The sequence below is a fragment of the Mesorhizobium tamadayense genome, from assembly GCF_003863365.1.
Taxonomy (GTDB): domain Bacteria; phylum Pseudomonadota; class Alphaproteobacteria; order Rhizobiales; family Rhizobiaceae; genus Mesorhizobium; species Mesorhizobium tamadayense.
This window is the reverse complement of record NZ_RQXT01000006.1, coordinates 112,457-168,321: the sequence shown is the minus strand read 5'-3', so window position 1 is coordinate 168,321 and position 55,865 is coordinate 112,457. Positions and strand designations below refer to the sequence as shown.

Annotated in this window: 57 protein-coding genes and 1 tRNA gene (2 of these 58 running past the window's edge); 35 read left to right on the top strand and 23 right to left on the bottom strand. The window is 63.6% G+C overall.

Annotated features, from left to right (window positions below):
* From EH240_RS07585 to tkt, 3 genes are all read right to left on the bottom strand, one after another.
* Positions 1-153, bottom strand: partial view of a potassium/proton antiporter gene (locus EH240_RS07585; protein WP_124996786.1) — the start only. It extends 1,737 nt beyond the left edge of the window; only the first 153 of its 1,890 coding nucleotides appear in the window; its start codon is at positions 151-153; its stop codon lies beyond the left edge, outside the window.
* 294 nt (positions 154-447) lie between these two features.
* On the bottom strand, positions 448-1,458 hold the full coding sequence (gap, locus tag EH240_RS07580; protein WP_124996785.1) for a type I glyceraldehyde-3-phosphate dehydrogenase: 1,011 nt from the start codon (positions 1,456-1,458) through the stop codon (positions 448-450).
* Positions 1,459-1,666: 208 nt separating this feature from the next.
* Entirely contained in the window at positions 1,667-3,658 is a 1,992-nt protein-coding gene (gene tkt, locus EH240_RS07575; protein WP_124996784.1) for a transketolase, read from the bottom strand.
* A gap of 262 nt (positions 3,659-3,920) precedes the next feature.
* Here tkt and EH240_RS07570 point away from each other — a divergent pair, with 262 nt between their 5' ends.
* From EH240_RS07570 to EH240_RS07560, 3 genes are all read left to right on the top strand, one after another.
* On the top strand, positions 3,921-4,193 hold the full coding sequence (locus EH240_RS07570) for a DUF4164 domain-containing protein (protein ID WP_124996783.1): 273 nt from the start codon (positions 3,921-3,923) through the stop codon (positions 4,191-4,193).
* A 4-nt stretch (positions 4,194-4,197) separates the two neighbouring features.
* A complete protein-coding gene (locus EH240_RS07565) occupies positions 4,198-4,563 on the top strand; it encodes a cell division protein ZapA (RefSeq protein ID WP_124996782.1) in 366 nt (121 codons plus the stop codon).
* 201 nt (positions 4,564-4,764) lie between these two features.
* Complete coding sequence (locus EH240_RS07560; protein ID WP_124996781.1) at positions 4,765-5,424, top strand: peroxiredoxin; 660 nt, start codon at positions 4,765-4,767, stop codon at positions 5,422-5,424.
* Positions 5,425-5,502: 78 nt separating this feature from the next.
* Here EH240_RS07560 and rpoH read toward each other — a convergent pair whose 3' ends face one another.
* Positions 5,503-6,414: an RNA polymerase sigma factor RpoH gene (rpoH, locus tag EH240_RS07555; RefSeq protein WP_124996780.1), complete on the bottom strand. Its 912-nt coding sequence runs from the start codon at positions 6,412-6,414 to the stop codon at positions 5,503-5,505.
* Between the two features lie 210 nt (positions 6,415-6,624).
* Positions 6,625-7,680 (bottom strand): RluA family pseudouridine synthase, encoded by a 1,056-nt coding sequence (locus EH240_RS07550; protein WP_124996779.1) that lies wholly within the window; start codon positions 7,678-7,680, stop codon positions 6,625-6,627.
* 26 nt (positions 7,681-7,706) lie between these two features.
* On the opposite strand from EH240_RS07550, the gene EH240_RS07545 reads away from it, so the two are divergent.
* The 3 genes from EH240_RS07545 to EH240_RS07535 all read left to right on the top strand — a co-directional run bounded on the left by EH240_RS07545 (position 7,707) and on the right by EH240_RS07535 (position 8,675).
* Positions 7,707-8,105 carry a fimbrial protein gene (locus tag EH240_RS07545; protein ID WP_124996778.1) on the top strand — a complete coding sequence of 133 codons (399 nt, stop codon included), beginning with the start codon at positions 7,707-7,709 and terminating at the stop codon, positions 8,103-8,105.
* Positions 8,102-8,515 (top strand): VOC family protein, encoded by a 414-nt coding sequence (locus tag EH240_RS07540; protein ID WP_124996777.1) that lies wholly within the window; start codon positions 8,102-8,104, stop codon positions 8,513-8,515. Before EH240_RS07545 ends, EH240_RS07540 begins: the two co-directional genes overlap by 4 nt.
* An 85-nt stretch (positions 8,516-8,600) precedes the next feature.
* Positions 8,601-8,675 (top strand) — tRNA-Glu (locus EH240_RS07535).
* Positions 8,676-9,194: 519 nt separating this feature from the next.
* Here EH240_RS07535 and EH240_RS07530 read toward each other — a convergent pair.
* Positions 9,195-10,262: an adenylate/guanylate cyclase domain-containing protein gene (locus tag EH240_RS07530; RefSeq protein ID WP_124996776.1), complete on the bottom strand. Its 1,068-nt coding sequence runs from the start codon at positions 10,260-10,262 to the stop codon at positions 9,195-9,197.
* Positions 10,263-10,378: 116 nt separating this feature from the next.
* Between EH240_RS07530 and EH240_RS07525 the strand changes: the two genes are divergently transcribed.
* The 4 genes from EH240_RS07525 (at position 10,379) to EH240_RS07510 (ending at position 13,418) form a co-directional block, all read left to right on the top strand.
* Positions 10,379-10,819 carry an SRPBCC family protein gene (locus EH240_RS07525; protein WP_124996775.1) on the top strand — a complete coding sequence of 147 codons (441 nt, stop codon included), beginning with the start codon at positions 10,379-10,381 and terminating at the stop codon, positions 10,817-10,819.
* A gap of 415 nt (positions 10,820-11,234) precedes the next feature.
* On the top strand, positions 11,235-11,816 hold the full coding sequence (locus EH240_RS07520) for a VOC family protein (protein ID WP_124996774.1): 582 nt from the start codon (positions 11,235-11,237) through the stop codon (positions 11,814-11,816).
* Between the two features lie 22 nt (positions 11,817-11,838).
* The gene (locus EH240_RS07515) at positions 11,839-12,771 is read left to right on the top strand and encodes a glutathione S-transferase family protein (RefSeq protein WP_124996773.1); all 933 of its coding nucleotides are present in this window, start codon (positions 11,839-11,841) and stop codon (positions 12,769-12,771) included.
* A gap of 257 nt (positions 12,772-13,028) precedes the next feature.
* Complete coding sequence (locus tag EH240_RS07510; RefSeq protein ID WP_124996772.1) at positions 13,029-13,418, top strand: hypothetical protein; 390 nt, start codon at positions 13,029-13,031, stop codon at positions 13,416-13,418.
* 86 nt (positions 13,419-13,504) lie between these two features.
* On the opposite strand, the gene EH240_RS07505 is transcribed toward EH240_RS07510, so the two are convergent.
* Entirely contained in the window at positions 13,505-13,717 is a 213-nt protein-coding gene (locus tag EH240_RS07505; protein WP_124996771.1) for a hypothetical protein, read from the bottom strand.
* A 936-nt stretch (positions 13,718-14,653) separates the two neighbouring features.
* On the opposite strand from EH240_RS07505, the gene EH240_RS07495 reads away from it, so the two are divergent.
* The 7 genes from EH240_RS07495 (at position 14,654) to phoB (ending at position 23,742) form a co-directional block, all read left to right on the top strand.
* Positions 14,654-18,025 (top strand): response regulator, encoded by a 3,372-nt coding sequence (locus EH240_RS07495; RefSeq protein WP_245435858.1) that lies wholly within the window; start codon positions 14,654-14,656, stop codon positions 18,023-18,025.
* Between the two features lie 518 nt (positions 18,026-18,543).
* Positions 18,544-19,602: a phosphate ABC transporter substrate-binding protein PstS gene (pstS, locus tag EH240_RS07490; RefSeq protein ID WP_124996769.1), complete on the top strand. Its 1,059-nt coding sequence runs from the start codon at positions 18,544-18,546 to the stop codon at positions 19,600-19,602.
* Positions 19,603-19,666: 64 nt separating this feature from the next.
* The gene (gene pstC / locus EH240_RS07485) at positions 19,667-20,653 is read left to right on the top strand and encodes a phosphate ABC transporter permease subunit PstC (protein WP_124996768.1); all 987 of its coding nucleotides are present in this window, start codon (positions 19,667-19,669) and stop codon (positions 20,651-20,653) included.
* Positions 20,654-20,656: 3 nt separating this feature from the next.
* A complete protein-coding gene (pstA, locus tag EH240_RS07480) occupies positions 20,657-21,508 on the top strand; it encodes a phosphate ABC transporter permease PstA (protein WP_124996767.1) in 852 nt (283 codons plus the stop codon).
* On the top strand, positions 21,505-22,308 hold the full coding sequence (pstB, locus tag EH240_RS07475) for a phosphate ABC transporter ATP-binding protein PstB (RefSeq protein ID WP_124996766.1): 804 nt from the start codon (positions 21,505-21,507) through the stop codon (positions 22,306-22,308). The genes pstA and pstB overlap by 4 nt, the downstream gene beginning before the upstream one ends.
* A gap of 17 nt (positions 22,309-22,325) precedes the next feature.
* Positions 22,326-23,033 carry a phosphate signaling complex protein PhoU gene (phoU, locus tag EH240_RS07470; RefSeq protein ID WP_124996765.1) on the top strand — a complete coding sequence of 236 codons (708 nt, stop codon included), beginning with the start codon at positions 22,326-22,328 and terminating at the stop codon, positions 23,031-23,033.
* Between the two features lie 19 nt (positions 23,034-23,052).
* Positions 23,053-23,742, top strand: coding sequence for a phosphate regulon transcriptional regulator PhoB (phoB, locus tag EH240_RS07465; RefSeq protein ID WP_010911896.1), 690 nt, complete (start codon positions 23,053-23,055; stop codon positions 23,740-23,742).
* A 329-nt stretch (positions 23,743-24,071) separates the two neighbouring features.
* Here the strand turns inward: phoB and EH240_RS07460 are convergent, their stop codons facing one another.
* Positions 24,072-25,313 (bottom strand): ROK family protein, encoded by a 1,242-nt coding sequence (locus EH240_RS07460; RefSeq protein WP_124996764.1) that lies wholly within the window; start codon positions 25,311-25,313, stop codon positions 24,072-24,074.
* A gap of 357 nt (positions 25,314-25,670) precedes the next feature.
* On the opposite strand from EH240_RS07460, the gene xylF reads away from it, so the two are divergent.
* The 4 genes from xylF to EH240_RS07440 all read left to right on the top strand — a co-directional run bounded on the left by xylF (position 25,671) and on the right by EH240_RS07440 (position 30,875).
* Positions 25,671-26,711 (top strand): D-xylose ABC transporter substrate-binding protein, encoded by a 1,041-nt coding sequence (gene xylF, locus EH240_RS07455; protein ID WP_124996763.1) that lies wholly within the window; start codon positions 25,671-25,673, stop codon positions 26,709-26,711.
* A 145-nt stretch (positions 26,712-26,856) separates the two neighbouring features.
* Positions 26,857-28,221: a sugar ABC transporter permease gene (locus tag EH240_RS07450; protein ID WP_124996762.1), complete on the top strand. Its 1,365-nt coding sequence runs from the start codon at positions 26,857-26,859 to the stop codon at positions 28,219-28,221.
* A gap of 75 nt (positions 28,222-28,296) precedes the next feature.
* Complete coding sequence (locus tag EH240_RS07445; RefSeq protein WP_124996761.1) at positions 28,297-29,097, top strand: ATP-binding cassette domain-containing protein; 801 nt, start codon at positions 28,297-28,299, stop codon at positions 29,095-29,097.
* A gap of 131 nt (positions 29,098-29,228) precedes the next feature.
* On the top strand, positions 29,229-30,875 hold the full coding sequence (locus EH240_RS07440; RefSeq protein WP_124996760.1) for a CHASE domain-containing protein: 1,647 nt from the start codon (positions 29,229-29,231) through the stop codon (positions 30,873-30,875).
* Positions 30,876-31,068: 193 nt separating this feature from the next.
* Here the strand turns inward: EH240_RS07440 and EH240_RS07435 are convergent, their stop codons facing one another.
* The 5 genes from EH240_RS07435 to EH240_RS07420 form a co-directional block, all read right to left on the bottom strand.
* Positions 31,069-31,314: a YMGG-like glycine zipper-containing protein gene (locus tag EH240_RS07435; protein WP_027166589.1), complete on the bottom strand. Its 246-nt coding sequence runs from the start codon at positions 31,312-31,314 to the stop codon at positions 31,069-31,071.
* A gap of 213 nt (positions 31,315-31,527) precedes the next feature.
* Positions 31,528-31,698, bottom strand: a complete 171-nt coding sequence (locus EH240_RS37845; RefSeq protein WP_167483954.1) for a hypothetical protein — start codon at positions 31,696-31,698, stop codon at positions 31,528-31,530.
* 356 nt (positions 31,699-32,054) lie between these two features.
* Positions 32,055-33,086, bottom strand: coding sequence for a sensor histidine kinase (locus tag EH240_RS07430; RefSeq protein WP_124996759.1), 1,032 nt, complete (start codon positions 33,084-33,086; stop codon positions 32,055-32,057).
* Positions 33,087-33,264: 178 nt separating this feature from the next.
* Entirely contained in the window at positions 33,265-33,429 is a 165-nt protein-coding gene (locus EH240_RS07425; protein WP_018429836.1) for a DUF1328 domain-containing protein, read from the bottom strand.
* Positions 33,430-33,593: 164 nt separating this feature from the next.
* A complete protein-coding gene (locus tag EH240_RS07420) occupies positions 33,594-34,388 on the bottom strand; it encodes a response regulator (protein ID WP_124996758.1) in 795 nt (264 codons plus the stop codon).
* Positions 34,389-34,609: 221 nt separating this feature from the next.
* Here EH240_RS07420 and EH240_RS07415 point away from each other — a divergent pair, with 221 nt between their 5' ends.
* Positions 34,610-34,813 carry a NepR family anti-sigma factor gene (locus EH240_RS07415; protein ID WP_124996757.1) on the top strand — a complete coding sequence of 68 codons (204 nt, stop codon included), beginning with the start codon at positions 34,610-34,612 and terminating at the stop codon, positions 34,811-34,813.
* 3 nt (positions 34,814-34,816) lie between these two features.
* Positions 34,817-35,368: a sigma-70 family RNA polymerase sigma factor gene (locus EH240_RS07410; RefSeq protein WP_124996756.1), complete on the top strand. Its 552-nt coding sequence runs from the start codon at positions 34,817-34,819 to the stop codon at positions 35,366-35,368.
* A gap of 36 nt (positions 35,369-35,404) precedes the next feature.
* Here EH240_RS07410 and EH240_RS07405 read toward each other — a convergent pair whose 3' ends face one another.
* Positions 35,405-35,785, bottom strand: coding sequence for a response regulator (locus EH240_RS07405; RefSeq protein WP_124996755.1), 381 nt, complete (start codon positions 35,783-35,785; stop codon positions 35,405-35,407).
* Between the two features lie 384 nt (positions 35,786-36,169).
* On the opposite strand from EH240_RS07405, the gene EH240_RS07400 reads away from it, so the two are divergent.
* Together EH240_RS07400 and EH240_RS07395 are read left to right on the top strand one after the other, a co-directional pair.
* Positions 36,170-36,496, top strand: a complete 327-nt coding sequence (locus tag EH240_RS07400) for a DUF883 family protein (RefSeq protein WP_124996754.1) — start codon at positions 36,170-36,172, stop codon at positions 36,494-36,496.
* Positions 36,497-36,502: 6 nt separating this feature from the next.
* Positions 36,503-36,967: a phage holin family protein gene (locus EH240_RS07395; protein WP_124996753.1), complete on the top strand. Its 465-nt coding sequence runs from the start codon at positions 36,503-36,505 to the stop codon at positions 36,965-36,967.
* A 200-nt stretch (positions 36,968-37,167) separates the two neighbouring features.
* Here the strand turns inward: EH240_RS07395 and EH240_RS07390 are convergent, their stop codons facing one another.
* On the bottom strand, positions 37,168-38,691 hold the full coding sequence (locus EH240_RS07390; protein WP_124996752.1) for a sensor histidine kinase: 1,524 nt from the start codon (positions 38,689-38,691) through the stop codon (positions 37,168-37,170).
* A 139-nt stretch (positions 38,692-38,830) separates the two neighbouring features.
* Here EH240_RS07390 and EH240_RS07385 point away from each other — a divergent pair, with 139 nt between their 5' ends.
* The gene (locus EH240_RS07385) at positions 38,831-39,034 is read left to right on the top strand and encodes a hypothetical protein (RefSeq protein ID WP_124996751.1); all 204 of its coding nucleotides are present in this window, start codon (positions 38,831-38,833) and stop codon (positions 39,032-39,034) included.
* An 8-nt stretch (positions 39,035-39,042) separates the two neighbouring features.
* Here the strand turns inward: EH240_RS07385 and EH240_RS07380 are convergent, their stop codons facing one another.
* A complete protein-coding gene (locus EH240_RS07380; protein ID WP_124996750.1) occupies positions 39,043-39,963 on the bottom strand; it encodes a diacylglycerol/lipid kinase family protein in 921 nt (306 codons plus the stop codon).
* A 232-nt stretch (positions 39,964-40,195) separates the two neighbouring features.
* Here EH240_RS07380 and EH240_RS07375 point away from each other — a divergent pair, with 232 nt between their 5' ends.
* The gene (locus EH240_RS07375) at positions 40,196-41,515 is read left to right on the top strand and encodes a PRC-barrel domain-containing protein (RefSeq protein ID WP_124996854.1); all 1,320 of its coding nucleotides are present in this window, start codon (positions 40,196-40,198) and stop codon (positions 41,513-41,515) included.
* 131 nt (positions 41,516-41,646) lie between these two features.
* On the opposite strand, the gene EH240_RS07370 is transcribed toward EH240_RS07375, so the two are convergent.
* Complete coding sequence (locus EH240_RS07370; protein ID WP_206075233.1) at positions 41,647-43,212, bottom strand: alkaline phosphatase family protein; 1,566 nt, start codon at positions 43,210-43,212, stop codon at positions 41,647-41,649.
* A gap of 218 nt (positions 43,213-43,430) precedes the next feature.
* Here EH240_RS07370 and EH240_RS07365 point away from each other — a divergent pair, with 218 nt between their 5' ends.
* The 4 genes from EH240_RS07365 to EH240_RS07350 all read left to right on the top strand — a co-directional run bounded on the left by EH240_RS07365 (position 43,431) and on the right by EH240_RS07350 (position 46,654).
* Positions 43,431-44,363: a VOC family protein gene (locus EH240_RS07365; RefSeq protein WP_124996749.1), complete on the top strand. Its 933-nt coding sequence runs from the start codon at positions 43,431-43,433 to the stop codon at positions 44,361-44,363.
* A gap of 4 nt (positions 44,364-44,367) precedes the next feature.
* On the top strand, positions 44,368-45,006 hold the full coding sequence (locus EH240_RS07360) for an alpha/beta hydrolase (protein ID WP_124996748.1): 639 nt from the start codon (positions 44,368-44,370) through the stop codon (positions 45,004-45,006).
* Entirely contained in the window at positions 44,999-45,298 is a 300-nt protein-coding gene (locus EH240_RS07355; protein ID WP_124996747.1) for a GNAT family N-acetyltransferase, read from the top strand. Before EH240_RS07360 ends, EH240_RS07355 begins: the two co-directional genes overlap by 8 nt.
* Before the next feature lie 297 nt (positions 45,299-45,595).
* Entirely contained in the window at positions 45,596-46,654 is a 1,059-nt protein-coding gene (locus tag EH240_RS07350) for a dipeptidase (protein ID WP_124996746.1), read from the top strand.
* 6 nt (positions 46,655-46,660) lie between these two features.
* Here the strand turns inward: EH240_RS07350 and EH240_RS37840 are convergent, their stop codons facing one another.
* Positions 46,661-46,825 (bottom strand): hypothetical protein, encoded by a 165-nt coding sequence (locus tag EH240_RS37840; RefSeq protein ID WP_167483949.1) that lies wholly within the window; start codon positions 46,823-46,825, stop codon positions 46,661-46,663.
* An 18-nt stretch (positions 46,826-46,843) separates the two neighbouring features.
* Between EH240_RS37840 and EH240_RS07345 the strand changes: the two genes are divergently transcribed.
* Positions 46,844-48,181 carry a flavin monoamine oxidase family protein gene (locus EH240_RS07345; protein WP_425374775.1) on the top strand — a complete coding sequence of 446 codons (1,338 nt, stop codon included), beginning with the start codon at positions 46,844-46,846 and terminating at the stop codon, positions 48,179-48,181.
* Between the two features lie 304 nt (positions 48,182-48,485).
* Positions 48,486-48,896 carry a hypothetical protein gene (locus EH240_RS07340; RefSeq protein ID WP_124996745.1) on the top strand — a complete coding sequence of 137 codons (411 nt, stop codon included), beginning with the start codon at positions 48,486-48,488 and terminating at the stop codon, positions 48,894-48,896.
* Positions 48,897-49,038: 142 nt separating this feature from the next.
* Here EH240_RS07340 and EH240_RS07335 read toward each other — a convergent pair whose 3' ends face one another.
* Complete coding sequence (locus tag EH240_RS07335; protein ID WP_167483953.1) at positions 49,039-51,126, bottom strand: sensor histidine kinase; 2,088 nt, start codon at positions 51,124-51,126, stop codon at positions 49,039-49,041.
* Between the two features lie 187 nt (positions 51,127-51,313).
* Entirely contained in the window at positions 51,314-52,045 is a 732-nt protein-coding gene (locus tag EH240_RS07330; RefSeq protein WP_167483952.1) for a response regulator transcription factor, read from the bottom strand.
* Between the two features lie 93 nt (positions 52,046-52,138).
* On the opposite strand from EH240_RS07330, the gene EH240_RS07325 reads away from it, so the two are divergent.
* Complete coding sequence (locus EH240_RS07325) at positions 52,139-52,825, top strand: response regulator transcription factor (RefSeq protein WP_124996743.1); 687 nt, start codon at positions 52,139-52,141, stop codon at positions 52,823-52,825.
* 75 nt (positions 52,826-52,900) lie between these two features.
* Here the strand turns inward: EH240_RS07325 and EH240_RS07320 are convergent, their stop codons facing one another.
* Together EH240_RS07320 and EH240_RS07315 are read right to left on the bottom strand one after the other, a co-directional pair.
* Positions 52,901-53,065, bottom strand: coding sequence for a hypothetical protein (locus tag EH240_RS07320; protein WP_124996742.1), 165 nt, complete (start codon positions 53,063-53,065; stop codon positions 52,901-52,903).
* Between the two features lie 56 nt (positions 53,066-53,121).
* Positions 53,122-53,469, bottom strand: coding sequence for a hypothetical protein (locus EH240_RS07315; RefSeq protein ID WP_124996741.1), 348 nt, complete (start codon positions 53,467-53,469; stop codon positions 53,122-53,124).
* Positions 53,470-53,817: 348 nt separating this feature from the next.
* Here EH240_RS07315 and EH240_RS07310 point away from each other — a divergent pair, with 348 nt between their 5' ends.
* Positions 53,818-54,270 (top strand): L,D-transpeptidase, encoded by a 453-nt coding sequence (locus EH240_RS07310; RefSeq protein WP_124996740.1) that lies wholly within the window; start codon positions 53,818-53,820, stop codon positions 54,268-54,270.
* Between the two features lie 167 nt (positions 54,271-54,437).
* Here the strand turns inward: EH240_RS07310 and EH240_RS07305 are convergent, their stop codons facing one another.
* Positions 54,438-55,865 carry the final stretch of an efflux RND transporter permease subunit gene (locus tag EH240_RS07305; protein ID WP_124996739.1) on the bottom strand. The gene runs 1,656 nt beyond the window's last position, so the window shows 1,428 of its 3,084 coding nt (coding positions 1,657-3,084); the start codon falls outside the window, past its right edge; it ends in the stop codon at positions 54,438-54,440.

Here is a 55,865-nt window from a genome sequence, read left to right as displayed (position 1 = left end):
GATGCCGAGGCCGTCGACACCGGTGGCGAGCCCGATGCAGAGGAAGAGGAGCAACAGGGGAGCGCCGAAGCGGAAGGCGATCAGGCTCGAAAACGCGGCGGCGACAATGAGCGCCGTGCCGACCAGCGTCACGAGATAGATCGCATGCTCCACCGGTATTGCCCCTCCAAGTCCCTCTGTTTCGTGGCTTTACGGGAGAGTGGGGCGAAGACATGACCAGTGCAAGGCAACGGCGTGGTTTTTCGCTTTATGCCGCTGATTCTCGGAGGTTTTGGCGATCAGGCGCTCAAACGAAAACGCCCGGCCGAAGCCGGGCGTCTGGATCAGAGAGACTAAAGCAGGTCGCTTGAAAAGGATTCACGCGACCTACTTTAGGTTTTTGATTTTAAGCATGTCTTTGTCCCGAAACCGCTGCACACTTTCGGGAGACATGCTCTAAGCCCCGGATCAGGCGATGGTCTTGCCGAAGGCGACGGCCGTGTCGCCCATGCGGTTGGAGAAGCCCCATTCGTTGTCGTACCAGGAGAGCACCGACACAAAGTTGCCGTCCATGACCTTGGTCTGGTCGAGCGCCACGATCGAGGAATGCGGATCGTGGTTGAAGTCGATCGACACGTTCGGGTGATGGGTGACCGAGAGGATGCCCTTCAGCTTGCCGTTGGAGGCGGCGATCAGCGCTTCGTTGATCTCCTGCACGGTGGTCGAGCGCTTGGCGATGAACTTGAGGTCGACCACCGAGACGTTCGGGGTCGGCACGCGGATCGAGATGCCGTCGAGCTTGCCCTTGAGGTCGGGCAGCACCAGCCCGATCGCCTTGGCGGCACCGGTCGAGGTCGGGATCTGCGACAGGGCAGCCGCGCGGGCGCGGTAAAGGTCCTTGTGCATGGTGTCCAGCGTCGGCTGGTCGCCGGTATAGGAGTGGATTGTCGTCATCATGCCCTTCTCGATGCCGACGGCCTCGTGCAGCACGGCAGCAAGCGGCGCCAGGCAGTTGGTGGTGCAGGACGCGTTGGAGATGACGACGTGGTCCTTGGTCAGCTTGTCGTGGTTGATGCCGTAGACGACGGTGAGGTCGGCGCCTTCGGCCGGGGCCGAGACGATGACGCGCTTGGCGCCGGCGGTCAGATGCGCGGCGGCCTTGTCGCGGGCGGTGAAGATGCCGGTGCATTCGAGCGCGATGTCGATGCCGAGCTCCTTCCAGGGAAGCTGAGTCGGATCCTTGATGGCGGTGACCTTGAACTTCTCCTTGCCGACCGAGATCTGGTCGCCGTCGACCGTCACCTCGTGCGGGAAGCGGCCATGCACGCTGTCGTAGCGGAGCAGGTGCGCGTTGGTCTCGACCGGGCCGAGGTCGTTGACGGCGACGACATCGATGTCCTTTCGGCCGGATTCATGGATCGCGCGCAGGATGTTGCGGCCGATGCGGCCAAATCCGTTGATGGCAACTCTAACGGTCATTTTTCTCTCCCTGGGAGCTGGAAAGCGGATGGGTCCGCTGCTTCATAGCGGCGGGCGGGCAAAGAATCCAGCCGTAGAAGTCCAAATTTAAATCGATTAGGTTTGGCCAGCCCGGCAAAAGCCTTTGAATGACTTCGCCCGACCGGGGCCTTCTTGTTTCTACATGTCGCTCAGAACCGCCGTGCGCTTTTGAGCGACATGAAATGCCTCACTTGCCGTGCAGGCGCGCTTCCACGGCGTTGGCCGCAGCCTCGGCAGTGATGCCGAAATGCGGATAGAGCTGCTCGATCGAACCCGAAGCGCCGAAGCCGGTCATGCCGACAAAGATGCCGTCGGTACCGATCAAGTGATCCCAGCCCTGGCGGATGCCGGCCTCGATGGCGACCTTGATCTTGGCGTTGCCGATCGTCTTCTTGCGATAGTCCTCGCTCTGCTGGTCGAACAGCTCGAAGCACGGCACCGATACGACGCGGGTCGGATGGCCATGCCTTTCCAGCAACTCGCGGGCGCCAAGCGCGATCTCGACCTCGGAACCGGTGGCGAAGATCGTCACCGCCGCCTCGCCGCTCGCCGCGGCAAGCTCGTAGGCGCCGGAGGCGCTGAGGTTCACCTCGCTGAATTCGGTGCGCACGGTCGGCAGGTTCTGGCGGGTCAGCGCCAGCGTCGACGGCGTCTTTTCCGATTCCAGCGCCAGCTGCCAGCATTCCGCCGTTTCGACCGCATCGGCCGGACGGAAAACGTTGTGGTTGGGGATGGCGCGCAGCGCCGCCAGATGCTCGACCGGCTGATGGGTCGGGCCGTCCTCGCCAAGGCCGATCGAGTCATGCGTCATGACAAAGATCGAGCGGATGCCCATCAGCGAGGCAAGGCGCATCGAGGGACGGGCATAGTCGGAGAAGCACAGGAACGTGCCGCCATAGGCAATCAGGCCGCCATGCAGCGTCAGCCCGTTGATGGCGGCCGCCATGCCGTGCTCGCGGATGCCGTAGTGGACATAACGCTGGCCGTAGTCGTCCGGCGTGATGTTCTTGGTCTGGCTGGTCTTGGTGTTGTTGGAGCCGGTGAGGTCGGCCGAGCCGCCGATGGTTTCGGGAACCGCGCCGTTGATGACCTCCAGCGCCATTTCCGACGACTTGCGGGTCGCGACCTTCGGCTTGTCGGCCGAGAGCTTCTTCTTGTACTCGGCGATGACGGCGTCGAAATTGGACGGCAGCTTGCCACTGAGGCGGCGCTCGAACTCACCCTGCAGCGTGGCGTCGTGCTTCGCAAGACGGCCTTCCCAGTCGGCGCGCGCCTTGGCGCCGCTCCTGCCGACGGCGCGCCAGGTGTCGAGGATGTCGGCCGGAATCTCGAAGGGCGGCGACTCCCAATTGAAGAATTTGCGAGCGCCGGCGATCTCCTCGGCGCCGAGCGGCGAGCCATGCGCCTTGTTGGTGCCGGCCTTGGTCGGGGCGCCGAAGCCGATCGTCGTCTTGCAAGCGATCATCGTCGGCTTGTCGGAATGGCGCGCTGCCTCGATGGCGTAGGCGATCGCCTCCGGATCGGTGCCGTCGATGTGGCTGGCATTCCAGCCGCTAGCCTGGAAACGGGCGACCTGGTCGGTGTTGTCGGCGAGCGAGACCGGGCCGTCGATCGAGATGTTGTTGTTGTCCCAGAATACGATCAGCTTGTTCAGCTTCAGATGCCCGGCCAGCGCGATGGCTTCCTGGGAAACGCCTTCCATCAGGCAGCCGTCGCCGGCCAGCACATAGGTGTAATGGTCGACCAGGTCGTTGCCGAAGGCGGCGTTCATGATGCGCTCGCCGAGCGCGAAGCCGACCGAATTGGCGAGGCCCTGGCCGAGCGGACCGGTGGTGGTCTCGATACCGGCGGCATGGCCGTACTCGGGATGGCCCGCGGTCTTCGATCCGACCTGCCGGAAGTTCTTGATCTGGTCGATCGTCATGTCCTCATAGCCGGTGAGGTACAAGAGCGAGTAGAGCAGCATCGAGCCGTGGCCGGCCGACAGGATGAAACGGTCGCGGTCGGCCCAGCGCGGCGCCTTGGCGTCGAATTTCAGGAAGCGGGTGAACAGCACCGTGGCGACATCGGCGCAGCCCATGGGCAGGCCAGGGTGGCCGGAATTCGCCTTCTCGACGGCATCCATGGAAAGAAAACGGATCGCATTGGCCATCCGGTCATGTTGTTCACGCGAGGTCATGCTTTCTCCGGAAGTTGGGTTGGAACCTTGGGGGAGCCCTGGGAAAGGATGCCGCGACACATAGCAGGCGCGGCCTTTTAGTCAACAAATCCGGTCGGCTTTTGCCGGGCTCGTGAAGGGGCCGGGTGCGCTACATTAGCGTTAGCGGGGGACAGTCGCGAGAGCTTTATTGACGTGCGCTTCACCCGGCGCCTAATGTTTCCAGGATAACGCGTTCTGAACGCGAGCGATTCGGTGACGGGCAGGGCATAGGACTGAGGCCATGACCGGGGAAACGACCCTCAAGGAAATCATCGCCAGGCTCGGCAAGGCCATGGAGGGGCTGGAAAGCGCCGTCGCGGCGCGGCTGGAGCACGAGCGCGACTATTCCGAAGCCGAGGCCGAGGTGCAGCGCATGAATGCCGACCGCTCGCGGCTGGCGCAGGAGCTCGACAATTCCGAAGCCCGCGCCGAACGGCTGGAAGATGCCAACAAGGAAGTGTCGCGCCGGCTGGTGACCGCCATGGAAACCATCCGCGCGGTACTCGACAGGTAAGCCAATGGCACAGGTCACGGTCTCCATCGACGGCAAGCAGTACCGGATGGCTTGCGACGAGGGTCAGGAGGAGCATCTGATCGACCTCGCCGAGCGCTTCGACCGCTATGTGGCGCATCTGAAGGATTCCTTCGGCGAGATCGGCGACCAGCGGCTGACCGTCATGGCCGGCATCATGGTGATGGACGAGCTCTCGGAACTCAGCAAGCGCGTCAAGGGCATGGAGAGCGAAGTGCTGACGCTGCGCAAGACGCGCGACGAGGCGCTGACCAAGGCCGACAGGAACGACAGCGTGCTGACCACCGCGCTCGCCGCGCTTGCGCAGCGCATGGAAGATCTGGCGACAACGCTGGCGGTGAAGAAGGCCTAAGCCGCCTCGTCCAGCCCCCCTGCATCATCCGTCGCGGAAATTCCTGCTGTCTTTTCCAGGAAAAGACGAATTTTTTCGCTGCTTCGATCACGCTTGCAGACACAAGTCTTTTGAACTGGCCCGTCCAGCGGTATAGAAGGCTGAGCCACGCCGATGGGGTTGGCCCATGCTGGCGGCATGTCACAGGGTAGGGAGCGCGTCATGAGCCTTCGTATCAACGATATCGCGCCGGATTTCACGGCCGAGACCACGCAGGGGACGATCAATTTCCATCAATGGATCGGTGACGGCTGGGCGGTGCTGTTCAGCCATCCGAAGAATTTCACGCCGGTCTGCACGACCGAGCTCGGCACAATGGCCGGGCTGGAAGGCGAATTCAAAAAGCGCAACGTCAAGATCATCGGCATTTCCGTCGATCCGGTGGCGAGCCACGACAAGTGGCAGGCCGACATCAAGACCGCTACCGGCCAGACGGTGAATTACCCGCTGATCGGCGACAGGGATCTCAAGGTCGCCAAGCTCTACGAGATGCTGCCGGCGGGCGCCGGCGAGAGCTCGGAAGGCCGCACGCCGGCCGACAACGCTACGGTGCGCTCGGTCTACGTCATCGGCCCGGACAAGAAGATCAAGCTGGTGCTGACCTATCCGATGACCACGGGCCGCAACTTCGACGAGATCCTGCGCGTCATCGATTCCATCCAGCTGACGGCCAAGCACCAGGTGGCGACGCCGGCAAACTGGAAACAGGGCGAGGATGTGATCATCACCGCCGCCGTCTCCAACGAGGATGCGATCAAGCGCTTCGGCGCCTATGAGACGGTGCTGCCGTATCTGCGCAAGACCAAGCAGCCCGCGGCCTGAGCCAAAGCTGCGGTTCCGAAAACAAAAAAGGCGGCGCCGGGGCGCCGCCTTTTTTGTTTCTTGTCTTGATGCCTTACCTTAAGCCGCCGGCTGCGCTTCTATGGTGCGCAGCGCCTGGTTCTGGCGCTTGGCCGCGGCCTTGACCGCGTCCTGCACCTTCTCGAAGGCGCGCACCTCGATCTGGCGCACGCGCTCGCGGCTGATGTCGAACTCGGCCGACAGCTCTTCCAGCGTCAGCGGCTCCTCGGCCAGGCGGCGCGCCTCGAAGATGCGCCGCTCGCGGTCGTTGAGCACCGACAGGGCGCCCGACAGCATGGCGCGCCGGCTTTCCAGCTCGTCCTGCTCGATCAGCATCTCTTCCTGGCTTTCGTGGTCGTCGACCAGCCAGTCCTGCCATTCCCCGGACTCGCCCTCGCTCGCCCGGATCGGGGCATTGAGCGAAGCGTCACCCGACAGGCGGCGGTTCATCGACACCACTTCCGCCTCGGAGACGTTGAGGCGGGTGGCGATCTCGGTGATCTGTTCGGGCTTCAGGTCGCCGTCGTCGAGCGCCTGGATCTTGCCCTTCACCTTGCGCAGGTTGAAGAACAGGCGCTTCTGGTTGGCGGTGGTGCCCATCTTGACCAGGCTCCACGAGCGCAGAATGTATTCCTGGATCGAGGCCTTGATCCACCACATGGCGTATGTGGCGAGCCGGAAGCCACGCTCCGGTTCGAATTTCTTCACGGCCTGCATGAGACCGACATTGCCTTCCGAGATCACCTCGCCGATCGGCAGGCCGTAGCCGCGATAGCCCATGGCGATCTTGGCGACGAGCCGCAAATGGCTGGTGACAAGCTTGTGCGCGGCGGAAGTGTCCTGATGCTCGGCGTAACGCTTGGCGAGCATGTACTCTTCCTGCGGCTGCAGCATCGGAAAGCGACGGATTTCTTCCAGGTAACGGGCGAGACCGCCTTCACCGGAAACGATACTGGGTAGTGACTGGGCCATGATAGCGCCCCCTCTCTATTGGAGTGATGCCCCCGTAACGCGGCGGGCATGTGACGCGAATGCCAATCGGCTCATCCGCGGCAACTGCTGTATATAGGAACAAAACCAGAAAGGACAGGCATTGGTTCAACACGGAACAGTGTGTCACGCTAAAGTGAACAATGCCAGTCAGGTTTTTTGATGGCTGGTTTGAAGCGTCTTGATGGCGGCTCAGAGTTTGCGAAAACCGCCAACCAGTTCCTCCATGTTCTTCGGCATCGGCGCCTCGAACCTCATCGTTAGATGGGTGGTCGGGTGTCGGAATTCAAGGAGCCAGGCATGGAGCGCCTGTCGGGAAAACCTCTTGACCTCGGACTTCAGCGGGTCCGGCAGCCGGTTGGCCTTGGTGCGGAAGGCCTGGCCGTAGTCCGGGTCGCCGATCACTGGATGGCCGATATGGGCCATGTGGACCCGGATCTGGTGTGTGCGGCCGGTCTCCAGCCGGCACTCGACCAGGCTTGCGGTGGCGAATTCCTTCTGCCGCTCGCCGAAACGCTCGACTACCGAAAAATGGGTGACAGCGTGGCGGGCGTCGTCGCGGCCCTCGGGAACCACGGCGCGGCGCACGCGGTCGGCGGCGCGGCCAAGGGCGGCGTCGACGGTGCCGGTCGGCCGCTGCGGAATGCCCCAGACCAGCGCCAGATAGGCGCGTTGGAGATCGCCGGTCAGGCCGTGATCGGCAAAGGCCTCGGACAGTGTCTTGTGGGCGCGGTCGGTCTTGGCCACCACCATGACGCCGCTGGTTTCCTTGTCCAGCCGGTGCACGATGCCGGGCCGCCTGACGCCGCCTATGCCGGACAGGCTGTCGCCGCAATGATGGATCAGCGCGTTGACCAGCGTGCCGGTCCAGTTGCCGGCGCCCGGATGGACGACCAGCCCCGCCGGCTTGTTGACGACGATCAGCTCGTCGTCCTCGTAGAGGATGTCGAGCGGGATCGCTTCGCCCTGCGGCTCAGCCGGCTCCGGTTCGGGCATGACGACCGAGACGCGCTCGCCGGCCGCCATCTTGCGCTTGGCTTCCTCGACCGGCCTGCCGGCGATGGAGACCGCACCCTGCTTGATCAGCGCCTGCACGCGGCTGCGCGAGATGTCGGGGCCGAGCTTCGCAGCCAGCCATTGGTCAAGGCGCTGGCCGGCCGCATCGGCGCCGGCCTCCAGAACGACCGCTTCGCCCGCGGTCAATTCATCCCCTATCAAAATCGGGGGCTCTTCGTTATGAGCGCTCATCGAAACCCGTTGCGGATTGTTTAGCCATGGCCCGGCCCATCGCCGAAGAAGACCTGTTTGCTGAAGGCGAGGAAAAGCCGCTCGACCCTGCGGCCGAGAAAGTACGCAGGAAGCTCGTCCGCTTCATGATCGTCAATCTCGGCCTTCTGTTCCTCGCCCTTATGGTGGTGATCGGGGCCCTTGTCTACAAAGCCCGCAATGCACCCGGCGCTGGTCCGACGCCCGCAGGCGACGTCCAGGCCCCGGCGGGCGCGCCGCTCTCCGGCGATATCGTGCTTCCGGTCGGTGCCAGGGTGGTCAGCCAGTCGCTGTCCGGCAACCGGCTGTCGATCGACGCCGAGCTTGCCGGCGGCGGCCGCGCCATCTTCGTCTACGACATTGCCGAGCGCCGCATGATCGGCCAATTCGCCATCCGCAACAAATGAGCGACTTTGCCGAAAACCGCAGCATCGCGACCGTGGCGCTCGTCGTCAGCAACTATGACGAGGCGGTTCGCTGGTATGTCGAGCGGCTTGGATTCGTGCTGACCGACGATGTCGACCTCGGCGGCGGCAAGCGCTGGGTGACGGTCACGCCGGCGAACGGGCAGGGCGCGCGGCTGCTCTTGGCGGAGGCCTCCGGCGAGACGCAGGCGAGCCGTATCGGCGACCAGACCGGCGGGCGGGTGTTTCTCTTCCTCGAAACGGACGACTTCGCGCGCGACCATCGGGCGATGCTGGCCAATGGCGTCGAGTTCCTCGAGGCGCCGCGCTTTGAGCCCCACGGCACGGTGGCGGTGTTTGCCGATCTCTACGGCAATCTCTGGGACCTGATCGAGCCGAAACGACAGGGTTGAGAGGGCCGTTCGGCAAAGTCCGCGAACAGCCTGAAACCCCAGTTGCTTTTTCCCAGCCGTCAGCCTATATCGCCGGTTCTTGAGCGCGCCCATCGTCTAGCGGTCAGGACACCGCCCTCTCACGGCGGGAACAGGGGTTCGATTCCCCTTGGGCGTACCAAGCTTTCCAAGCTTTCAGCAAACCACCCGATCCATCGCTTTGGGTCGCGGCGGGTCTTCGCTCATTGCCGCTTCTGGCGCAGCGGAGCCGATTGCATTAGCATCGCATCATGGGTCTTGAGGCACAGCCTTAGCGGCGCGCAGAACGTCGCGCTGAACAGGGCAGTCGATGCCAAGCGGGGAGGAGCCAGATACAGAAACTACAATCGCAAGGCGTCCATCACGCTGGTCGGCGCTGCCTGGAGCCGACCTGAGCTACAGCTGCCGGCGGCGGATCGTTTTGGCGAGCTCGGCGAAGGCGCCTCTCCCTCGAAGGGTGGATGCCAGGAATAGTCGGCCCTTAGCACCCGCCAGCGAAGCTGCGCGCGACGCGCATGGCTGGGCTCTAGACGCGCCATACTCCAGAAACGTGTTGTAGTATCGTAGCTTCTTTGCCGTTCGAATTTCTCTCAGTCATGGCTTCGCACGATGCCAAGATATGCAGTGAACGACACATCCACGGCGCGCTCAACCATTCGATCTATTCCGGCAAGCAGAAAAGTGTTTGCGCGCCTGCTATTCCTCTGAGCTGATGACTGCCCATGGCGATCATCGGCTCGGTAGTTTCTGCCTCGAACACTGTCGACGCGAGCACCGTCCGTCCTAACGGCTTGCACAGCCCTTCGATGCGGCTGACAAGATTTACAGCCTTGCCGATCGCGGTGAAGTCCAACCTGCCGGCAGTGCCGATATTCCCCCAAAGTATCTCGCCGACGTGCAGGCCAATGCCATATCCGAACTCTGGGCCCCCATTGCGGCGCCGAGTTTGGTTGAGATGATCTATCCCGGCGCGCGTGGCCTTCACGGCGCGTACCGCCGCGTCACATGCGGCCCTTGCATCGCGCTCGCCAATCGGGAAAATCGCGAGGACGCCATCACCTATAAACTTGAGAACCTCGCCACCAAATGCGTGCACCGCGCCGGCGACGCAATCGAACCAGGCATCAAGTACCAATACGATCTCGTCTGCATCATGAACCTCGGATAGATCGGTGAAACCTCGAAGGTCCGCGCACAGAAGCGCAGCCCGTATCGTCTCTCCCTTTACTCGACGAGAATGGCCGTTGAGCACATGTGCTGCACTGCGCTTTCCCAAATATGCTTCGAGCAATGCGCGTTTCGCGGACCGTTCTGCGAGTGCGGTCATCGGAGCCGCAGCAAACCGGGAGATTTGCCGCAGCAGCTCAGACTGCGCCTCATCCGGAGTATGATCGAACGCCCACACCAAAGTCGGTGCGACACCGCCCGCTCGCTCGTCGAACACGATCGCCCGCGTCGTGCCAAGCCACTCCCGCAGCACGAGCCGGGGATCGGCATTCTGGCGGTCGGCGCCTATCCCCAAAGCCTCGACCACTTCATTGCTAGGCGCTCGCCAGAGCCAGATGCGGCGTGAAATGATCGGGTCCGGAGCATCCTGCGCCAGCGCGCCGGCAATGATCGGCAAGCCGTCTTCCATCAAATGCGTTGAGAGCTGCAATAGAAGTCGCCCACCGTCGCCCATATGCGCGGCGTCGTCCAGAAGAAATGAAAGCGATTTTGCGAGAAGCATCGGTAGAAGGTCACTCGGCACCAGCTTATGCTTACGCCTCGAACATCTTCTTGCAACTCCCCACATTCGCTTCAATCATGCACGGCATTCGATGCGGATGTGACCTGGAGTGAGCAATGGCGGAATCGGTTTACACAGAGATTGAGGTCACGGCGCCACAAGCGACCGTGTTCGCGCTTTTGACGGATCCGGACCAGATCGTGCGATGGATCGGGACCGAAGCGAATTTGGATTCAACGCCGGGCGGTCTGTTCCTCGTCAATGTCGGTGGTCGCCATATGGCGCGCGGCGAGTTCACCGAGGTGATCCCGGTCCACCGTCTTGCCTACAGTTTTGGCTGGGAAGACAACGAGACCGTGCCGCCCGGCTCCAGCCATGTCGAGATCGACCTGATCGCGAGGGATGCGGGGACACTGATCCGCTTCACGCACAGCGGACTGCCGAACGCAAAGGAGCGTGACAGCCACCGAAGGGGATGGGAGCACTACCTCTCAAGGCTGAAGATCACTGCCGATGGGGGACATGTCGATCCCGACGTGCCGATGAAGAATATGTGATTTTCATCTAAGGGCCGCGGATGCCCGTCATCCGAACCAGGCGCGGCATGCGTCAACGAGGCCCTTTGAACTGCCGTCGCCAAGCCGGCCGCTCGGGAAACCCAGCGACCTGCGGGCTGCCGCACCATTATAGCTGCCGACGACGGATCGTTTCGGCGAGCTCGGCGAAGGCGTCCGCGATCCCGGCGCCGCTCTTGGCGCCTGCGTGGAGTTCTTGAAACTCAGCGCTTCTGGCGCAACGCCTCGGATTGAATTAGCATCCGTTCATCAAAGCTCCGGCCGCACTCCTGCAGGATGCGGAATGCGGAGCGCAGGGGAGCGAGGCCGGGCGGCGGTCACATGCCGAGCGCTGATCCAAGCGCGAGTGGGCATCTGAAACCCGCCGGCAAGGCGCGGCGTGGCCGGGAGGAGCCAGATGCAGAAACTACAATCGCAAGGCGTCCATCACATCACGCTGGTCGGCGCAGATCGCCAGACCTCGATCGATTTCTGGGAAGGCGTGCTCGGCATGCCCTTCATCTTCGAGCAGCCCAATCTCGACAAGGCGAGCGAAAGCCACCTCTATTTCGACCCAGGCGACGGGCGGCTGATCACGGTCTTCACCGATGAGAGCCGCAGCCCGGTCAAGCGGCGCACGCCGATTGATACCGGCTGCGTCCACCACATCGCGTTCTCGGTGTCGCGGGTGACCTTCCTGCAGGCGGTCGCCCGGCTCGACGAGCGCGGCATCAAGCACAGCGGCGTCAAGGATCGCGGTTTCATGGATTCGATCTATTTCGAGGATCCGCTTGGCCTGCTGATCGAGCTTGCCTCCTACCGTTTCGAGCCGCCGGCCGGGTTCAGCCATGCCGACGTGCTGATGGAGGCGCACAAGATCCGCGTGGGGCGCGGCGACTATAATATTGCCGAGGTGCACCTTGCCGACGCCATCCAGGCGCTGGTCGAGCGATCGCGCGAAACATTGTCCGAGAACCGGGCGGCTAAAAATCCATACTGAGCAAGTCAGAGGGAGGACCAAGATGGCAAAGGCAGCCACAAAAGGAACGAAGAAGGCCGCGGCCAAATCGGCCGCGAAGGTCGCCAAGCCGGCGGCGAAAGCTGCGGCGAAGGCACCGAGCGCCACAAAAGCGTCGGCGAAGCCCGCTGCCAAGCCGTCCGCGAAGGTGACGGCAAAAGCCGCACCTAAAGCGACGGCAAAAGCAGCGCCCAAAGCGACGGCAAGAGCCGCGCTTAAAGCCAAGGCGAAGCCGGCCAGGAAGCCTGTGATCAAGCTCAGCATGCTGAGGCCTAGCGTCAACAACATGACGGTTCGGGTGTTCGCGCGCGCGGCCGGGCTCGACCCGTCGGAGACCGACGCCTGGGGGCACACCCGCTCGCCCGAATTCCTGGCGCGCAACCCGGCGCATCTCACGCCGATGATCGAGGACAAGGGGCTGCCACGCGGCGTGCTTTGGGAAAGCTGCGCCATCATGCAGTATCTCGCCAACAAGCACGGACTGGACAAATTCTATCCAAAGGCGCCGGCCAAGCGGGCAATGGTCGACAGCGCCATGTTCTACCTAGTCGGCACGCTCTATCCCTATGTGGCTAGAGCCACCTATCCGGCGCTCGGCTTTCCGCAATATGCCGGCGAGGTCGGCTGCAGCGACGCCCATCCCGACAAGAAATCGGAGGCGCAGAAAGCGGCCACCGCCGCGATCGCCGAGCCGCTCGAGGTCTTCCACAGCTTCTTCCGGGACGGCAAGCCGTTCATCGGCGGCAGCAACCCGTCGATCGCCGACATACGTCTGGCGGCGACGCTCGAATTCCTGGCCGTGATCGACTACGCGCTTCCCAACTGGGCGAAGGACTATATGGCCGCGATCGAGAAGAAGCTCGGCAAGGCCTATGCGGAGCCCGCGGGCGACGTGCGCGGCTATATCGCTCATGTGAAATCGCAGGCCACGGCATAGGACAACCGCGAGGTTAGAGATTCGTTAACCAAAGCCCTGTCTACTGGCTCGGTCCTCGTTGCGACCACGGATGTACTGGCGCGATGGCGAGGCGAAGGGAAAGGTCGGCCGAGTGCCGGCCTTTTGCTTTTGGTGCCGGTCGCGCGATCACGCAGTCTGATTTCGACGGCGCCAAGTCGGTCGAAAATCCTATTGTCATCCCCCTCGTTGATCGTACGATGCCATTGGGCGACCGGCGAAAGCGACGAGGACCTGCGATGAGCAACACGGCAAGACTTTCAGCGATCGCAAGCGCGCTGCTGGCGATGTCTTTTCCGGCGGATGCCGCATCGCTCAACACCATGAACGAGGTCGGCGCCGCCCTGCAGGCGTGCTGGACCCCGCCTGCCAATTCCGAGAACTCCACGGTCACCTTGAGCTTCAGCTTCAAGCGCGACGGCACGCTGATCGGCCCGCCGAAGCCGACGGGCATCAAGGTCGGCGGCAATGACAAGGCGCGTCAGGCTTATGTCGACGCGGCGACCGCCGCCCTGCGCAACTGTCTGCCGCTCAGCTTTTCGCCGACGCTCGCGCAAGGAATTCCCGGGAAGGTGTTTACGCTTCAGTTCAATTCACCAAAAAGCAACGCCAAAGCAGTTAAGCAATAGAATTGCCGGATTGCTCAAATTTACCTTTGCCCAATTCCGAAGCGAAAGCCGTTATTCTTTGTAGGGTTGCTCTGCACCCGAAAGCACTACGCCGAATTGCGCCCGCGCCGGGCATTCGCGTGCTTTTCCAGCTCCGGCATCTCAAAGACATAGTCATGCCAAGCCGATTCCGGGATTTGTCCGGCCAGATAGCATTCCAGCAGCAGCATCTGCTCGGGTGTCAGCGCCCGCTCGTGATCCAATCCAAGCGAATGGATCAGGTTCCTGGTCAGGCCAGAGACGGTGAAGTGAATGGACATCTTCAGTCTCCCTCGCGCTGCAGGGATAACGTCGGATGCCGGCCAAAGGTTTCATCGGCAGTCCGTGATCAAGGGGCGCAAGGCGGCCGACGCCGGGCTCGGCCCCAGGGCGCGGACCGCGACGCCGGGCAACGTGCAAAACGCCACCATCCCTTGCTGAGGCAAAGTCCGATCTGGCGACGGCTTCGGATATTCTGGCGGCCACCGAAGCGGAGTCTGGCGGCGCGCTCTAGGTCTTTGCTTTGATGCATGTCGGTCTCCCAAACCCGCAGCGGTTTTGGGAGACATGCATTAGTCGCAGACGACGCGGTAGCGCTTGCCGGGCTCGCTGACATTCCTGCAGGCGAGCGCCTTCTCCGTCTGGGAGGACGCATCGGGCAAATCCGGCTGCAAGGAAGGGGTCGTCGAAGCCAGCCTGGAATGTCTTCGGCTGGAGGGACCCGCAGGCGCGCTCGGTGGCTGAGGAAATACGTCGGATGCAACCTGCCTCGAGGCGGTTGTTCCTGGCGGCGCCTCGTCCCAAATGCGCCGGACGTCCATCCGGCTTGGAACGATGACGGTTCCGTCGTCGCTGCGCGTGCAACCGCTTGCCGCCAGCAGCGCCGGGCAGAGAACAAAAGTCAGCATTCGACCAAGCATCAGCAATACCCCCAACCGATTCTATAGCCCGGCAGCGGTGGGTCCGCCAACGGACGGATTACCGCAGCAGGCATGGACCAGCGTCTGATCAAACCGCGTCGAGCTGAATGGGCTCGGGCGACACGCTTTCGGTTTGTTCTGCGCATGCCGTTTCCCAAAACCGCTGCACACTTTTGGCCGACATGCGTTAACGGCATCGGGTGCATTCGGTTGCGAATCGTTAAGGTTAGCGGATCGTTAATGCTTGTCGGGCACATTCCGCCGACGAACCGGCGAGGGTTCTGCCTGGGGGTAGGGATGGCGGATACGGACGACACTTTCGGGACGGCAGACGCGCGCGATTCCCAAAGGACGGTCACGGGCGGCGAGGAGATATTCGCCGGAGCACAACACGCGGCAGGGACTTCGGAAGCGCTTGCCGATCTTCGCCTGATGGTCGATTCGATGCCGATCGGCGTCATCGTCCTCGATGCCGATCTCAGGGCGGAGATCATCAACCGCGCTTTCTACGACTTCTGGAAGATCGATCCGCGCCGCGCCACGGTCGGCTGCGGCTTCCGCGACCTGATGGAGGCAAGCCGCGACGCCGACCCCTATGGCGCCGACGAGGCGGCCTGGCGGCGCCACATCGCCGAGCGCGAGGCGGAAATCCGGGCGGGCGTTGCCGGGTCCAGGCAGTTGCCGCGCAACGACGGCCGCACGCTGATCGCCTCGCTGGCACCGCTTGCCGGCGGCAAGCGGCTCATCTCCTATGTCGACATCACCGACATGAAGCATCGCGAGACGGAAGCCGATGATGCGCGCAAGAACCTCGCAACGGTGCTTGAATCGCTGCCGGCGGGCGTCATCATCTATGATCGGGACGATAAATTCGTCTTCGCCAACCGCAAGCTGCAGGACAGCTTGCCGGCGCTGAAACCGGCCTGGCAGCCGGGCCGCACGTTCCGCGAAGCGCTCGCTCTCGGTCATTCCGTCGGCTATTTCGGGTCGAGCGGCGACGTCGAGATCGACAACCTCTACAGCGTAGACAAGGAACGCTGGCTCGACGCGCTGCTCAAGCGTTGCCACCTGCCCAATTCGTCCTACGAGCGGCTCAATCCCGACGGTCGCTGGTATCAGGTCTACGACGTGCGCACCGACGACGGCACCTTCATCGGCGTGCGCGTCGACATCTCCGACATCAAAGCGCGCGAGAAGGCGCTGCGCGACTCGATGCGTCAGATCGACCTTTACCGGCATGTCATGGACGAATTGCCGGTGGCTGCTTTCATCAAGGCCGAGGATCTCAGCATCGAGTTCGTCAACAAGGCCTGGTGCGCGCTGACCGGCATCCCCAAAGAGGATGTCATCGGCAAGACGGACCGCGAGCTTTTCGGGACCGAGGACGCGGAGAGCTACAGCCAGGACGATGTCGAGGTCGTGGCGACCGGCAAGGGACGAGAGGTCGAGGAGCCCGTCACCCACCGCGACGGCACCGTGCGGCAGCTGATGACGCGCAAGAGCCGGCTGGTGGCCATCGACGGGTCGGTGCATCTGGTCGGCTCCAGCACCGACATCACGGACGTCAAGGCGCGCGAGCGGGCGCTCAAGGAAAGCATGAGCGAGAACGAGGTTTTCCGCAGCCTCATCGACAATGTGCCGGTCTCGATCTACGCCAAGCGTTCGGATCTGAGGCAATTCTACGTCAACAAGGGCTGGTGCGACCTCACCGGCTTCAGCAAGGAAGAGGCGATCGGCAAGACCGACGTCGAGATCTTCGGCGCGGACGGCGAAGCCTTCGTGGCAAGCGACCTCGCTGTGCTGCGCACCGGCGAGACGCAGGAGATCGAGGAAAAGGTGATGCTGCCCGATGGCAGCGTCCGGCACCAGTTCGCGCGCAAGGGCGCGATGATTGCGTCCGACGGCTCGCTCTATCTGATCGGGTCGACCACGGACATAACGGAACTGAAGCAGCGCGAGGCCGAGCTCAGCGAGGCGCGCCAGCGCGCCGTGCTCGCCGACCGCGCCAAGTCGGAATTCCTCGCCAATATGAGCCACGAGATCCGCACGCCGATGAACGGCGTGCTCGGCATGGCTGAGCTGCTCGCCAAGTCGGACCTCGACCCGAAGCAGAAGACGTTCACCGACATCATCGTCAAATCGGGCAACGCGCTGCTCACCATCATCAACGATATCCTCGACTTCTCCAAGATCGATGCCGGCCAGCTGGTGCTCGACCCAGCGCCCTTCAACCTCGCCGAGGCGATCGAGGATGTGGCCACGCTGGTCTCGACGCGCGCCAAGGAGAAGGACCTCGAGCTCATCGTCCGCGTCCAGCCCGGGCTCGACGGGCAGTTCGTGGGCGATGTCGGTCGCCTCAGGCAGATCGTCACCAACCTGCTCGGCAACGCGGTGAAATTCACCGAGGAGGGTCACGTGCTGGTCGACGTCACGGGCGAGCGGGTTCCGGCCGGCACGAGGCTCACCATCTCGATCACCGATACGGGCATCGGCATTCCCGAGGACAAGCTGAAGCTGGTGTTCGAGAAGTTCAGCCAGGTCGACACTTCCTCGACAAGGCGGCACGAGGGCACCGGGCTCGGACTTGCCATCACCTCTCGGCTTGTCGAGATGATGGGCGGCGAGATCGGCGTCGACAGCGCCTCGGGCAAGGGCTCGACTTTCTGGTTCACGGTCACGCTGCCGCGGGCAGAGTGGGGCGGGCAACGCATCATGCCGGTCGACGTGACCGGCGCGCGCGTGCTGATCGTCGACGACAATGCCGTCAACCGTTCGATCCTCAGCGAGCAGATGGCCTCGTGGACCTTCGATTCCTGCGCGGCAGAAAGCGGCGCCGAGGGACTGAAGGTGCTGATTGCCGCGGCCGCCTACGGCGTGCCTGTCGACTGCGTCGTGCTCGACTACCAGATGCCGGGCATGACCGGCGCCGAGATGGCGCGCATCGTGCGCAATACCGCCGGCCTCGCGCATACGCCGATCATCATGCTGACCTCGGTAGACCAGTCGCTTGCCAGCGCCGCCTACCGCGATCTCGGCATCGATGCGCAGCTGATCAAACCGGCGCGCTCCTCCATCCTCTTGGAGACACTGGTCGCTACCATCCAGCGCCATCGCCACAGCACGGCGGCCGTCCATCCGCCCTTGGCCGGCAGCGTCGAGACAGGGTCCGGCGCGCCGCGAGCGTCCAGCGCGCAGGCGACGGCGTCGGATCGCGTCCTGCTGCAACCGCCGCCGGCGCGTGCCCGTCCGCGCGCGGCCGGCTCGGAGCTCGGACTCGACATCCTCGTCGCCGAGGACAATGAGGTGAACCAGCTGGTGTTCACGCAAATCCTGGGCGAGACCGGCTATCAGTTCGAAATCGTCGGCAACGGCCGTAAGGCGCTCGACGCTTTCGGCAAGCACAATCCGCGGATGATCCTGATGGACGTGTCGATGCCCGAGATGAGCGGCCTGGAGGCGACCGCCGCCATCCGCCTGCTCGAAGCGGAGACGGGGACGCATGTTCCGATCGTCGGCGTCACCGCGCACGCGCTGAAAGGCGACCGCGAGCGCTGCCTGGAAGCCGGCATGGACGACTACCTGCCAAAGCCGATCAGCCCGAAGGCGCTGCTGGAGAAGCTGGAACGATGGCTCGGTCCGGACTCAGCGGTGCGCCGCAGCGCCGGCTAAGCGCGGGTTCCTCACTGCCGACCGCCAGCGGCCATCGCCAGCCGCGCCGCCAGCAGGTTTGACGCAGGCGTATGGTGTGATCGCACCATATCAAAGCGAAGCCAAGCTAGGACAATAGGAGTTGTCGATTCCGCCCCTCGGTTACGGGCGGGAGCAGCGACCGCCGGCAAAGGAACAGCGTCGAATCTACCCCAACGGACCTGTTTTCGGCGATGGCTAGGCCACGATCCGCTCTGGCACACAGGCAACGCGCTCTCGTCCGGTTTTTATTTCCCGGCGGCCGTGATCACGGCCGCCGGGATAATTTTTTATTCAAACGTCAGACAAGTCACTGATTCCCGCGGCAAACTTCGGCTGGTCCGCAAATGGCGGCCGCAGGCCTTCCAGGCATCCCCGTTCAGACGTTACCGGGCTGACACGAAACTGTCATGCGACTGTTATAATCGGGAGCTATTGCGCTCACCGGGCGCCGATAGAACGGGTGCCGAAAGACCATATTCCGAACAGGAGCAGGCCACATGAGACATTTCATCCGCTCGGCGGCCGTTGCGATTGCAATGGCTGCGGCATCCGCACTTTCCCTCTCCGCCGCGATGGCGGCCGATATCTCGGGCGCCGGCGCGACCTTCCCCTATCCGATCTACGCGAAGTGGGCCGACGCCTACAAGAAGGAGACCGGCATCGGTCTCAACTATCAGTCGATCGGCTCCGGCGGCGGCATCAAGCAGATCAAGGCCAAGACCGTGACCTTCGGCGCTTCCGACGCCCCGCTCAAGGGCGAGGAGCTGGACTCCACCGGGCTCGCGCAGTTCCCGATGGTGATGGGCGGCATCGTTCCGGTCGTCAATCTCGAAGGCATCAAGCCGGGCGAGCTGGTGCTCGACGGCCCGACGCTGGCCGATATTTTCCTCGGCAAGATCACCAACTGGAACGACGAGGCGATCAAGAAGCTCAACCCCGACGTCAAGCTGCCCGACCAGGCGATCGCGGTCGTTCACCGTTCCGACGGTTCGGGCACCACGTTCAACTTCACATACTATCTCGGCGACGTCAGTGCGGACTGGAAGGAAAAGGTCGGCGTCGACAAGGCGGTGGAATGGCCCGTCGGCATTGGCGCCAAGGGCAATGAGGGCGTTGCCAACAACGTCGCCCAGACTGGCGGTGCGATTGGCTATGTCGAGTATGCCTATGCCAAGCAGAACAAGCTGACCTACACCGATCTGGTGAACAAGGATGGAAAGAAGGTCGAGCCGACGGCGGCAGCGTTTTCGGCTGCGGCGGCCAATGCCGACTGGAGCTCGCAGCCGGGCTACGGCGTGATCCTTGCCAACCAGCCGGGTGCCGAATCATGGCCGATGACAGCGGCTACATGGATTCTTGTCTATAAGAAACCCGACGATGCGGCGGCTACCGGCGAAGCGCTCAAGTTCTTCGCCTGGTCCTATGCCAAGGGCGACGACATGGCCGGCCAACTGGACTACGTTCCGATGCCCGACGCGGTCGTGAAGAGTGTCGAGGAAATGTGGGGCAAGGACATCGTCGACGCGAGCGGTAAGCCGCTCTACTCCGGCATGTAATTTCCTGAATAAGGAGGGCGCCGGAAGCGCCCTCCTTAACTCTTTTTCGAAACGCGAGGGGCAGATGAGCGCCGTTTCCGAAGCCGTGACATCGTCAGCCATGCGGACCAGAGAAGCGACAGTGCGCCGCTTCGCGCTCACCGACACGATCTTCCGGGCGGCTACCAGGGCTTCTGCCATCCTTGTTCTGGTTATTCTCGGCGGGGTCGCCATCTCGCTGATCGCCGGCTCATGGGAGGCGCTGTCGAAGTTCGGCCTCTCTTTCCTGACGACCGAAGCCTGGAACCCGGTCACCGAAAATTTCGGCGCGCTGGCGCCCATCTACGGCACCGTCGTCACCTCGGCCATCGCCATCATCATCGCTGTGCCGATCGGCATCGGCATCGCAATCTTCCTGACCGAGCTCTGCCCGCGCCCGCTCAGGCGCCCGATCGGCATTGCGGTCGAGCTGCTCGCCGGCATTCCCTCGATCATCTACGGCATCTGGGGCCTGTTCGTGTTCGCGCCGTTCCTGCAGACGACGGTACAGCCCTTCATCATCAATCTTTTCCACGGTATACCGGGCCTCTCAAGCCTGTTTGCCGGTCCGCCCTACGGCATCGGCCTGCTGACGTCGTCGCTTATCCTTGCCATCATGGTGCTGCCGTTCATCACCTCGATCACCAAGGATGTATTCGACACGGTGCCCGCGGTGCTGAAGGAATCGGCCTACGGCATCGGCTGCACAACATGGGAAGTGACCCGGCGCGTGACCATCCCCTATACCCGCATAGGCATCATGGGCGGCGTCATGCTCGGTCTCGGCCGCGCGCTCGGCGAGACGATGGCCGTCACCTTCGTCATCGGCAACGCCCACCGCATCAGCGCCTCGCTGTTTGCGCCCGGCACGACGATCTCGGCGACCATCGCCAATGAATTCACGGAAGCCGACGGCGATCTCTACACATCTTCGCTGGTATCGCTCGGCCTGATCCTGTTCATCATCACCTTCCTGATCCTCGCCATCGCGCGCTACATGCTGATGCGCATCGATAGCCGCACGGGAGCCTGACCGATGTCGACAGCCGCATCGCTCCACCAGAGCCGCAAGCGCAAGAACGCCGTGATGATGGCGCTATGCGTCATTGCGGCGGGCATTGGCCTTGCCTGGCTGGCGCTGATACTCGGCGCCCTGCTCTACAAGGGGCTCACGGGCGTCTCGCTTTCGGTGTTCACGGAGATGACGCCGCCGCCCGGCGACGCCGGCGGCCTGCTCAACGCCATCTACGGCAGCATCGTGATGACCATCATCGGCGTCGTCGTCGGCACGCCGATCGGCGTGCTCGCCGGGACCTATATGGCCGAGTACGGGCGCTTCTCGCGTCTCACCACGGTGGTGCGTTTCATCAACGACATCCTGTTGTCGGCGCCGTCGATCATCGTCGGCCTGTTCGTCTATGAGCTGATGGTCCGGCCGATGGGGCATTTCTCGGCGATCGCCGGTGCTGTTTCGCTGTCAATCCTGGTGATCCCCGTCGTGGTGCGCACCACCGAGGACATGCTCAACCTGGTGCCCAACGCGCTGCGCGAAGCCGGCACCGCCATCGGCGCGCCGCGCTGGGTGGTGATCCGCTCGGTCGCCTATCGCGCCGCGCTGTCCGGCATCGTCACCGGCATATTGCTGGCGATCGCCCGCATTTCGGGCGAGACGGCGCCGCTGCTCTTCACCGCGCTCAACAACCAGTTCTGGTCGAGCAACCTCAACGCGCCGATGGCCAGCCTGCCGGTGACCATCTTCCAGTTCGCGCTCAGCCCCTATGAGGAATGGCAGCAACTGGCCTGGACGGGCGCACTCATAATAACCCTGACGGTTCTCGGGCTGAGCATCATCGCCCGCAGCCTTACCGGACGCAGAGAGGACAGATGAAACCGATGTTGTCCACCGACCTTAACGTAGCCGCGACGACCGTCGAGAAGGTCAAGATCGAGGTCAAGAACCTCAACTTCTACTACGGCCAGTCGAAGGCGCTGAAGGACATCAACCTGTCGCTGCCCGAGCGCAGCGTCACCGCCTTCATCGGGCCGTCGGGCTGCGGGAAGTCGACGCTGCTGCGCGTCATGAACCGCATCTACGAGCTTTACCCGAAGCAGAGCGCCGAGGGTCAGGTGTTGCTCGACGGCAAGAACATCTTGGACCGCTCGCAGGACCTCAACCTGCTCAGGACCAAGATCGGCATGGTGTTCCAGAAGCCGACGCCGTTCCCGATGTCGATCTACGAGAACATCGCCTTCGGCGTCAGGCTGTATGAGAAGCTCAGCAAGGCCGAGATGGACAGCCGCGTCGAGCAGGCGCTGAAGCGCGCAGCGCTTTGGAACGAGGTCAAGGACAAGCTCAACGCCAGCGGCCTCAGCCTTTCCGGCGGCCAGCAGCAGCGTCTCTGCATCGCCCGCACGGTGGCGGTGAAGCCGGAAGTCATCCTACTCGACGAGCCGGCCTCGGCGCTCGACCCGCTGTCGACCGCCAAGATCGAGGAACTGATCGATGAGTTGCAGGCCGACTACACGATTGTCATCGTCACGCACAACATGCAGCAGGCGGCGCGCGTGTCGCGGCAGACGGCGTTCATGTATCTAGGCGAGCTGGTCGAGTTCGACCGAACCGAGAAGATCTTCACCTCGCCACGCGAGAAGCGCACGCAGGACTATATCACCGGCCGCTTCGGCTGAGCTCATACGAGGACATTATCATGGCCCATACGGTCGCTTCCTTCGACGAGGATCTGAGGCAGATCAGCCAGCTCATCCGTGACATGGGCGATCTTGCCGGCTCGATGGTCGGCGCGTCAACCAAGGCTCTGCTGAATTCCGACAACGCGATGGCGCAGCGCGTGGTCTCCGACGATGCCATCATGGACGCGCGGCAGCGCGAGCTCGACGATCGCGCCATCACGCTGATCGCCAAGCGCCAGCCGATGGCCGACGACCTGCGCAGCGTGGTCGGCGCCATCCGCATGGCCGGCGACCTCGAGCGCATCGGCGACCTTGCCAAGAACATCGCCAAGCGCGTCGGTTCCGTCGGCGTCAGCGCCGCGCCGCGCGACCTGTCGCACTCCATCGACGCGATGGCGCAGCTGGTGCTGATCCAGGTTCAGGGCGTGATCGAGGAGTACACGGCGGGCGACGCCGCAGCGCTCGCCAAGCTCCGGAACGACGACGAGCGCATCGACGTCAAATATACCTCCGTCTTCCGCGAGCTCTTGACCTACATGATGGAGGATCCGCGCAACATCACGGCCTGCACGCATCTCTTGTTCTGCGCCAAGAATCTGGAGCGCATCGGCGACCATGTGACCAACATCGCCGAGAACGCTTATTATGTGCTGACCGGCACGCAATTGCCCGCGAACCGTCCGAAGCAGGACGAGACGGCGATGTCGGCGCCGGCGGCCTGACAGCGAAGGTATCTGGCATATGATCGCGCCACGCATCATGGTGGTGGAGGACGAGGAGCCGCTGGGGGTGCTGCTCCGCTACAACCTCGAATCCGAGGGCTACCAGGTCGAGGTGGTGACCCGCGGCGACGAGGCCGAGATTCGCCTGCAGGAGAACGTGCCCGACCTCCTGGTGCTCGACTGGATGGTGCCGGCGGTTTCCGGCATCGAGCTTTGCCGGCGGCTCAGGATGCGGCCCGAGACCGAACGGCTGCCGATCATCATGCTGACCGCGCGCGGCGAGGAAAGCGACAGGGTGCGCGGCCTCTCGACGGGCGCCGACGACTATCTGGTCAAGCCGTTCTCGACGCCGGAATTCATGGCCAGGGTCAAGGCGCTTCTGCGCCGCGCCAAGCCGGAGGTGCTGTCCAGCGTGCTCAAGGTCGGCGACATCGTGCTCGACCGTGAATCGCACCGCGTCTACCGCAAGAAGAGCGAGATCAGGCTCGGCCCGACCGAGTTCCGGCTGCTCGAATTCATGATGCGGCATCCCGGCCGTGTGTTCTCGCGCAGCCAGCTGCTCGACAATGTCTGGGGCGAGACGATCTATATCGACGAGCGCACGGTAGACGTGCATGTCGGACGCCTGCGCAAGGCGGTCAACAACGGCCGCATGCCCGATGTCATCCGCACCATCCGCGGGGCAGGCTACGCGATCCGGGAGGATTAGGTCCAGGGCGCGGAAGTTTTGATAGGTTGAATGCGCTTCCGTTGGCGGATCGCATGCGTTGGCGATTAGCCGGAAACGCCTATCGCTTCGTCATCCTATGGCGAAGCAAGGAGCGAAGCGACGCGGCGCAGACCCCAGGATCCTGCCGTGACTATAGGGCGCCGCTACGGTGCAGAATTCTGCTCCGCCGCATTTCCCTCCGAGGTAGCGGCATGGAATCCTTGGGTCTCCGCGACGGAGCTTCGCTCCTGCTCCGCCCAAGGATGACCACGTCCGAGAGGCCCCAGCCAATCTCGAACGGCGGCGTTGGTCCCGAGACAATGACAGGCCTATGCAACGTTCTTTCCTGAACCTGCTCTCGCCTGCACGCCCGGCGCGAAGATCTCCTGGTCGACGAAGGTCAGCGCGCGGATGGCGCAGCCTTCGCGGATCAGCGGCAATTCGTTCGGCTCGGTGTCGAAGGAGATAGATTTGGAGTGCTGGCCGCCGGCGGTCTGGGCGATCGCCTCGCGCAGCGCCGGCTCGATCAGGTCGAAAGCGGCGGCGCTGACGCCGACCATGGCGACGGGCGCCGGGTCGATCAGCGCGAACAGGTTGCCGAGGCTGAAGCCCAGCGCCTCGCCGGCCCGCCGGTAGGCGTCGCGCTCCGGGCCGTCCTTCTCGCGCGCCTTCGCCGCAAGCGCCCGCATGTCGGCGTCGCCGACGTCGACCGGCTCAGCATCCTCGCTCATCTTCATGGCGCTGCGCCAGATGGCGTAGTTGCCGGCATAGGCCTCGACGCACCCGCGGCGACCGCAGCGGCAGAGCGCGCCGCCCGGACGATGGATCATGTGACCGAACTCGCCTCCGGAAGAATGCGTGCCGGTGAACAGCTCGCCCTTCAGCACCAGGCCCATGCCGATGCCGTGCGAGAGCAGGATGGCGATGAAATTGTCGCGATAGCGGTCGGGGTCGCGCCATTGCAGCGCCACCGCCATCATGTTGCAATCGTTCTCCATGGTGGCCGGAATGCCGAATTCGGCTTCCAGGATGTCGGCGAAGGGAATGTCGGTCAGCGGCGTGATCGGCGACCACAGCATGGCGCGAGCATGGGAATCGGTGATGCCCTGGATGCCCATGGCGATGCGGGCGACGCTGCCGAGATCGAGATCCGGATCCTCCAGCCGGCGCCGGACGATCGCCGTGCATTCGCCGATCAACTCGTCGCGCGGCATGGTAAGCGTGTCGAGGCGCCGCTGCTCCTCGGCGATGACCTGGCCGGCATAGTCGATGACGGCGACGGAGAGGAAATTCAGCGACAGCACGACCGTCACCACGGCGGCCGCCTCGGGGTTGAGGGTGAGGCCGACCTGGGGTCGGCCGCGCTTCAGGGACGTGGTCTCGCTTGGCTTGCCCTCGGCCAGGATGCCTTCCTGGATCAGGTCCGAGGAGATCGCCGAAATGGTCGAGTGGCTGAGCCCGGTGGTCGCGGCGATTTCCGTGCGCGACGGCTGGCCGGCCCGGCGCACGGCCGAGAGCACCATGGCGCGGTTGCGCCGGCGCAAGTCGTCGTGGCGGATTCCGACCGACATTTGTCCTTCCTCCCGGTCAGCGCGGCCTCTTGAAGAATGCATGGGCCGTCGGCGACGCGCCAGATCGGTTCAGTTCCGGATACAGCCACCGAACCGCCCTGGATTTGTTTTGTTCAGTCCAGACGGAAGCGGTTCCACGCTTTCTCTGGAACTGTTTCGGGATAGTGGCAGAAGCGGCCGGGACTGTCATTATTTATTGCGGGCCTCGAAAAAAAGTTCATGCCACCTCAAAAACCATCAGATCGCAGTTGACAGCGCTTCGGGGTTGGATCACTATTTTTTCGAGGCTCGAAAAAAAGCCTCTGTATCGGCCTTCGGGCCATCTGGGTCGCGCCGCAAGGGCGCAGGGAGGAAATCATGAAAAGTTTCGCAGCCGCCATGCTGGCGGGTGTCGCCATGTCGTTGACGCTGGCGTCGGTCGCAGAGGCGAAGGACAAGGTGATCGGCGTTTCGTGGTCGAATTTCCAGGAAGAGCGCTGGAAGACCGACGAAGCGGCAATGAAGAAGGCGATCGAGGCCGCCGGCGACAAATATATCTCCGCCGACGCGCAGTCCAATCCGGGCAAGCAGCTGACCGACGTCGAGAGCCTGATCTCGCAGGGCGCCAACGCGCTGATCATCCTGGCGCAGGACGCCTCGGCGATCGGGCCGGCGGTGCAGAAGGCGCTCGACGAGGGCATTCCGGTCGTCGGCTACGACCGCCTGATCGAGAACAAGGACGTGTTCTACCTGACCTTTGATAACAAGGAAGTCGGGCGCATGCAGGCCCGCGAGGTGTTCAAGGCCAAGCCCGAGGGCAACTACGTCTTCATCAAGGGCTCCGGCTCCGATCCGAACGCCGACTTCCTGTTCTCGGGCTCGATGGAAGTGCTGAAGGAAGCCATCGACAGCGGCAAGGTCAAGAATGTCGGCGAGGCCTATACGGACGGCTGGCTGCCCGCCAATGCGCAGAAGAACATGGAGCAGTTCCTCACCGCCAACGACAACAAGGTCGATGCGGTGGTGGCGGCCAATGACGGCACCGCCGGCGGCGTCGTCGCGGCGCTGACTGCGCAAGGGTTGGCCGGCACTGTTCCGGTCTCGGGCCAGGACGGCGACCATGCCGCGCTCAACCGCATCGCGCTCGGCACGCAGACGGTGTCGGTGTGGAAGGACGCGCGCGAGCTCGGCAAGAACGCCGCCGAGATCGCCTCGCAGTTGGCCGAAGGCAAGAAGATGGGAGACATCGCCGGCGCCAAGGACTTCACCACGCCTGGCGGCAACACCGTCAAGTCGCTGTTCCTGACGCCGGTCGCGATCACCAAGGACAATCTCAACGTCGTCATCGACGCCGGCTGGATCAAGAAGGACGAGGTCTGCACCGGCGTTGCCGCCGGCAGCGTCGCGGTCTGCAACTAACCGGGCGACGTCCGTTCAAATCCTGACGCCGCGGCCCAAAGCCGCGGCGTTTCTCAAAAGGGCATCCCGCTTCAATTGAATCGGGAAAGCCAATAGCATCGTGGTCCGGCATCCGCGCCAGACGGCAGGCCGGTGGGAGGAGATCATGACCGATACGACCTCTGATACGCCGGCCAACCCGGCCGCGGATCGCGCGCGTGCTTCCGAACTCAGCGCCGCTGGGCGCTTCCTCAAGGCGACCGAGCTCGACACGCGCATGCTCGGCATGGTCGGCGCGCTGCTCATCATCTGGATCGGCCTGCACGTCATCTCGAGCCTGCGGCTGGGCGTCAATCCGCTCGATTTCGACAGCCGCACGTTCCTCACGCCGCGCAACCTGTGGAACCTGTCGGTGCAGACCTCGGCGGTCGCCATCATGGCCTCCGGCATGGTGCTGGTCATCGTCATGCGCAACATCGACCTGTCCGTCGGCTCCGCCGAGGGGCTGATCGGCATGGTCATGGGCTTCGCCCAGGTGCATTTCCTGGTGCGTATGGTCGGGCTCGAGCTCGGCAATCCGTGGATCTGGGTGCTGGCGCTGGCCATCGGCCTGGCCCTCGGCCTGTTGATCGGCGCCTTCCAGGGCTTCGTCATCGCCTATCTCGAAGTGCCGGCCTTCATCGTGACGCTTGGCGGGCTGCTGGTATGGCGCGGCGCCGCCTGGTGGGTCACCAGCGGCCAGACGGTGGCGCCGCTCGACGCCACTTTCCAGCTCATGGGCGGCGGACCGGCCGGCTCGATCGGCGCCAGGTGGAGCTGGGTGGTCGGTATCGTCGCCTGCCTTGCCGTGGTGTTCGCGCTGTTCAACGGCCGGGTGCAGCGCAAGCGGTTCCGCTTCCCGCTGCGTCCGATCTGGGCCGAGACGCTGCTCGGCGCGGTCACCTGCGCGGTCATCATGGGCGCGGTGTGGCTGGCCAATTCCTATCCCTGGCCGGTCGGCATCGTGAACCGCTACGCCGCCGCCAACAACATCACGGTCCCCGAGGGAGGGCTGTTCATCGCCCACGGCATCGCCATTCCGGTGCTGATGGCGGTCGCGGTAGGCCTCATCATGACGTTCATCACCAAGCGCACGCGCTTCGGCCGCTATGTCTTTGCCATCGGCGGCAATCCGGAGGCGGCGAACCTTGCCGGCATCAACACGCGCTGGATCACCATGAAGGTGTTCATGATCATGGGCGTGCTGGCGACGATCGCCGCGGCGATCTCGTCGGCGCGGCAGAATTCATCGACCAATGCGCTGGGCACCCTGGACGAGCTTCTGGTCATCGCCGCGGCGGTGATCGGCGGCACCTCGCTTGCCGGCGGTTCGGGAACCGTGCTCGGCGCCATGCTCGGCGCGCTTTTGATGCAGTCGCTGCAGTCCGGCATGGTGCTGCTCGGCGTCGACTCACCGCTGCAAAGCATCGTCGTCGGCGCCGTGCTGGTCATCGCCGTCTGGCTCGACACGATCTACCGCAAGCGCGTCTGAGCATGATCCCGCAAAGTGGAAACCGGTTTGCGGAAATGATCATGCTCAAAGGCAACCACTAGGGAGGTAGACATCATGGCAGACAAGAACGCTCCCGCCGGCGTCCCGCTGGTCGACATGCGCAACATCTCAATCGCCTTCGGCGGCATCCGCGCCGTCGACGACGCGTCCATCGATCTCTTCCCCGGCGAAGTGGTGGCGCTGCTCGGCCACAACGGCGCCGGCAAGTCGACGCTGATCAAGATCCTATCCGGCGCCTACAAGCGCGATGTGGGGCAGATATTCGTCAACGGCGAGGAGGCACCGATCTCCAACCCGCGCGACGCCAAGAAATACGGCATCGAGACGATCTACCAGACGCTGGCGCTTGCCGACAATGTCGACGCCGCCGCCAATCTTTTCCTCGGCCGCGAGCTGATGACCGCTTGGGGCACGCTCGACGACGTCGCCATGGAGGCCGAGGCGCGCAAGGTGATGGGCCGGCTCAATCCGCGCTTCCAGCGCTTCAAGGAGCCGGTGATCAAGCTGTCCGGCGGGCAAAGGCAATCGGTGGCGATCGCCCGCGCGATCCTGTTCAACGCCCGCATCCTGATCATGGACGAACCGACGGCGGCGCTAGGTCCCCAGGAGACCGCCCAGGTCGGCGAGCTGGTGCGGCAACTCAAGGCCGACGGCATCGGCATCTTCCTGATCAGCCACGACATCCATGACGTGTTCGAGCTTGCCGACCGGGTCTGCGTGATGAAGAACGGCCAGGTCGTCGGCACGGCGCGCACCGGCGACGTGACTCAGGACGAGGTGCTCGGCATGATCATTTTGGGCAAGTGCCCACCGGGCGCCTTTCCGGGTCCCGGAGCGCTAAAAATCGCGGCCTAAGGCCATAATTTAGCTGGCTAATTTACGACTGGCTGATGTGCCGGCTGACACGAGATTTTGGCGTCGCCATTGTGTTGGAGCGGAGAGTTGCCCATAAAGGTGGTCAACCATCCATGGGGCCGCACCCTGCATTGAAAAGGCTCTTTCCGACCATCGCTTTCATCGCCGTCGCGCTGATCAGCCTGACGATGGCGGGGTTCGCCTATTTCGCGACCCAGGAGGCGGCGCGCATCAAATTCGAGGGTACGGCCGACGACGCGCTCAACCGCATCGAGAGCCGCATCGACCTGCATTTGTCGCTGCTGCGCTCGACGCAGGCGCTGTTCGACGCCCGCAACGGCGACATCACGCGCGGCGAGTTCAACGCCTTCTTCACCGCGCTCCACATAGACGACAATTTCGCCGGCCTGCTCGGCATCGGCTTCCTGAGGCTGGCCAAGGCCGGCGACGAGGCCACGGTCGAGCGCGACATCCTGCACGACTACGGTTCGGCCCACCCGATCTATCCAGCCACCACCGGGCAGCATTGGCGAACGCCCATCGTGCTGTTCGAGCCGCTCAACACGTCCAACTACCAGTCGATCATCGGCTTCGACATGTTCAGCGAGGCGGTTCGGCGGGCGGCGATCGAGAAGGCTATGGCCGACGACCGGGAGCATGCCAGCGGCCTTCTCCAACTCGGTGAGGGCGCCGGGGTCGCGCAGACCTTCCCCGGGCTCCTGGTTTTCGTGCGGCTGAACGTGGAGACGGCCCCGGACGTCATCAATGCCAGCCGCTCCTCGACCGCAGGCTTCCTCTACGCCGCCTTCCGCGCGCGCGATCTGTTCCAGGTAGCGCTCAGCAAGGCACCGCTGCTGCCGGTCAATGTCGAGATCTATGACGGCAAGCCGGGAGCCGACAATCTCCTGTTCCGGTCGGAGGCGCCGCCTGCCGAATCGTTAGGCGGAAAGCTTGTGGCGCGCCGGGATATCGTCGTGGCCGGCCGACCCTGGACTGTTCTGTTTCGGCCGACGAGCGCATTTTCGCTGCCTTCCTCGCGCGCCATTCCCGTGATGCTAGGGCTGTTCGGGCTGCTGCTCGCCGGGGCGATCGCCCTGGTGGCCCGCTATCAGGAGCGCGCCTATGAGGCGAAGTCGCTGCTGCATGAGGCGACGGAGAAGAGCCTGCTGGAAAAGGACCTGATCCTGCAGGAGATGAAGCACCGCATCAAGAATTCGATCACAAGGGTGCTGGCGATCGCGCGGCAGACCGCCTCCCAGGCCACCGACGTGAAGGAGTTCTCGGCATCGTTCTCGGCGCGGCTGCAGGCGATGGCGGCTTCGCAGGACATGCTGACACGCTCGCGCTGGCAGAAGGCGGACCTCGGCGACCTCCTGCGCATCGAGCTGGGGCAGGTGTTCGGCAAGGAGCTTCCCGACGGCATATTGTCGGGGCCGGAGGTGCTGCTAGACGAGACGACGACACAGGCGCTCGGCCTGACCTTCCACGAGCTTGCCACCAATGCGCTGAAATATGGCGAAGCCGGCAACTCGACCAACACGCTCAAGGGAAATTCGGCGTTGAAAGTCGACTGGGCGGTCGAAGCACGCAGCCAGGAACGGACGCTGGTGCTCAACTGGCGCGAGGCAGGGCACAAACAACTGGAAGCGCCGGCAAAGATCGGCTTCGGCACCAAGCTGATCGATCTCAATGTCACGCGCGAATTGCGCGGCACGATCAAGCGCGATTTTCAGGCCGGCGGCCTGAAGGTGGAAATAAGGATTCCCCTGACAGAGTGAACAGCGCCGGCGCGGCAGCGGGCGACGCGCCGTTCAGGCAAAGAAAATGGAGGCCGGCAGACCGGCCTCCAGATCGACATTCCTACGAGATCGGTGTTCGGCAAAATCGCCGAACCGATCCAACTGTCTGTTTTCATGCAATTCCGGACGGAAAGCTCACTATGCGCCTTCCTGGAATTGCTCTGTCTCGGGATTAGTTGCAGCGGGCGGTGTAAATCCGGCCGCGATGATCGCGATATTGGCAATAACCGTTGCGTAGGTTGCGGACCAAGAGGCCGGACCCGGCTCCTACAGCCGCGCCGATAAGAGCGCCCTTGCCGCCGCCGACCAAGCCGCCCACACCGGCGCCGATCAGGCCGCCGCCGACGACATCCTGCTCGGTCGTGGTGCAGCCGCTGACGGCGACCACGGCAACCATGGCAATGATCATCTTCCGCATAAAATTGCTCCTCACTTTTGTCCTCACTTTCGGCAGTGCCAGCCGCCATTTAGCATGAAAAAACGGGCTTTGCCTGCCCGATCTTATTGTTGCTGAAGAGAGTCTTTTTCGGGGCGTGCGCCGTTCGACGCGACAAGCGCGGCGGAGACCTCCAGTGACGTCACCGCACGCCGCGAGCCTTGGCAACCACGCGCTTGCTCGATCGCTGCCAGATCAGATCAACTGCCACGCCGCCGCCAGCACCAGGGCAGCAAGGAGCGCGACGGCGCCGAGGCGAAGCGAGAGATGGGAGGCGCGGGGCGACGGCGGCGCCTCGGCGTCCTGGAAGCCGCCCATCGAGACGCGGGCGGCCTGCTCCAACCTGTTCATGTCGGCAATCATCATTTCAGTCCTCCCAAATCGCGTGCCAAATCGCGTGCCAATCGTGTGACTGGGCGCGGCTGGGCTCCGGCGCACCCGAGCGGTTCAGCGTTTGATGGGGAACGCCGATCCGCGCTAAAGCTGGTCGCGTGAAAAAGGATACACGCGACCAGCTTTAGGTCTTTGATTTTAAGCATGTCTTTGTCCCGAAACCGCTGCACACTTTCGGGAGACATGCTGTGTGCCTGTTTCACGCAACTGCGGGCGGAAAGCCGTCACGCGCTTTTCCTGGAGCTGCTTTTAGCCGGGGATAGAATCGGACTTTATGGTGAACAGCCGGTTAAGGGGCTTGCCGGCGAATGCCGGCCGCGGCGTGGCGGTCACTCTATCTCGAAGTTGCCGCGCGGGATCGTGAGGCGATATTCGAGACGACCCTCGTCGATATCGAGGGTGGCGGAGCCATTCAGCGACGTCGGCACGACGCGTTCGAGAGCGACGCTGCCAAAGCGTTTTTTGTTGCGCCGGCCGGCGCCGATCCTTTCTGTCCATGTCAACAACAGGCCAGGCGGAGTTTCGCTGCCGGCCGCGATCATGGCGCTTACCTTGACCCGACCGTCAGGCTGCGACAGGGCGCCATAACTTACCGAATTCACGGCCAGCTCATGCATGGCCAGCCCGATATGCAGGGCAGCGTTTGGGTTGAGGTAAGGGTTCTCGCCGTCGAAACGCAAGCTGCGGCTTGGGTCGGCGCTATAGCGGCCGACCTGGCCGGACACGAGCTCTCGAAGTGCTGCTCCCCGCCAGTTGGAGGATGTCACCAGATCCTGAGACGAAGCTAGCGACTGAATGCGGCCGCGAAAGCGCGTCAGGAAGTCGCCAAGCGTCTCCGAGTAGCGCCCGGTCTGGGTGGCTATGCTCTGGATGATGGCCAGAAGGTTCTTCGAGCGATGGCTGACCTCACGCAGCAGCGTCTTCAGCGTCTGCTCGCGGCGCTTCTGCTCCGTCGTCTCGACCATGGTGGTGACGACGCCCTGGACCTCACCAGCGTCGCTACGATCGGCATCAATCCAGATATGGAACCAGCGCACGCCGTTACTGTCGGGAATGCCGAGCTCGAGGCGGTCCGCGTTGCCGGTTTCAACCACCTTGCGTTTGGCTGCGCCTATGCGCTCGGCCTGCGCGGGGGAGAGCAAATCCTTGCCTTCGGCCGTTTCGGATGCCCACGGCGCGCTCATGTTGCGGGCCCAGACGGTCTTCATTTCACGGTCCTGATAGAGGACCGAAATTCCAGCGTTGTGAAGCGCATGGAGCAGCGCGCGTCCTAGCTGCATCCCGCTTTCCGCCGGATGCATCGCGATCACTTCGTCGCTGCGTTTTTCCGTATGGTCCTTCTCTGAGGCCTTGGAACGCATCCGGTAGTTCCCGCATCCCGGCTGAACGGCTACGACAGGCTGCTGCCCCGGCTTTGACATGCGGAGGCTGCGCGCATCCCCAAAAGCGGCCCGCCGGACGATGCCCTTTGGGGGCACCGCCCGGCGGTAGCTGGAAACCGTTTGAGGGGTGCGGCTTCCAGTGTTCGGCGCTCCCGCGTCAGGCCCGTCTGAAGAGGCCGGCGATGAGCGAAATCACCAGGAAGGCAAGGAAGATGAAGAACAAGATCTGTGCGATGCCAGCCGATGTACCGGCAATGCCGCCGAACCCAAGCGCGCCAGCGATAATCGCGACCACAAGAAAAACGAGCGCCCAGTACAGCATGATACATCTCCTTCCGATGACCTGAAAAACGTGGCTGGATACCGTTTGTTCCACCATTCGCGGAAAAAGACGACCCCCCGCAAGCAGTTGCCAAGCAGGCACAGGCCAGCCTCATGAGAGGCGGGACCCTCGCATGAGGTCGCGACCGTCGGTATTGGATGAAGTCAGGCTGCGGCTTTTGCCTGGCGGTCGAAGAAAAGCGCCTGGCTGATCAGGGCCTTGACCATGTCGGGATTGAACGGCTTGGTCACCAGAAACGCCGGTTCGGGACGCTCGCCGGTCAACAGGCGTTCGGGGAAAGCGGTGATGAAGATCACCGGCACCGGCGTCGAGGACAAGATCTCGTTCACTGCCTCGATGCCAGAGCTGCCGTCGGCGAGCTGGATGTCGGCCAGGACCATTTTCGGACGCGTCCTGCCGAAAATGGCTACCGCCTCGGCGTGCGTGCGCGCCGTGCCGACAACGCGATGGCCGAGGCTTTCGACCATCTCCTCGATGTCCATGGCGATCAGCGGCTCGTCCTCGATGATCAGCACGTCTGTCGCGACCTGGCGGGAAATCTCGTTGCTTGCCTGGGCAAGCAATTCGGAGAACTCCTGTTCGTCGGCATCGAGGATTTCCGCCGCTTCGTCCTCGCTGAAACCCTCCACGGCAACCAGCAGGAAGGCCTGTCTCGGCCGTGGCGCGATCGCGTTCAGATTGGCGGCCGCCCGCTGCTCCCAGGCAGTCTGCGCATGCTCTTGCGGCACGCGGATGGCAATCGAGGTGAAGAGCCTGGCAAAGACCTTGTACAGCGCGATGCGGTCGCTAGATCCCCTTGGGAACACCTCGGTGTCGGCGATGATGGCCTCCAGCATGGCGGCGACCAGCGCGTCGCCGCTTTCCTGCGATCCCGTGACGGCGCGCGAGAAACGGCGAAGGAACGGCAGGTGAGGAGCGATGGTTGCGGATAGGCTCATATTTGACGTCTCCCTCAGATGACGTTGTTGCATTTCACAGGCCACACTGGTCGCAAACCCCGGCAAATCCAACGTCGGCTTGCTGAAAAAGTTCCGCCAGGCATGGAACTAAATTAGCAAGCGGGCGTTTCCGGCTTCGGGATGGGCAACCAGACGAGGATGTCGCTTGCGTTGCGATCTGTGGTTCTAAGCGGTTTCCGGTGCTGGAAATTAGGGCGAATATGAAAGAAATGTCAAAGAATTCAACAGCTGGCGCCGCGAGCAGGCACCGGAATGGGGGCGGTAATCCGCTCGGACCGAACTCCGAAATTGCCCGCAAACTCAAGCAATATTACGACGAACTGGTCTCCGATCAGGTGCCGGATCGATTTGCTCAGTTGCTCAGCCAACTGGAAAAGGCCGAACCCGCCGAGAAAAAGGACTGAGGCATGGCGGCGGTCTCCCAGAGCTTCAAGACCGAGTTGCTCGGCGCGATCCCGAGCCTGCGCGCCTTTGCGGTGTCGCTGACGCAGAATGCCGACAAGGCGGATGACCTCGTCCAGGAAACCCTGGTCAAGGCGTGGGATAAGCATGAGAGCTTCCAGCCGGGCACCAACCTCAAGGCCTGGCTGTTCACCATCCTGCGCAACGAATTCTATTCGCAGATGCGCAAGCGCGGCCGCGAGGTGCAGGACAGCGACGGCATCATGACCGCCAGACTTGCCGTCCACCCGGCCCAGCTTGGCCAGCTCGACCTCAAGGATTTTCGCGGCGCGCTGGAGCAGTTGCCGGAGGACCAGCGCGAAGCCATCATCCTGATCGGCGCGTCCGGCTTCTCTTACGAAGAGGCAGCCGAGATCTGCGGCTGCGCGGTCGGCACGATCAAGAGCCGGGTCAGCCGGGCGCGCGCCCGGCTGCAGGATATCCTCAAGATTTCCGGCGAGGACGAATACGGTCCCGATGCGATCTCGGCGCAGGTGACAGGCTCAAACGCCGCCTGACACCGACGTCCGGCTTCTTCTTGGGCTGTGACGTCGTCAAGCCGCTTTGGCGCGCCCGCAGGCCGCCGCCACGGCCTCGATCAGATCGTCTCCCGAGTAAGGTTTGGTGACCAGCTGGATTTCCGGAAAAGAGCCCATGATCTCCTCTGCGTCGGAGTACCCGGAGGCAAAGACGAACGGAACGCCTGCGCTGCGCAGCCGCCGGGCGAAGTCGAGCGTCGAGGCGCCGCCAAGCATCAGGTCGACGATAGCGGCGTCGAACCACGAAAGTCCGTCCCGCAGGTCGATTTCCGCCAGATCGCCGACAATCGTGACGTCGGCGGCGCCCTGGTCGCGGCATAGTTGCTCGACATCCATCGCTATCAGGAATTCGTCTTCCAGGATCAGGATACGCAATCCGTCTAGCAGTGGTGGCACGTGTCGGCGACTCCTACAATGCCGCAGTCATGCGCGGTATTGCGCTCTCTGTCATTTAAAAAAGACATTACCGGTGAAGCATTGCCGTGATCGGCGGAACCTCGATCCGCGTGGAGCGTTTCTATCCGCCCGATCGGGACAGGGATTTCGAAGAGGGGTCGAAATGTCCGGCCAGAGCGCACGTTCCGTTCCTAGCCGCCAACATTCCAACATTCTCGCGAGAAATGCCCGCTGCGGTCGCTGCCGGCCTACCCGGGCCTGGCCTGCTACATAACCTGGATGGCGAGGAGCGCAGGCCGCCGATCTGAGGGGATTGGACCGCGAAGAACGGAACCCTGGTCCCGGCCAGGCGTTGAAATCGAAGCAAACTTAAGGAGTTACGCAATGGCGACCGCCGCAGGCAGATCCGCAACAGATACTCCCTCCAACTCCGACCTCGAAGCCGACATCCGGCAATTGAAGGCCGATATCGAAGAACTCACCAGGCAATTGGCCAAGACCAGGGACGATAGTTACGGGGCGGCGCGCCGCGCCGCCACCGAGGGCGTCGAGCAGCTGCGGGCGCAAGGCGAGGCAGCGTTTGAAAGCGTGCGCGGAAGTGCCCAGGATATTGAAGCGCAGCTGATAGCCAGCGTTCGCGAAAAGCCGGTGACATCGCTGGCGATCGCCGCGGGACTGGGCTTCCTGCTCGCGCTTCTTTCGCGCCGCTAGCCTGCAATGGGGATGCTGGTTTCGCTGATTTCGGCTCTTGCTTCCGGCGAGGCGACGGCTGCTTTGCAAAGGGCGCGGATGACGGCAATCCTCTATGGGTTTGCCGGTATATTCGCCCTGTGCGGCGTCGGCTTCCTCACCGGTGCGGCGTATATCTGGCTGGCGGCGCGCTACGGACCGTTGGCGACCAGCCTCGGCTTTGGCGTCGGCTTCCTGGCGATCGCCGGGCTCATTCTCGTGGCGCACAAGCTGACTGCCGGGATGCGGGCGCGGCGGCGCGCGCGAAGGCGAAAGGCCGACATGACAGCAGTTGGCGTTACGGCGGCGCTCGCGCTGCTGCCTGCGCTTGCGAAGAGCAAGGGTGGCCTGGGCACGCTTCTCGCGCCCGCGATCGCGCTCGCTGCCTATGCCATCTACCGCGAGAACGTGAAGCCCGGCCCTCACGAGCCGGATTCCGACAAAACGCCGTAGCGCGGTTCATGTTTGACTGTTGAACTGCCCTAAAGCAGGTCGCGTGAAAAAGGATTCACGCGACCTGCTTTAGGTCTTTGATTTTAAGCATGTCTTCGTCCCGAAACCGCTGCACACTTTCGGGAGACATGCTTTGGCTGTTTGTTTTTCCGCAGTTCCGGACGGAAAGCTGTTTTACGGTTTTCCTGCTTTTGGCCGGATCACTTTAACGGCGGCTCGAGCGGCATCGATATTTCGGCAAAGACGCCATCAGGGCGATATTCGTGGGTCACCTCGCTGGCGATGACCTTGGCAAGGCTGCGCCGGATCAGAATGGAACCAAAGCCATAGCGATCGGGAGGCTCAACCTTGGGTCCGCCGCTCTCGCGCCAGGTCAGCACCAGCCGTCTCGCGCCCTTTCGACCTTGCGTCTTCCATTGCAGATCGACCGTTCCGGAGGGAAACGAGAGCGATCCATATTTCAGCGCGTTGCTGGCGAGCTCATGCAGGATCAAGCCGAGCCCAACGGCCTGATCCGGCGAGAGCAGGAGGTCGGGGCCGGAAATCGTAATGCGCGACTGGCCGCCGGCGTCGAAGGCTCTCGTCTCGATCCTTGCCAGCTCGGCGATCCCGATGCCGCGCCATTCGCGGTCTGACAGCAGGCTGTGGGCGGCGCCAAGCGCCTGCAGCCTGGCGCTGAAGGCCTCGAGAAACTCGTTCGGCTGGCGGGCATGGCGCACGGTCTGCGTCGCCAGGGCCTGCACCGTCGCCAGCGTGTTCTTGACGCGATGGTTCAGCTCGCGCAGCAGCAGGCGCTGGCGCTCGTCGCCGAGCTTGCGCTCGGTGATGTCGTAATTGACGCCGAAGATAAGCGTCGGCCTGCCGTCGCCGTCGCGCTCGATGACGCGTCCGCGCGTCGCGATCCAGCGGGCGGGATGAGATCCCTTGACCCGATATTCGCCAAAATAGTCGTCGCTGCCGCTCAGCGCGTCGCGGAAGCGCGTCTCGGTCTGATAGACGTCGCGGAGGTCGATGGCCCGCAGGATGTCCCGAGCTTTCAGCCTGTTCGATGGCGGCAGGTCGAAAAGTTCCGCCAAAAGCGGATCGCAGTCGATCATGTCGGTGCGGATGTCCCAGGCCCAGCTCGCCAGCGAGGCGGCGTCGAGCGCAATCGCCCGGCGCTTTTCCTCGCGTGCCAATTCCGCCCGGGCGATGGCGCCGTTGCGCGTGCCATCCTTGAGCACGAACAGGCTGGCTGCAAGCTCGGCCAGCGTTTTCAACTGCGCGATCTTCTCGTCGGCCGGAAACGCTCTCGGCTTCCGGTCGAGCACACAGAGCGTGCCGACCCTGACGCCGGCAACGATCATCGGCGCGCCGGCGTAGAAACGGACGTGCTGCCTGCCGATGACCAGCGGGTTGCCGGTAAAGCGCGGATCGAGCGTGGCGTCGGTGACCACCATGGGATCGTCGCCGGCGGCAATGGCATGGGCGCAGAAGGAGATGCCGGTCGGCGTCTCCTTCTCGTCGAACCCCAGTCGCGACTTGAACCACTGGCGATCGGTGTCGACCAGCGTCACCAGCGCGGTCGGCGCCTCGAGGATCGCGGCCGCGAGACCGCTGATGCGGTCGAAGTCGGGATCGTTGGCCGTATCCATGGCCTCGAGGTTGCGGAGCACGGCAAGCCGGCCCGCATCGTCAACGAAGCGGCCGACATCGGCCGGCAAGCTGGCTGCCCTGCTATCCACCAACCCCCCATGCGCCGCGCCCCGCGACAAGCGGTGGCCCGATCACTGCCGAACCTCGCCGGTTTCGGAACCTTCGCGGAAAGGGCCCGTTACCCGACCATGCCGAAGCGCCCGCCGCCACGCAATATGGAGGCCTATAATGCCCAAGATCGTTCCTGAAGACAAAGCCCGCCAGGGACACTGGGGCTGGCACGCGCTCAGGATACTTCTTGCCGGGCTGTTGCTGGCTTTTATCGCCTGGGGCGCGGTCGAAATCTATGGCGAGATGATCGAGAGCCCGACGAGCGACCAGAGCGTGCCTCAGGCGCCGGCGCCTCGGCAGCAACCCCCGCAAGGCGGCTGACCGCACCATCACGCCGCCTTGGCCTGCGCATTGCGTGCCGGAACCAGCACGTTCAAGGCGCGGGGATGAATCTCGATCACCGTCTCGCGTTCCAGCCCGACCAACTCGCCATCCATGACCGCGCTGAACTTTTTCGTCGGCGAATGGATCTTGAGGACGGCCTTGTCGGCCTGATGGATCTCGACATGCTCGCTGTCGCGCCATCGGCCGCGCAGCATGTCGAGGAGCAATTTCGCCATGTGGTGGCGTCTGTGCGCGACGCTGACATAGATGCCTAGCACGCCACCCGCCGGATTGTCCGCATAAGGCAGATGACCTTCGCCGAACAGGTTGTTGCTGATGCCGATGCCGGTTGTCCGGGTGACGATCTCGGCCTTGCCGATGCTCAAGGTCACCTTGAAGCTACGCGGGTTCTTGATGGTTGCCCATGCCGCGCGAACGGAAGCCTGCATCTTTCCCAGCCGCGAACCGAAAACCATGTTCTCCCGGAGCTGCACCATCCTGGCATGCATGCCGATCGAGAACTGATGCACGAAAGGTTGGCCGTTGGCGCTCGCGACGTCGACGGCCATCACCTCGCCGTCGGCGAAGGATTTCAGCGCCGCATCCAATGTCTGCGGGATGCCAAGGCCGCGCGCGAAGAGATTCATCGTGCCGGCCGGCAATATGGCCAAAGCCTTCTTCTTGTTCATGAGCAGGGATGCGGCGGTCGAAATCGTCCCGTCGCCGCCTCCGGCGATCACAACGTCGATGTTGCGCTTGGCTATGGCCTTTTCCAATGCGGCGCCGATGTTGCTGCCCGCAACGATCTCGATCTGAGCCGAATGGCCCGCCGCTTCCAGCGTTCGGCGCAATCGATCGGCAAAGGCAGAGATATCGGCCGTCCGCAGCGTGCCGCCGTCCTGGTTCAGCACCGCAGCAAACCGCATGCCCGCTCCGTTCTTCTGTTCTTTGGGCCGAAAATGACCTCAGCCAAGGGCTGGAACGAAATGAACTGCCGAAAGTTCCGCATAAGCCGGGGAACCCGCTCGGCCGCAGGCTCGCCTTTTTGGAACTACGCCCCGCTCACAACGTTGTGAAGGTATCGAACAATGCCGCGTCTGGCCTGCTGCTAAGGCCGGGTCGCGGACGCGGCGCGCAAGAAACGAGGAGGAAACAATGATGATCCGCACTCTTTTTGCGACGACCGCGCTTGCAACGCTGGTTGCAACCGGCGCCGCCTTCGCCCAGACGGCGACGCCTTCGCCCACGCAGCCCCCCGTAGCCGAAAACCCGGCTCCCGTGATTCGCGCCGAAGGTTCCCTGATGACCAACATCATCGGCGAATCCGTCTATAACGGCACCGGCGACGACGCCCAGGACATCGGCAAGGTCGACGACGTCGTCTTCGACGCGAACGGCCAAGCCAAATCCGCGATCATCGGCGTCGGCGGCTTCCTTGGCGTTGGCTCGAAGGATGTCGCCTTCGACTACAGCAAGCTGGAATGGGCCGAGAAGAACGGTGACCGCTGGCTCGTGGCCAAGACGACCAAGGACAAGCTCAATGCCCAACCGGCGTTCGACCGCAGGCCGTACGACCCGGCTCCGGCGCAGCCGGCCGATGCTACGCAGCCTGCAACCACCGACAACGGAACGGCGCAGGCGCCGGCGCAGCCAGCCGAACCGGTGAAGAAGGCTGAAGGCAATCTCGCCACCAACATCATGGGCGAGTCGGTCTACAACGGCACCGCCGACGATGCCCAAAAGATCGGCGACGTGAACGACGTCGTGCTCGCCAAGGACGGCAAGGCCGAGTCGCTCGTTATCGGCGTTGGCGGCTTCCTGGGCATCGGCGAGAAGAACGTGACCTTTGACTTCGCCAAGGCGAAATGGGCGGAGAAGAACGGCGACCGCTGGCTTGTCGCCGAAACAACGAAGGAAGAACTACAAGCCCAGCCCGACTTCAACCGCACGGCCTATGATCCGGCGCCGGCGTCGACTGCGACGGCAACCAACGCTCCCGCCACCACCACGCCGGCAGTCGACTCCTCCCAGGCCACGGCGGACAAGGGAAGCAAGCCGGCGGAGACCACCGCCGAGAACAAGCCCGCGGATACCGGCACATCAGCTACCGACACGACGCAAACAGCCTCGATCGACAAGTCGACACTGACCGAGATGCCGATGGGCAATATCAGAGGTGACGACCTGAAGGGCGCGACGGTCTATGGGGCCAACGATGCCAAGATCGGCACGATCGGCGATGTCGTGCTGACGCCGGACAACAAGCCGGATGCGGTGATCGTCGACGTCGGCGGCTTCCTCGGCATCGGCGCCAAGGAAGTGGCGGTCGGCATGGATAAGCTCAAATTCATGACCGACAAGAGCGGCAAGAAATATCTCTACACCAACTTCACCAAGGAGCAGCTGCAGGGGCAGGCGGCCTATGACAAGAGCACATATGCTGCGAACCGCGACAAGCAGCGGATGCTACTCAAGTAGGGCAGTAGGGCAGTAGGGCAGTAGGGCAGTAGGGCAGTAGGGCAGTAGGGCAGTAGGGCAGTAGGGCAGTAGGGCAGTAGGGCAGTAGGGCAGTAGGGACAGGATCGTTCCATACTGCCCTATTTATTGCCTTACTGCCCTATTGCCTTGGCCACTTGGCCAACCACGCCATCTTCCGTCAGTTCCGCCAGCGCCAGCGACTGGTCGAGATGCCTGGCGCGCCAGGCAAGCATCTTCTCGGCAAACTCCAGTCGCACCGGCAGACAGGCGGGGTCGTTCGCGACGTTGTTGATCTCGCCGGGATCCTTCGCGAGATCGAACAGCAGTGGCGGCAGGCCGCCGAAATGGACATATTTGAAGTCCTCGGCGCGGATGACAGCCAGGTTGCAATCGCGTGAGCCGATGCCGAAATGACGCTCGGCCTCGCCTTCGACGACCGAGCGGAAATCGAACTCCCAATGCGCGGCGTCACGCCAGTCGCCTGGCCGGCCGCCGTCGAGCCAGGGCGCTAGCGACGTGCCGTCGAGGTGCGGCTCCGGCGCGGCGCCGATCAGGTCGAGCAAGGTTGGAAAGATGTCGACGGCTTCGGTGAAGCGGTCGACAGCCGCGCCGGCTGCCGCCCTGCGGCGCGGATCGCGGACGATCAGCGGAATGTGGTAGCTGGTGTCGAAGAAGCCGCCTTTGCCGAGCATGAAATGATCGCCCATCATCTCGGCATGGTCGGAGGTCAGCACGATCACGGTGTCGTCCCAGGCGCCGGCCGCCTTCAGCGCCTGCCAGACGCGGCCGAGCTGCGCGTCGAGCTCGGAGATCATGCCGTAATAGATCGCGCGGATGCGGCGGAAATTCTCCTCACTCCAATCCGGTACGTCACCCTCCATGCCGGGAACGAACTTTGTCCGCTTCTGCCGGCCAAGATCGTAGGCGAGGTAGGGGTGGCTCAGCGCCTCGGCCTGCCAGTTTGCCGCGCGCCGGAAAGCGGGACCGTCGGCCGGGTCATACATGGTGTTGTAGGGTTCAGGCACGATGAAGGGCGGGTGCGGGCTGATGAAGGAGATGTGCGCGAACCACGGCGCGGCTTGCTCCTGCTCGCCGAGCCAGCGGATGAACTCGCCGGCCAGGAAAGCGGTCGGCGTCTGGTCTTTCGAATAGACCGGCGGCGCGTTGCTCACATCGCCGAGGATCTTGCCTTGCTCGCCCACCGGCCGATGGATGCCAGGGCTGCCGGCGCCGGTGTCGATGCCTTGCGCCCGCAGCCAGGACAGCCATTGCTTCTGGTGCTCGGGCAGGGACTGCCGCACGGTGAAGCCGGGCAGCACGCCTTCATAACTTCGCAGCCGCGGATCGGCGGCCGCCAACAGGCGTGGATCCGGCGCGACATCGGTGTAGCCGAACAGCGTCGGATCATAGCCCGCCGCGCGCGCCGAGTGCGCGATGTTGCCGTGGCGGGCGTCGAGCGGCGAGCCGTTGCGGCAGACGCGGTTGTTCATCTGGTAGAGGCCGGTATAGAGGCAGGCGCGGGCCGGCGAGCAAGGTGCGGCCCCGCCGTAGTGGCGCCGGAACAGCACGCCTTCGGCTGCAAGCGCGTCGGCGTTCGGCGTCCTGACCACCGGGAGGCCCATGGCCGACAGGCAATCGCCCCGCCACTGGTCGCAGGTGATGAGGAGAACATTCGGGCGGCTCACTCGGTTGTCCATGAATCTTCTCCTCAAGAGGGCGCGCCGCTCATGGAGCCGAAATTGCCGAGCGGTGCAAGCAGGCGAATTTCCTCAATTGGTGAACATGAGACGTCCATTCGTTCACTTTTATGATACAGTCCATCGTGTATTTGCGCGCTTTGCCGCTGCCGGGGCTATCCTCATATTGGCGAGGACAGCGGCGAGGGCCGCAGCAAGGATAGGGAAGGAGCAACAGCATGCTCAATCAGATCAAGGGCCTGCATCACGTCACCTCGATGGCTAGCGATGCGCGCCGCAACAATGAATTCTTCACCAAGCAGCTTGGCCTGCGCCGGGTCAAGAAAACAGTCAATTTCGACGCGCCCGACGTCTATCATCTCTACTATGCCGATGAATTCGGCACGCCGGGCTCGGTGATGACCTATTTCCCGTTCCCCGATATCGGCAAGGGCCGGCATGGGGTGGGCGAGGTCGGCACCACGGTCTTCTCGGTGCCGGAAGGCACGCTCGCCTATTGGGAAAAGCGCTTCGCCGATGAAGGCGTGGGTAATGTCGCCCGCAACGAAAGCTTCGGCGAGAAGCGGCTCACCTTCACCGGTCCCGACGGCGACAGTTTCGCTCTGGTCGAGGACAAAGCCGATAGGCGCGCGCCCTGGGTGAAGGGCGGCGTTCCCGGCGACGAAGCGATCCGCGGCTTCCACTCGGTCGCGCTCAGGCTGAAGGACGGCGGCGCCACCGAGGAGCTGTTGAAGTTCATGGGCTATGAGGAAGTCGACAAGTCCGGCAACACCCGCCGGCTGGCGATCCAGAACGGCAACGGCGCCGATGTCGTCGACATCGAATCGCTGCCCGGCGCCGGCTTCGCCAATCTCGGCGCCGGCTCGGTGCACCACGTCGCCTTCGCCGTCGAGGACCGCGCTAGGCAGCTCGAGGTGCGCAAGGCGCTGGTCGACACCGGCTACGGCGTGACGCCGGTCATCGATCGCGATTACTTCTGGGCGATCTATTTCCGCACGCCGGGCGGCGTGCTGTTCGAGGTGTCCACCAACGAGCCGGGCTTCGACCGCGACGAGGACACCGCGCATCTGGGCGAGGCGCTGAAGCTGCCGACGCAGCATCAGCATCTGAGGCCTTATCTCGAGCAGCACCTGCAGAAGCTGGAAGACTAAAGCCATGAGCAAGGACGCTTACATCCACAAGGTGCTGCCCGGTTCGCCGGGCGGCCCGCTGCTCTTCGTCTTCCACGGCACCGGGGCCGGCGAGAACCAGCTTCTGTCGTTCGGCCGCGAGATCGCGCCTTCAGCGACCATCGCGTCGCCGCGCGGCGACGTCTCGGAGCAGGGTGCCGCCCGCTTCTTCCGCCGCGCCGGCGAAGGCGTCTACGACATGGACGACCTGGCGCGGGCGACGGCCAAGATGGCCGGCTTCGTCAAGGCGCATGTCGAGACCGCAAAGCCCTCGGCGGTGTTCGGGCTCGGCTATTCCAACGGCGCCAACATCCTGGCCTCGGTGGTGTTCGCCGAGCCGAGCCTGTTCGATGCCACGGCGCTCATGCATCCGCTGATTCCGTTCGAGCCGGACGTGAAAGGCAGCCTCGCCGGCCGCCATATCCTGATCACGGCCGGCAGGCGCGATCCGATTTGCCCGCCGAATCTGACTTCTCGGCTGGAAGCCTATTTGCGCGCCGACGGGGCCGATGTCACAGTGGAATGGCACGACGGCGGGCACGAGGTGCGGCCGAATGAAATCGAAGCGGCGCGGCGGCTGTTCGCTCTCGCGCCGGCCGCCGAAGGAGGCAAGAACAATGGCTGACCAACTGCCCGAGATCGAGCTGGAGGACCACGGCTCCAAGGGGCGCTACGTGCTGCGCGGTCCCGGCGGCGCCGAGGCCGAGATGACCTTCACCAAGATCGGCGAGCACCAGCTCATCATCGATCACACCGAGGTGCCGGACGTCTTTCGCGGCCAAGGCGCCGGGCTTCGGCTCGTCACCCGCGCCGTCGAGGACGCGCGCGCCGCCGGCAAGACGATCATTCCGCTCTGCCCCTTCGCCAATGCCCAATTCCGCCGTCATCCGGAATGGGCGGATGTGTTGAAGCGGTAGCACCGTCTTCCCCTTCCCCTTGTGGGAGAAGGTGGATCGGCGCGCAGCGCCGAGACGGTTGAGGGGTGGGTGACGGATCGTCGTCCTTGCCAAGCTGGAACACCCCTCATCCGACCGAGTTTCGCTCGGCCACCTTCTTCCGCAAGGGGAGGAGGGATATCCAGCTACCCAGCCACAACTACGAACACGCGTCTGGCATTTGCGCAGTTCGGCCATCTTGCCTAAGTAGACAGATCGCTCGCGGACGGAGCCTTTCATCCCGCCTGCCCTGTCATATCAATTGAAATGGCTTCCCTGATGATCGAACCCGACCTCATCCCCGTTTTCGACGGCCACAACGACACGCTGCTGAGGCTCTACCAGTCAAAAGAAGCGGATGTCGAAAAGCTGTTCATCGAGGGCACGCCGGGCGGTCATATCGATCTGCCGCGCGCCAAAAAGAGCGGCTTTGCCGGCGGCATGTTCGCGATCTTCCCGCCGCCGATCGAAAAGACCAAGCGCAGCGCCGTGCCGCCGGCGCCAAGCGACAACGAACCCCTGCCGCCGGAACTGCCGCGCGCCGAGGCGATCACGTCGACCATCGGCATGGCCTCGATCCTGTTCAGGCTGGAGCGGGCGGGCGCGCTGACCGTCTGCCGCAGCGCAGCCGATATCCGCGATGCGATGGCGAAGGGCTCGATCGCCGCGGTCTTCCACATCGAAGGCGTCGAGGCGATCGATCCCGAGCTTGCCATGCTCGACGTGCTCCATGCCGCCGGCTTGCGTTCGCTCGGCATCGTCTGGAGCCGGCCGAATGCGTTTGGAAACGGCGTTCCGTTCCGCTTTCCGTCCTCGCCCGATACCGGGCCGGGCCTCACCGATGCCGGCAAGGCGCTGGTCAAGGCCTGCAATCAGCTGAAGATCATGATCGACCTCTCGCATCTCAACGAGAAGGGTTTTCGCGACGTGGCCGTGCTCAGCGATGCGCCGCTGGTTGCGACACATTCCAATATGCATGCGATCTGCGGCCATTCGCGCAACCTGACCGAATGGCAGCTCGGTGCGATCCGCGAGACCGGCGGCATGGTGGGCTTGAACTTCGCCACCGGCTTCCTGCGCGAGGACGGCCGCATGAATGCCGACACCGGCCTCGACATCATGGTGCGCCACATCGATTCACTGCTGCAGGCGCTGGGCGAGGACGGCGTCGGTCTCGGCTCGGACTTCGACGGCGCCATGATCCCGGCGGTGATCGGCGACGTCGCCGGTCTGCCCAAGCTCATCGATGCGCTTGCCGCACGCGGCTTCGGGCGCGCGCTGATCGAGAAGATCGCCTATCGGAATTGGTTGAATGTGCTCGAACGGACCATAGGCTAGGCGCGACTACTGCGCGTAGCCGATGCGCTGCAGCCATTCCTTGCCGACGCCGCGGTCGCGGATGATCGGCAAGGGGTGTTCATGGTCGAGCCGCGTGCAGACAATTCCGGTCTCTCGGCTGAAGGCGACGAAGGTGCTGGACAGGGGTGAGGGCGCCCCACTCATCTGCACGGTTGGAGGCCGGTTGAATTGCCGGCAGATCAAGGCGGGCTATTGGGCAACAAGACCGAAAGAACCGACGTTGCGATCGTCGGAGCAGGGTTCACCGGCCTGTCAGCCGCATTGGAACTCAAGCGCGTTGGGATCGATTTCGTGCTCCTGGAAGCACGCGATCGTGCCGGCGGCCGCGTCGAGGCCACGCGAAACGGGCTTGGCGAACGGATCGACAGCGGCGCCCAGTTCTTGTGCGAGGACATGCCGGAGCTGATGGCGCTGGCGAGGGCGCGCGGCAAGACATTCGTGAAAACCAATGTCGATGGCGATTTCATCACCTATCCGCCGATGCCGATGGACCGGGCGATTCACAGCTATCACGCCGCGATGGAGATGCGCGAACGCATGAACAGGATAGAGCCGGACGACCCAAGGATCGCCGGCTTAAGCGTCGCTGCCTGGGTCCAACGCCAAAGGGATTCGGAAGATGCCAAGGCTGCCTTCCGCTCGATGATCGAGGGCCTGTGGTGCCTGGCTCTGGATAAGGTGCCGCTCTGGCATCTGATCGACAATGACCGCCGCATCACCAATGAGGTGCCGGAGCTGCAGTACTCGCTGCGCGAGACCATGCAGTCGCTTGCCGACGATCTGGCGGGCGACCTCGGTGGAAGCCTCAGGTTGAATGAACCAGCCATGAGAATCGAGCATGGACCGGGAGGTGTACGCCTCGGCACCGCCGCAGGCGGCACTATCGAAGCGCGCGAAGTCCTGATCGCACTGCCGCCGGTGACAGCAGCGAAGCTCGCCTTCGCGCCTGCTCTGCCGGCAGCGCTGACGAAGGCTCTGGGTGTCTGGGAAAGCGGCGCGGTGGTCAAGATACTGGTGCGCTATGCCAGGCCGTTCTGGCGCGAGCGGGGTCTGAGCGGCATGGTGATGTGGCGCGACCTGCCTGGATTGTTTGCTTGCGACGCCAGCAGGGACGCCGAGCATGCAGCGCTCACCGTCTTCGTCGGCGGGCCGCGGGCATTGCACTGGCGCGAGCTCGGCGAGACGGCACTGCGCGCGGAAGTAACGGTGAGGCTTGTCGATGCGCTCGGCGCGGACGCCGCCGATATGCTCGATTTCAACCAGCGCGACTGGACGCATGACCGCTGGAGCGGCGGCGCCTATGGCGATCTCATTGTCGATGTGACGGCGCGGGACGCCGAGCGCACCATTCTTGCCGGCGCGCCGCCCGTCCATTTCGCCGCCTCGGAATTGTCTCCGTCCTTTCCGGGCTATGTCGAAGGCGCGATCGTTGCGGGCCGTAGCGCTGCCCGCAAGCTCGCGACCGAGCACAAATCGGCCACTGCCGACAGCGCGTCGCGGCCGTAGGCGAGGCGGGCCCACCGCGGCCGTCGTTCCGCGCGAACGCCTCGGGCTTATTGGCTTTGACGCGGCAAAAATCTCGCCAACCAGAGCGACTGTGTGAGGTCGCTTACAGTCCGCTGCGCCCGACTGGAGCATGTGTTTCGCAAACAAGAGGCGGTGAGTACCCGCCGGCGACAAGCAGGGACGGAAGCATGGCAGTCCCTGTTTCAATCCTGTTACACGGGCAATCGCACCCTACCATTCGGCTGTTACGTGGCGCGGATAAGTTCGTTTCAAGAGAAAAAGAAAGATAACGAAGAGAACGCCGATGTTTACGAAAGTCCAGATCGCTGACACCAGCCGCCGCGAACACGGCCCCGAGCGCAATGACCGCCGGCCGAAGCTGGCGCTGCGCCAGCGCGCCAGCGACCATCCGATGGCGATGTTCATGCTGCTGGGCGCAACCGCCTTTACCAGCATGGTGCTTGCCCCCGCCGCGGGTCCCGCTTTCGCTTCGATCAATCCCCCGGCCAATGTCGTGGAGGGCGCGCCGACCACGCTCAAGACCGCACGCCTGCCACAGCCGCAGATCGATTTCGCCTGCAAGGGCCAGAACTGGGGCGCCGAAAACGCCGAATGCCTGCGCGCCATTGCCGAGCAGTCCGGTCAGCACAAGGCCCGCGCGGTGCGCATGATCGCCAACGCCGCGCCGCTCACCAACACTCCGAACATCTTTTAGAGTTCCCCTGAGCGCTCCCTCCAGCGCTCCAGTCAGGCTCCCGCCGCAATGTCGGTCGGGAGCCTCTTTTTTTGTATCTGTTGAGATTCAGGTCAGGCTGGCCTGACCTGAATCTCAACAGATCCCATAGAGCCGCGGGATTTCAGCTCTCCCCGGCCGCCTGATCGGCGATGGCGGCGAGGACGCCGCGGACGTCCAGCGTCGAGAACGGCTTCTCCAGGATCTGCGGCCGCTGCTGCGGCGGCAGCGCCTCGATTTCCGCCTTGGCGCCGATAAGGTCGCCGGTGACCAGCACGAAACGCTGCGCCAGTCCCGGCCGTTCTGCCAGCAACTCGCGGTAGATCGACATGCCGCTGGTGCCCGGCATGCGCAGGTCGGAAAAGACGATGTCCGGCGGCATCTGCCCGCCCAGCACCTCGCCGGCGGATGTCCAGTTCGGCACGAGACGCGACTTGACCCCCATGAGCTCCAGTATGTCGGAGAGCGAAGCGGCGACATCGGGTTCGTCGTCGATGATCAGCGCATGGCGCAGCCCGCTCGATCGCGCCGGACCCTCGCCGGCTTTAGCGGCATCGCCGGTTATCGCCGGCAACTGGACGACGAAGCGCGCGCCGTGCGGCTGCACCTCCTCGAACCAGATGTTGCCCTTGTGGCGCTCGACAATCGATTTCGAGATCGACAGGCCGATGCCGGTGCCGACGCCGACCGGCTTGGTGGTGAAATAGGATTCGAAGATGCGCGAGCGGATCGCCTCGGGAATGCCTGGACCGTTGTCCTCGACCGAGAAGCCGGGATTGCCGCGCTCGCTGCGGAAGGTCCGCACCTTGAGGCGCCGTTCGCCGGTGACACCGGCCAGCGCATGCTGGCTGTTGATGAGGAAATTGGCCGCGACCTGCGTGATATGGTCGGCGTCCGCCATGGCGAGCAGCGGGCCGTTGGCGAAATCGGTGTCGATAACGATGCCGCTGGAGCGCGCGCCATAGGCGGTGACTTCGAGCGCCGAGCGCATCACCTGGTTGAGGTCGGTTTCGGCCTGCTCGGTCGGATGCAGGCGCACCATCGACAGGAAGCTCTTGACGATGCGGCCGCAGCGTTCGGCGGCCGCGCGCACCTTCTCGGCGCGCACCTTGGTCTGCGGGTCGGTCGCGAATTCATGCAGCAGGGTCGATTGTGCAACCACCACCGCCAGCGGATTGTTGAGCTCGTGCGAGACGCCGGCGAGCAGAGAGCCCATCGCTGCCATCTTTTCGTTCTGGTGCAGCTTCTCGCGCTGGCGGTTGATCTCTTCTTCGGCGTGCAGCTTCTCGCGCAGGTCGCGGATCGAGCCGAAGATCAGACGGCGGTCGGCGACACGCATCTCGGTTGCCGTCAGTTCGATCGGGAACACCTCGCCGGCGGCATTCTGGGTGACGGTCTCCATCCGCTGGCCGACCATCGGCGCGCCGCGGCCCGACATGTATTCGGCGCCCGAGGCATAGCCCTTGCGGTAATAGATCGGCACGATGGTGTCGAGCAGGTCCTTGCCGAGGATGTCGCTGCGCGGGAAGCCGAACATCTTCTCGGCCGCGGGATTGAACTCGATGATCGAGCCCGCCTCGTCGATGACGATGATGGCGTCGAGCGAGGCCTGCAGCATGGTGCGGCGGATGACTTCGCTGGCATGCGCATCGGAGGGGGAATGTTCGATGGCGTCGCCGATGGCGAGCGCGATGATGTGGAGCGTCGCCTCTTCCTCGTCGGTCCATTCGCGTTCGGCGACGCAGTCGTTGACGGCAAGCGTGCCCCAGAGATGGCCATGCGCGAAGACCGAGACCGACAGGAAGGACTTGATGTTCTGCTTCTCGAAATCGGTCCGCAAAAAACCTTCGAGATTGCGCGTGTGGCCGGCAAAGACCTTGCCCTGCCGTTCGTCCTCCTGCAACCGTTCCAGAAGCGGATCCGCGTTGATGATCGATTGCACGATCACCGTCGGCGATGCCAGCTCGCCGCCGAAGTCAGCGTCGATCCAGTAGGCCGAAACGGACTGGGCGAAGCCCTGGCCCGGCAGCTCGCGCAGGCGGAAGAGAATGCCGCGCTGGCAGTCCATGGCCCGGCACAACGCTTCCAATATGCCGTCCATCTCGCGCTGCCAGTCGCCGGCCTCGCGCAGGCGGCGCACGACATGGACGGCCGCCATAGCGGCGCCTTGGCGGGAGCCCGGCATATCCGTGTGTGCGGCTTCAGCGGTCATCGTCGAACGTCATCCCCGGAGCCATATCGGTAAACTATGAAATCCAGCACGCAAGCCCCGAAAATCGATCGCGGTTTCCAGGTGCGCAGGATCAGAATGCTACAGCGTCCCTTGCGCATCCGGAAGGACGTGCGGGTGACGGCGCCGGCTTTGGATATCGGACGTATCGAGCCGCTGTGGCTCAGGCTCAGTTGGCCTCGCTAGTCGGCAGCGAGAAGATATAGCCTTCGCCGCGCACCGTGCGCAGGAATTTCGGATTGGCGGGATCGGCCTCGATCTTCTTCCTCAGGCGCATGATGCGGATGTCGACGGCACGCGACGATTCCGGATCTTCGACGAAGCCGATCGCCTCCGAGATCGCAGCCCGCGTCAGAAGCCGGTTGGCACGGGTGAGGAAAACCTCCAGCACGTCGAACTCGCTCTTGGCCATCTCGATGACCGCGCCGTTGGCGGCGGTCACCAGCCTGCCGTCGAAATCGGCCTGGAAGCCGCCGAAGGTCATGAAACGACGCGTGCCTGCTGCCTCGGCCTTCGCGGCCTGCGGCGCGACCGGCTGCGGCACGCGGCGCAGCACGCTGCGGACCCTCGCCAGCACTTCGCGCAACTCATAGGGCTTGACGATGTAGTCGTCGGCGCCGAGCTCCAGGCCGACGATGCGGTCGAGCGCGGTGCCGGCGGCGGTGGCATAGATGATGCCGATCTGGGTCTTGGAGCGCAGCCAGCGGCCGAGCGACAGGCCGTCCTCGCCGGGCATGGCGATGTCGAGGATGGCGAGGTGGAAGGGCTGCGCGTCGAGCAGGCTGCGCGCCGCCGCGGCATTCTCGGCCGTGGCGACGTCATAGCCATTGGCGCCGAGATACTCGGCAACCGCTTCCCTCAGATCCGGCTCGTCCTCGACGACGATGATGCGCGCCTTCACAATGGTCTCGCTCCCGCTTTGAGCGGAAAGTAGATTGGGTGTAAACATGATGTCCAGCGCTCATATCGGGTTGTCTGTGGCGGGGTGAAGAAAATGGCAGCACGATCCGTCGTCGCGCTTGTATCCGTTGCCGAAGTGGTGGCCGGCGATCTCGCCGACCATCTCGAGCGGCGCGGGCATTACGTGCGCCAGGCGCGCCAGCCCTGGGAGGCCGAATCGCTGCTTTCGGCCGGAGGCATCGATGTCGTGGTCGTCGGTGACGACGTGAGCCAAGCGGAGGGGCGCGAGCTGCTCAAGCGCTACGGCGGCGAGGGCGGCGCTGACTTCATCCTGATCTGCCGGCCCGCCGATCTCGTCGACAAGGTGCTGGCGCTCGAGCTTGGCGCCGCCGACGTGGTGCAAAGTCCGCTGAACGTGCGCGAGCTCGCGGCGCGCATCGGCGGCCTGCTGACGCGGCGCGGCCGCAACACCCAGGAACTGATCGTGCTGGAGAACGCCACCGTCGATTTGAGGTCGGCCATGGTCATGCACCGCTCCGGCGCCGAGCATCAGCTGTCGCCTGGGCAGGTGGCGCTGTTGAGACTGTTTCTGGCGAGCCCGCGAAAGGTGCTGACGCGCGACGACATCATCGCCGCCGCGCCGGCCGAGAATGCCGACGCTTTCGACCGCTCGATCGATTCGCGTATCGTGAGGTTGCGCCGCAAGCTCGACACGGAGACCATCACCACCATCAGGGGCGCCGGCTACCGCTTCGATCCGCCGACGCCGCGCGGCGATTGAGGTCAGGGCATTTTTCTGATCTGGCATCGGATCCCCCCAAAGCCGATCTGCACTTTTGGATCCGATGCCGGGCGCTTATCGCACCACGAGGACCGAAGGACCCGATGGCATGTCGGCGCTGACGGTGATTTCGGCATGGGCGCGCTCCTTCAGAAGCACCGTTGCGAGTGCGGCAAAGCCAAGCAGCCCCTGTGCATAGAGCAGTGCGGAAAGCACCGACGCAGCAAATTTGGTCTTCATTTGATTAACCCCTAAAATCATTTGATTAACCCCTAAAATCGATATGCATCGGTGCTTCAGGAAACTCCCGAAGCGCCCGCGCCGCCTACGGAGCCCCCCGCTGCGGCGCGGGCCTTCGGTCCTCTCGGCAGCAAGTAGCCGGAGGGGCCGCGCATCCTCATCAGCCGAAGGCCGACCCGCCAGAGGGCCTTCAGCCAGTGGACGCGCAGGCTGGAAACGATCCAGACCGTGGCGATGAACAGTGCAGTGTGCGGCGTCGAAACCTCGCCGGAATTCATGGCACCAAAATTCATGGCGCCAAGCGTCGTCACGGGGTTGCCGGCGACGGAGCCGGCGCCACCAAGGATGACCGCCGAGACGCCGATCCCGAGAAGCCAGGAGCGTAGGTTCGATTTCCTGCCCATTTTCGTTTGCTGATGTCTGTTCCCGTTGCGTCAACATTGTCGTCGGCCTGTATCCGCATCATGCCGCGCAAGCTGCGTTTTGTTGCAATTGGGTTTCGAGATTGGCGAAATGGCTTTCATATCAGAGCCATGCTGGGTTCGTTTGCCAACTTCCCTTCACTGCCGTTAACCCATGCGGGATCGCGGGATCTATGAGTGGGGTTCCTTCGGGCCGGCGCCGTTAACTTAGGGAAACAGATTCGAAACAATAACGAGCATTAAGCGAAATAAGCCTGAAACAGGTGACCACGATAAAGCGATCCATCGAATTGAAGCCGGCCCGACCGGCATAAAAAGAGAGGGATCGTCATGCACACCGCCATTTCCGCCAAGCTCATCAACGTCACAGCCGCGGCGCTCACCGGCGCGGCACTGCTTTTCGGCAGCAATGCCGCCCACGCCAATCAGATCGTCGCCAAGGTTTCGCTGTCGCAGCAGGTCATGGAAGTCACGGTCGACGGCCGGCCGACCTTCACCTGGAAGGTGTCGACGGGCGACAGAGGGCACATCACGCCAACGGGGTCGTTCAAGCCGACCCGCATGCATGAGATGTGGTATTCGAAGAAATACGACAATGCGCCGATGCCGCATTCGGTGTTCTTCAGCGGCGGCTATGCCGTGCACGCGACCTACGCCATCAACCGCCTCGGCCGGCCGGCCTCGCATGGCTGCGTGCGCCTGCATCCCGATGCCGCGGCCGACTTCTATCAGCTTGTCGAGGCTTTCGGCGTGGCCAATACCAGCATCGTCATCGTCAAGTAGCAGGCAGGTTGCCGCCTTCGGCCGAATGCGCCGAAGCCGCGGGAGCGACCGCCAAAAATGAGGCCGGAAAATTTCCGGCCTCATTTTTTGTTCGGAGCGGTTCAGTTTCCCGCTCAATTTCTTAACGCAATTGCGGACGGACAAGCGCCATGCGCTTTTCAATTGCTTCAGTCCGGTAGCGCCGGCATCAGCTTCGGATCGGGCTTCTCGGCGAGATGCGGCAGATCACTGCTGGCGATGAAGGTGTAGAACATCGGCACGACGAAGAGCGTGAACATGGTGCCGACCAGGATGCCGGTGAAGATGACGAGGCCCATCGAGTAGCGCGCAGCCGCGCCCGCGCCGCTGGAGATGATCAGCGGCACCACGCCGAGCGCCATCGCCGCCGTCGTCATCAGGATCGGCCGCAGGCGCACCTTGGCCGAGGCGATGATGGCGTCGCGCCGCCGCATGCCGTGGATCTCGCGCTGCTGGTTGGCGAACTCGACCAGAAGGATGCCGTGCTTGGTGATCAGGCCGATCAGCGTAATTAGGCCGACCTGGGTATAGATGTTGAGGGTACCAAGTCCGATGTTGAGCGGCACGATGGCGCCGAAGATCGACAGCGGCACCGCCATCATGATGATCAGCGGGTCGCGGAAGCTCTCGAACTGGGCGGCCAGCACCAGATAGATGACGAGCACGGCGGCCGCGAAGGCGATCAGGATCGTATTGCCCTGCTCCTTCTCCTGCCGCGACTGGCCGGAATAGTCGATGAAGAAGGTATCGGGCAGCGTCTCCCTGGCGAGATCCTCCAGCACCTTCAGCCCGTCGCCGGTCGTCACGCCGGGCAAGGGTAGGGCGGAAATCGTGGCCGAGTTCAATTGGTTGAACTGCTCGATCGCCGCCGGCGAGGCGTTGGTCGAGATCTTCACCACCGCCGACAGCGGCACCATCTTGCCGTCCACGCTGCGCACGAAATACTCGGCGAGCTTCTCCGGATTGTCGCGGAACTGCTGAGGCACCTGCGGGATGATGTCGTAGCTGTTGGAGTCGCGATCGAACTGCGCCACCTCGGCGCCGCCGACCAGGAGCGTCAGCGTGCGGCCGATATCGGCGATCGGCAGGTTCAGCGCCGCGGCGCGCTCGCGGTCGATTGTGACGGTCACTTGCGGCGCGTCATAGGACATCGAGTTCTGCACGACGATGAAGCGGCCGGAATCCTGCGCCTTTTTCTTGATCTTCTCGGCTTGGTCGAAGACCTCGGAGGCAGCGCCGGTCGAGCGCACCACCATGGAGATGGGCAAGCCGCCGCCGGAGCCCGGCAGCGTCGGCGGCGCGAAGACGAAGGCTTCGACGCCGGCGACCTTGGCGAGCCGCCCCTGGATGTCGGCCTGCAGCTCCTTCGAGTTGCGCTGGCGCTCCGCCCAATCCTTGAAGGCGAAACCGACGAAGGCGCCGTTGGTCTGGCCGCCGAAAGCGACGGCCGAGAACTGCGCCCTGGTCTCAGGGATGTCCCTCACCAGCCCGAGGATCTGGTTGACATAGGTCTCGGTGTAATCCGATGTCGCGTAGCGCGGTCCGGTCACGATCGAGAGCAGGAAGCCCTGATCTTC

Coding starts and splice junctions, on each gene's coding strand:
- gap (WP_124996785.1), bottom strand. CDS start 1,458: ATGACCGTTAGAGTTGCCATCAACGGATTTGGCCGCATCGGCCGCAAC.
- rpoH (WP_124996780.1), bottom strand. CDS start 6,414: ATGGCCCAGTCACTACCCAGTATCGTTTCCGGTGAAGGCGGTCTCGCC.
- EH240_RS07525 (WP_124996775.1), top strand. CDS start 10,379: ATGGCGGAATCGGTTTACACAGAGATTGAGGTCACGGCGCCACAAGCG.
- EH240_RS07310 (WP_124996740.1), top strand. CDS start 53,818: ATGCACACCGCCATTTCCGCCAAGCTCATCAACGTCACAGCCGCGGCG.
- EH240_RS07350 (WP_124996746.1), top strand. CDS start 45,596: ATGATCGAACCCGACCTCATCCCCGTTTTCGACGGCCACAACGACACG.
- EH240_RS07385 (WP_124996751.1), top strand. CDS start 38,831: ATGCCCAAGATCGTTCCTGAAGACAAAGCCCGCCAGGGACACTGGGGC.
- EH240_RS07460 (WP_124996764.1), bottom strand. CDS start 25,313: ATGTCGGTCGGAATCCGCCACGACGACTTGCGCCGGCGCAACCGCGCC.
- EH240_RS07335 (WP_167483953.1), bottom strand. CDS start 51,126: ATGACCGCTGAAGCCGCACACACGGATATGCCGGGCTCCCGCCAAGGC.
- EH240_RS07560 (WP_124996781.1), top strand. CDS start 4,765: ATGAGCCTTCGTATCAACGATATCGCGCCGGATTTCACGGCCGAGACC.
- EH240_RS07445 (WP_124996761.1), top strand. CDS start 28,297: ATGGCAGACAAGAACGCTCCCGCCGGCGTCCCGCTGGTCGACATGCGC.
- xylF (WP_124996763.1), top strand. CDS start 25,671: ATGAAAAGTTTCGCAGCCGCCATGCTGGCGGGTGTCGCCATGTCGTTG.
- EH240_RS37845 (WP_167483954.1), bottom strand. CDS start 31,698: ATGATGATTGCCGACATGAACAGGTTGGAGCAGGCCGCCCGCGTCTCG.
- EH240_RS07570 (WP_124996783.1), top strand. CDS start 3,921: ATGACCGGGGAAACGACCCTCAAGGAAATCATCGCCAGGCTCGGCAAG.
- EH240_RS07400 (WP_124996754.1), top strand. CDS start 36,170: ATGGCGACCGCCGCAGGCAGATCCGCAACAGATACTCCCTCCAACTCC.
- EH240_RS07530 (WP_124996776.1), bottom strand. CDS start 10,262: ATGCTTCTCGCAAAATCGCTTTCATTTCTTCTGGACGACGCCGCGCAT.
- EH240_RS07550 (WP_124996779.1), bottom strand. CDS start 7,680: ATGAGCGCTCATAACGAAGAGCCCCCGATTTTGATAGGGGATGAATTG.
- EH240_RS07395 (WP_124996753.1), top strand. CDS start 36,503: ATGGGGATGCTGGTTTCGCTGATTTCGGCTCTTGCTTCCGGCGAGGCG.
- EH240_RS07495 (WP_245435858.1), top strand. CDS start 14,654: ATGGCGGATACGGACGACACTTTCGGGACGGCAGACGCGCGCGATTCC.
- phoB (WP_010911896.1), top strand. CDS start 23,053: ATGATCGCGCCACGCATCATGGTGGTGGAGGACGAGGAGCCGCTGGGG.
- EH240_RS07365 (WP_124996749.1), top strand. CDS start 43,431: ATGCTCAATCAGATCAAGGGCCTGCATCACGTCACCTCGATGGCTAGC.
- pstA (WP_124996767.1), top strand. CDS start 20,657: ATGTCGACAGCCGCATCGCTCCACCAGAGCCGCAAGCGCAAGAACGCC.
- EH240_RS07435 (WP_027166589.1), bottom strand. CDS start 31,314: ATGCGGAAGATGATCATTGCCATGGTTGCCGTGGTCGCCGTCAGCGGC.
- EH240_RS07415 (WP_124996757.1), top strand. CDS start 34,610: ATGAAAGAAATGTCAAAGAATTCAACAGCTGGCGCCGCGAGCAGGCAC.
- EH240_RS07420 (WP_124996758.1), bottom strand. CDS start 34,388: ATGAGCCTATCCGCAACCATCGCTCCTCACCTGCCGTTCCTTCGCCGT.
- EH240_RS07545 (WP_124996778.1), top strand. CDS start 7,707: ATGGCCCGGCCCATCGCCGAAGAAGACCTGTTTGCTGAAGGCGAGGAA.
- EH240_RS07315 (WP_124996741.1), bottom strand. CDS start 53,469: ATGGGCAGGAAATCGAACCTACGCTCCTGGCTTCTCGGGATCGGCGTC.
- pstS (WP_124996769.1), top strand. CDS start 18,544: ATGAGACATTTCATCCGCTCGGCGGCCGTTGCGATTGCAATGGCTGCG.
- EH240_RS07320 (WP_124996742.1), bottom strand. CDS start 53,065: ATGAAGACCAAATTTGCTGCGTCGGTGCTTTCCGCACTGCTCTATGCA.
- EH240_RS07515 (WP_124996773.1), top strand. CDS start 11,839: ATGGCAAAGGCAGCCACAAAAGGAACGAAGAAGGCCGCGGCCAAATCG.
- EH240_RS07430 (WP_124996759.1), bottom strand. CDS start 33,086: ATGCGTTCCAAGGCCTCAGAGAAGGACCATACGGAAAAACGCAGCGAC.
- EH240_RS07340 (WP_124996745.1), top strand. CDS start 48,486: ATGTTTACGAAAGTCCAGATCGCTGACACCAGCCGCCGCGAACACGGC.
- EH240_RS07375 (WP_124996854.1), top strand. CDS start 40,196: ATGATCCGCACTCTTTTTGCGACGACCGCGCTTGCAACGCTGGTTGCA.
- tkt (WP_124996784.1), bottom strand. CDS start 3,658: ATGACCTCGCGTGAACAACATGACCGGATGGCCAATGCGATCCGTTTT.
- EH240_RS07380 (WP_124996750.1), bottom strand. CDS start 39,963: ATGCGGTTTGCTGCGGTGCTGAACCAGGACGGCGGCACGCTGCGGACG.
- pstC (WP_124996768.1), top strand. CDS start 19,667: ATGAGCGCCGTTTCCGAAGCCGTGACATCGTCAGCCATGCGGACCAGA.
- EH240_RS07425 (WP_018429836.1), bottom strand. CDS start 33,429: ATGCTGTACTGGGCGCTCGTTTTTCTTGTGGTCGCGATTATCGCTGGC.
- EH240_RS07510 (WP_124996772.1), top strand. CDS start 13,029: ATGAGCAACACGGCAAGACTTTCAGCGATCGCAAGCGCGCTGCTGGCG.
- EH240_RS07360 (WP_124996748.1), top strand. CDS start 44,368: ATGAGCAAGGACGCTTACATCCACAAGGTGCTGCCCGGTTCGCCGGGC.
- pstB (WP_124996766.1), top strand. CDS start 21,505: ATGAAACCGATGTTGTCCACCGACCTTAACGTAGCCGCGACGACCGTC.
- EH240_RS07410 (WP_124996756.1), top strand. CDS start 34,817: ATGGCGGCGGTCTCCCAGAGCTTCAAGACCGAGTTGCTCGGCGCGATC.
- EH240_RS07565 (WP_124996782.1), top strand. CDS start 4,198: ATGGCACAGGTCACGGTCTCCATCGACGGCAAGCAGTACCGGATGGCT.
- EH240_RS07355 (WP_124996747.1), top strand. CDS start 44,999: ATGGCTGACCAACTGCCCGAGATCGAGCTGGAGGACCACGGCTCCAAG.
- EH240_RS07450 (WP_124996762.1), top strand. CDS start 26,857: ATGACCGATACGACCTCTGATACGCCGGCCAACCCGGCCGCGGATCGC.
- EH240_RS07325 (WP_124996743.1), top strand. CDS start 52,139: ATGGCAGCACGATCCGTCGTCGCGCTTGTATCCGTTGCCGAAGTGGTG.
- EH240_RS07540 (WP_124996777.1), top strand. CDS start 8,102: ATGAGCGACTTTGCCGAAAACCGCAGCATCGCGACCGTGGCGCTCGTC.
- EH240_RS07505 (WP_124996771.1), bottom strand. CDS start 13,717: ATGTCCATTCACTTCACCGTCTCTGGCCTGACCAGGAACCTGATCCAT.
- EH240_RS07520 (WP_124996774.1), top strand. CDS start 11,235: ATGCAGAAACTACAATCGCAAGGCGTCCATCACATCACGCTGGTCGGC.
- EH240_RS07370 (WP_206075233.1), bottom strand. CDS start 43,212: ATGGACAACCGAGTGAGCCGCCCGAATGTTCTCCTCATCACCTGCGAC.